At 70.1% G+C, this 49621-nt stretch carries 53 protein-coding genes and 2 pseudogenes; 29 read left to right on the top strand and 26 right to left on the bottom strand.

Annotated features, from left to right (window positions below):
- Nucleotides 1–62: 62 nt before the first annotated feature.
- On the bottom strand, nt 63–773 hold the full coding sequence (locus VP06_RS18925) for an alanyl-tRNA editing protein (RefSeq protein ID WP_048465338.1): 711 nt from the start codon (nt 771–773) through the stop codon (nt 63–65).
- A 148-nt stretch (nt 774–921) separates the two neighbouring features.
- Between VP06_RS18925 and VP06_RS18920 the strand changes: the two genes are divergently transcribed.
- The 7 genes from VP06_RS18920 to VP06_RS18890 all read left to right on the top strand — a co-directional run bounded on the left by VP06_RS18920 (nt 922) and on the right by VP06_RS18890 (nt 6773).
- Entirely contained in the window at nt 922–1401 is a 480-nt protein-coding gene (locus VP06_RS18920; protein ID WP_048465337.1) for a response regulator, read from the top strand.
- Between the two features lie 167 nt (nt 1402–1568).
- On the top strand, nt 1569–2603 hold the full coding sequence (locus VP06_RS18915) for an ABC transporter substrate-binding protein (RefSeq protein ID WP_048465336.1): 1035 nt from the start codon (nt 1569–1571) through the stop codon (nt 2601–2603).
- Between the two features lie 6 nt (nt 2604–2609).
- The gene (locus tag VP06_RS18910) at nt 2610–3425 is read left to right on the top strand and encodes an ABC transporter permease (RefSeq protein WP_048465335.1); all 816 of its coding nucleotides are present in this window, start codon (nt 2610–2612) and stop codon (nt 3423–3425) included.
- Between the two features lie 2 nt (nt 3426–3427).
- Nucleotides 3428–4276, top strand: coding sequence for an ABC transporter ATP-binding protein (locus tag VP06_RS18905; protein ID WP_048465334.1), 849 nt, complete (start codon nt 3428–3430; stop codon nt 4274–4276).
- Nucleotides 4277–4461: 185 nt separating this feature from the next.
- Nucleotides 4462–5571, top strand: a complete 1110-nt coding sequence (locus VP06_RS18900; protein ID WP_048465333.1) for a Ppx/GppA phosphatase family protein — start codon at nt 4462–4464, stop codon at nt 5569–5571.
- Between the two features lie 132 nt (nt 5572–5703).
- Complete coding sequence (locus VP06_RS18895; RefSeq protein ID WP_048465332.1) at nt 5704–6474, top strand: RlmE family RNA methyltransferase; 771 nt, start codon at nt 5704–5706, stop codon at nt 6472–6474.
- The gene (locus VP06_RS18890; protein WP_245291233.1) at nt 6471–6773 is read left to right on the top strand and encodes a hypothetical protein; all 303 of its coding nucleotides are present in this window, start codon (nt 6471–6473) and stop codon (nt 6771–6773) included. The genes VP06_RS18895 and VP06_RS18890 overlap by 4 nt, the downstream gene beginning before the upstream one ends.
- Nucleotides 6774–7027: 254 nt before the next feature.
- Here the strand turns inward: VP06_RS18890 and VP06_RS18885 are convergent, their stop codons facing one another.
- Nucleotides 7028–8044: a LysR family transcriptional regulator gene (locus VP06_RS18885; RefSeq protein WP_156295678.1), complete on the bottom strand. Its 1017-nt coding sequence runs from the start codon at nt 8042–8044 to the stop codon at nt 7028–7030.
- 68 nt (nt 8045–8112) lie between these two features.
- Here VP06_RS18885 and VP06_RS18880 point away from each other — a divergent pair, with 68 nt between their 5' ends.
- Nucleotides 8113–8442, top strand: coding sequence for a nuclear transport factor 2 family protein (locus tag VP06_RS18880; protein WP_048465330.1), 330 nt, complete (start codon nt 8113–8115; stop codon nt 8440–8442).
- On the top strand, nt 8439–9227 hold the full coding sequence (locus tag VP06_RS18875; RefSeq protein ID WP_048465329.1) for an SDR family oxidoreductase: 789 nt from the start codon (nt 8439–8441) through the stop codon (nt 9225–9227). The genes VP06_RS18880 and VP06_RS18875 overlap by 4 nt, the downstream gene beginning before the upstream one ends.
- Before the next feature lie 291 nt (nt 9228–9518).
- On the opposite strand, the gene recQ is transcribed toward VP06_RS18875, so the two are convergent.
- Nucleotides 9519–11366, bottom strand: a complete 1848-nt coding sequence (gene recQ, locus VP06_RS18870) for a DNA helicase RecQ (RefSeq protein ID WP_048465328.1) — start codon at nt 11364–11366, stop codon at nt 9519–9521.
- An 86-nt stretch (nt 11367–11452) separates the two neighbouring features.
- Here recQ and VP06_RS18865 point away from each other — a divergent pair, with 86 nt between their 5' ends.
- Nucleotides 11453–11692, top strand: a complete 240-nt coding sequence (locus tag VP06_RS18865) for a type II toxin-antitoxin system VapB family antitoxin (protein ID WP_048465327.1) — start codon at nt 11453–11455, stop codon at nt 11690–11692.
- Entirely contained in the window at nt 11692–12093 is a 402-nt protein-coding gene (locus tag VP06_RS18860) for a type II toxin-antitoxin system VapC family toxin (RefSeq protein WP_048465326.1), read from the top strand. The genes VP06_RS18865 and VP06_RS18860 overlap by 1 nt, the downstream gene beginning before the upstream one ends.
- Before the next feature lie 6 nt (nt 12094–12099).
- Here the strand turns inward: VP06_RS18860 and recF are convergent, their stop codons facing one another.
- The 5 genes and pseudogenes from recF to VP06_RS39035 all read right to left on the bottom strand — a co-directional run.
- Nucleotides 12100–13245: a DNA replication/repair protein RecF gene (gene recF, locus VP06_RS18855; RefSeq protein ID WP_048465325.1), complete on the bottom strand. Its 1146-nt coding sequence runs from the start codon at nt 13243–13245 to the stop codon at nt 12100–12102.
- Nucleotides 13246–13306: 61 nt separating this feature from the next.
- Nucleotides 13307–14428: a DNA polymerase III subunit beta gene (gene dnaN, locus VP06_RS18850; RefSeq protein WP_048465324.1), complete on the bottom strand. Its 1122-nt coding sequence runs from the start codon at nt 14426–14428 to the stop codon at nt 13307–13309.
- A 215-nt stretch (nt 14429–14643) separates the two neighbouring features.
- Nucleotides 14644–16149 (bottom strand): chromosomal replication initiator protein DnaA, encoded by a 1506-nt coding sequence (gene dnaA / locus VP06_RS18845; protein ID WP_048465323.1) that lies wholly within the window; start codon nt 16147–16149, stop codon nt 14644–14646.
- A 501-nt stretch (nt 16150–16650) separates the two neighbouring features.
- Entirely contained in the window at nt 16651–17010 is a 360-nt protein-coding gene (locus VP06_RS38635) for a nucleotidyltransferase family protein (RefSeq protein ID WP_280950227.1), read from the bottom strand.
- 43 nt (nt 17011–17053) lie between these two features.
- A pseudogene (locus VP06_RS39035) lies at nt 17054–17476 on the bottom strand (nucleotidyltransferase family protein); the annotation flags it as partial.
- Between VP06_RS39035 and nhaA the strand changes: the two are divergent.
- Entirely contained in the window at nt 17412–18629 is a 1218-nt protein-coding gene (gene nhaA, locus VP06_RS18835) for a Na+/H+ antiporter NhaA (RefSeq protein WP_048465322.1), read from the top strand. The pseudogene VP06_RS39035 and the gene nhaA overlap by 65 nt on opposite strands.
- 73 nt (nt 18630–18702) lie before the next feature.
- A complete protein-coding gene (locus VP06_RS18830) occupies nt 18703–20001 on the top strand; it encodes a DUF2254 domain-containing protein (protein ID WP_048465321.1) in 1299 nt (432 codons plus the stop codon).
- A 96-nt stretch (nt 20002–20097) separates the two neighbouring features.
- Here VP06_RS18830 and VP06_RS18825 read toward each other — a convergent pair whose 3' ends face one another.
- The 6 genes from VP06_RS18825 to VP06_RS18800 all read right to left on the bottom strand — a co-directional run bounded on the left by VP06_RS18825 (nt 20098) and on the right by VP06_RS18800 (nt 24850).
- Nucleotides 20098–20763 carry a response regulator transcription factor gene (locus VP06_RS18825; RefSeq protein WP_048465320.1) on the bottom strand — a complete coding sequence of 222 codons (666 nt, stop codon included), beginning with the start codon at nt 20761–20763 and terminating at the stop codon, nt 20098–20100.
- A gap of 20 nt (nt 20764–20783) precedes the next feature.
- Complete coding sequence (locus tag VP06_RS18820) at nt 20784–22856, bottom strand: sensor histidine kinase (RefSeq protein ID WP_048465319.1); 2073 nt, start codon at nt 22854–22856, stop codon at nt 20784–20786.
- Entirely contained in the window at nt 22840–23253 is a 414-nt protein-coding gene (locus VP06_RS38195) for a hypothetical protein (protein WP_048465318.1), read from the bottom strand. The genes VP06_RS18820 and VP06_RS38195 overlap by 17 nt, the downstream gene beginning before the upstream one ends.
- Before the next feature lie 171 nt (nt 23254–23424).
- Nucleotides 23425–23640, bottom strand: coding sequence for a ribosome modulation factor (locus VP06_RS18810; protein ID WP_048465317.1), 216 nt, complete (start codon nt 23638–23640; stop codon nt 23425–23427).
- A 186-nt stretch (nt 23641–23826) separates the two neighbouring features.
- On the bottom strand, nt 23827–24333 hold the full coding sequence (locus tag VP06_RS18805; RefSeq protein ID WP_048465316.1) for a PRC-barrel domain-containing protein: 507 nt from the start codon (nt 24331–24333) through the stop codon (nt 23827–23829).
- Nucleotides 24334–24418: 85 nt separating this feature from the next.
- Nucleotides 24419–24850, bottom strand: coding sequence for a hypothetical protein (locus VP06_RS18800; protein WP_048465315.1), 432 nt, complete (start codon nt 24848–24850; stop codon nt 24419–24421).
- Between the two features lie 367 nt (nt 24851–25217).
- Between VP06_RS18800 and VP06_RS35150 the strand changes: the two genes are divergently transcribed.
- The 3 genes from VP06_RS35150 to VP06_RS18790 all read left to right on the top strand — a co-directional run bounded on the left by VP06_RS35150 (nt 25218) and on the right by VP06_RS18790 (nt 26565).
- A complete protein-coding gene (locus VP06_RS35150; RefSeq protein WP_082167487.1) occupies nt 25218–25463 on the top strand; it encodes a hypothetical protein in 246 nt (81 codons plus the stop codon).
- Nucleotides 25464–25861: 398 nt separating this feature from the next.
- On the top strand, nt 25862–26260 hold the full coding sequence (locus VP06_RS18795; RefSeq protein WP_048465314.1) for a rhodanese-like domain-containing protein: 399 nt from the start codon (nt 25862–25864) through the stop codon (nt 26258–26260).
- A gap of 65 nt (nt 26261–26325) precedes the next feature.
- A complete protein-coding gene (locus tag VP06_RS18790) occupies nt 26326–26565 on the top strand; it encodes a rhodanese-like domain-containing protein (RefSeq protein WP_048465313.1) in 240 nt (79 codons plus the stop codon).
- A gap of 141 nt (nt 26566–26706) precedes the next feature.
- On the opposite strand, the gene VP06_RS18785 is transcribed toward VP06_RS18790, so the two are convergent.
- Together VP06_RS18785 and gloB are read right to left on the bottom strand one after the other, a co-directional pair.
- Complete coding sequence (locus tag VP06_RS18785) at nt 26707–27141, bottom strand: cupin domain-containing protein (RefSeq protein ID WP_048465312.1); 435 nt, start codon at nt 27139–27141, stop codon at nt 26707–26709.
- A 5-nt stretch (nt 27142–27146) separates the two neighbouring features.
- The gene (gene gloB, locus VP06_RS18780) at nt 27147–27926 is read right to left on the bottom strand and encodes a hydroxyacylglutathione hydrolase (RefSeq protein WP_048465311.1); all 780 of its coding nucleotides are present in this window, start codon (nt 27924–27926) and stop codon (nt 27147–27149) included.
- Between the two features lie 239 nt (nt 27927–28165).
- Here gloB and VP06_RS18775 point away from each other — a divergent pair, with 239 nt between their 5' ends.
- Nucleotides 28166–28915 (top strand): class I SAM-dependent methyltransferase, encoded by a 750-nt coding sequence (locus VP06_RS18775; protein ID WP_048465310.1) that lies wholly within the window; start codon nt 28166–28168, stop codon nt 28913–28915.
- Complete coding sequence (locus VP06_RS18770; protein ID WP_048465309.1) at nt 28912–29634, top strand: MarC family protein; 723 nt, start codon at nt 28912–28914, stop codon at nt 29632–29634. Before VP06_RS18775 ends, VP06_RS18770 begins: the two co-directional genes overlap by 4 nt.
- Here the strand turns inward: VP06_RS18770 and VP06_RS18765 are convergent.
- Nucleotides 29600–30643, bottom strand: coding sequence for an alpha/beta fold hydrolase (locus tag VP06_RS18765; RefSeq protein WP_048465308.1), 1044 nt, complete (start codon nt 30641–30643; stop codon nt 29600–29602). The genes VP06_RS18770 and VP06_RS18765 overlap by 35 nt on opposite strands.
- Nucleotides 30644–30894: 251 nt before the next feature.
- On the opposite strand from VP06_RS18765, the gene dapB reads away from it, so the two are divergent.
- The gene (gene dapB, locus VP06_RS18760; RefSeq protein WP_048465307.1) at nt 30895–31692 is read left to right on the top strand and encodes a 4-hydroxy-tetrahydrodipicolinate reductase; all 798 of its coding nucleotides are present in this window, start codon (nt 30895–30897) and stop codon (nt 31690–31692) included.
- Between the two features lie 161 nt (nt 31693–31853).
- The gene (locus tag VP06_RS18755) at nt 31854–32477 is read left to right on the top strand and encodes a 2,3-bisphosphoglycerate-dependent phosphoglycerate mutase (protein WP_048465306.1); all 624 of its coding nucleotides are present in this window, start codon (nt 31854–31856) and stop codon (nt 32475–32477) included.
- Between the two features lie 94 nt (nt 32478–32571).
- On the opposite strand, the gene VP06_RS18750 is transcribed toward VP06_RS18755, so the two are convergent.
- Together VP06_RS18750 and VP06_RS18745 are read right to left on the bottom strand one after the other, a co-directional pair.
- Complete coding sequence (locus VP06_RS18750; RefSeq protein ID WP_048465305.1) at nt 32572–33534, bottom strand: copper chaperone PCu(A)C domain-containing protein; 963 nt, start codon at nt 33532–33534, stop codon at nt 32572–32574.
- Nucleotides 33535–33591: 57 nt separating this feature from the next.
- A complete protein-coding gene (locus VP06_RS18745; RefSeq protein ID WP_048465304.1) occupies nt 33592–33954 on the bottom strand; it encodes a hypothetical protein in 363 nt (120 codons plus the stop codon).
- Nucleotides 33955–34231: 277 nt separating this feature from the next.
- Between VP06_RS18745 and VP06_RS18740 the strand changes: the two genes are divergently transcribed.
- Together VP06_RS18740 and VP06_RS18735 are read left to right on the top strand one after the other, a co-directional pair.
- Nucleotides 34232–35524: a L,D-transpeptidase family protein gene (locus VP06_RS18740; protein WP_048465303.1), complete on the top strand. Its 1293-nt coding sequence runs from the start codon at nt 34232–34234 to the stop codon at nt 35522–35524.
- 72 nt (nt 35525–35596) lie between these two features.
- A complete protein-coding gene (locus tag VP06_RS18735; protein ID WP_048465302.1) occupies nt 35597–35809 on the top strand; it encodes a SlyX family protein in 213 nt (70 codons plus the stop codon).
- Nucleotides 35810–36255: 446 nt separating this feature from the next.
- Here the strand turns inward: VP06_RS18735 and VP06_RS18730 are convergent, their stop codons facing one another.
- Together VP06_RS18730 and VP06_RS36500 are read right to left on the bottom strand one after the other, a co-directional pair.
- The gene (locus VP06_RS18730; RefSeq protein WP_048465301.1) at nt 36256–37092 is read right to left on the bottom strand and encodes an outer membrane protein; all 837 of its coding nucleotides are present in this window, start codon (nt 37090–37092) and stop codon (nt 36256–36258) included.
- Nucleotides 37093–37417: 325 nt separating this feature from the next.
- Nucleotides 37418–37603, bottom strand: a complete 186-nt coding sequence (locus VP06_RS36500) for a hypothetical protein (RefSeq protein WP_156295676.1) — start codon at nt 37601–37603, stop codon at nt 37418–37420.
- 127 nt (nt 37604–37730) lie between these two features.
- Between VP06_RS36500 and glyA the strand changes: the two genes are divergently transcribed.
- The 7 genes and pseudogenes from glyA to VP06_RS39030 all read left to right on the top strand — a co-directional run.
- The gene (glyA, locus tag VP06_RS18725; RefSeq protein ID WP_048465300.1) at nt 37731–39032 is read left to right on the top strand and encodes a serine hydroxymethyltransferase; all 1302 of its coding nucleotides are present in this window, start codon (nt 37731–37733) and stop codon (nt 39030–39032) included.
- A 114-nt stretch (nt 39033–39146) separates the two neighbouring features.
- Nucleotides 39147–39695, top strand: coding sequence for a transcriptional regulator NrdR (gene nrdR, locus VP06_RS18720; RefSeq protein ID WP_048465299.1), 549 nt, complete (start codon nt 39147–39149; stop codon nt 39693–39695).
- A 56-nt stretch (nt 39696–39751) separates the two neighbouring features.
- A complete protein-coding gene (gene ribD, locus VP06_RS18715) occupies nt 39752–40837 on the top strand; it encodes a bifunctional diaminohydroxyphosphoribosylaminopyrimidine deaminase/5-amino-6-(5-phosphoribosylamino)uracil reductase RibD (protein WP_048465298.1) in 1086 nt (361 codons plus the stop codon).
- Nucleotides 40838–41482 (top strand): riboflavin synthase, encoded by a 645-nt coding sequence (locus tag VP06_RS18710; RefSeq protein WP_048465297.1) that lies wholly within the window; start codon nt 40838–40840, stop codon nt 41480–41482.
- A 507-nt stretch (nt 41483–41989) separates the two neighbouring features.
- On the top strand, nt 41990–42484 hold the full coding sequence (locus tag VP06_RS18705; protein ID WP_048465296.1) for an Hsp20 family protein: 495 nt from the start codon (nt 41990–41992) through the stop codon (nt 42482–42484).
- Between the two features lie 136 nt (nt 42485–42620).
- Nucleotides 42621–43166 carry a hypothetical protein gene (locus VP06_RS18700; protein WP_048465295.1) on the top strand — a complete coding sequence of 182 codons (546 nt, stop codon included), beginning with the start codon at nt 42621–42623 and terminating at the stop codon, nt 43164–43166.
- A gap of 73 nt (nt 43167–43239) precedes the next feature.
- A pseudogene (locus VP06_RS39030) lies at nt 43240–43290 on the top strand (hypothetical protein); the annotation flags it as partial.
- Between the two features lie 168 nt (nt 43291–43458).
- Here VP06_RS39030 and VP06_RS18695 read toward each other — a convergent pair.
- From VP06_RS18695 to ribH, 5 genes are all read right to left on the bottom strand, one after another.
- Nucleotides 43459–44400 carry an outer membrane protein gene (locus VP06_RS18695; RefSeq protein WP_048465294.1) on the bottom strand — a complete coding sequence of 314 codons (942 nt, stop codon included), beginning with the start codon at nt 44398–44400 and terminating at the stop codon, nt 43459–43461.
- 489 nt (nt 44401–44889) lie between these two features.
- Nucleotides 44890–47037 (bottom strand): sodium-translocating pyrophosphatase, encoded by a 2148-nt coding sequence (locus VP06_RS18690; RefSeq protein ID WP_048465293.1) that lies wholly within the window; start codon nt 47035–47037, stop codon nt 44890–44892.
- Between the two features lie 220 nt (nt 47038–47257).
- Nucleotides 47258–48262 (bottom strand): thiamine-phosphate kinase, encoded by a 1005-nt coding sequence (gene thiL, locus VP06_RS18685; RefSeq protein ID WP_082167485.1) that lies wholly within the window; start codon nt 48260–48262, stop codon nt 47258–47260.
- A gap of 175 nt (nt 48263–48437) precedes the next feature.
- Nucleotides 48438–48923: a transcription antitermination factor NusB gene (nusB, locus tag VP06_RS18680; RefSeq protein WP_048465292.1), complete on the bottom strand. Its 486-nt coding sequence runs from the start codon at nt 48921–48923 to the stop codon at nt 48438–48440.
- Between the two features lies 1 nt (nt 48924).
- On the bottom strand, nt 48925–49467 hold the full coding sequence (gene ribH, locus VP06_RS18675; RefSeq protein ID WP_048465291.1) for a 6,7-dimethyl-8-ribityllumazine synthase: 543 nt from the start codon (nt 49465–49467) through the stop codon (nt 48925–48927).
- Nucleotides 49468–49621: the final 154 nt, after the last annotated feature.

Below are 49621 nucleotides of genomic sequence, written 5' to 3'. Positions count from 1 at the left end.
TGTCCCCGCAACCAACCACACGACAAACCCCGCTCAGGCTCGGCCGGCGGGGTTTGTCGTGTTCAGGCCAGAGAAAGCCGCACGCGCCGGTTCTGCTTGCCCTTCTTCTCGATCGCCGTGACGGTGGCGACGCCGATCTCGCCCGTCCGTGCGACATGGGTGCCACCGCAGGGTTGGAGATCGAGGCCGTCGATCGCCACCAGCCGCACCCGGCCGGTGCCGATCGGCGGCTTCACCGACATCGTCTTCACCAGGCCCGGATTGGCCAACAACGCCTCGTCGCTGATCCAGCGCGTCGTCACGGCGGCATCCTGCGCGATCATCTCCCGCAGTCGCGCCGTCACCGCTTCCTTGTCGAGGCCGGCATCCGGGATGTCGAAGTCGAGCCGGCCCTCACCCTCGCCGATCGCGCCGCCGGTGACCGGGTAGGGGAGGGCCACCGAGAGCAGATGCAGGGCCGTGTGCACCCGCATGCGGGCAAGGCGCAGCGGCCAGTCGAGAACGAGGCGGACGCGCTCGCCGAGGACTGGGAGGGCGGCGTTCGGCGCGATGCGATGCAGGACCGTGTGCTTGTCGGGACCGTAGACGGTGTCGAGGACGGCGATCTCGCTGCCGTCCTCACGCAAGACCGTGCCGCGGTCTCCGGGCTGCCCACCGCCTTGCGCGTAGAACAGCGTCCGGTCGAGGATGAGACCGGCCTCCTCCGCCGCCACGATGCGGGCCTCGGCCTCGCGCAGGTAAGCGTCGTCGCGGAAGAGGAGCTCGGTCGACATGGGCGCCTTCGGGCTGCGATTCGGGGAGCATGACACTGCCCCGCCGCGACGCCGCCGTCGAGATTGAAGGTTGATTAACCATCTCGGTTAGCGAAGCGGCAGGGTTGATCGTGCTTAACCTCGGGTCAGAACGAAGACCGAGCCCGCGATGATCGCCACCCCGACCTTCCCGGACCTGTCGGCACTCGTGGTCGACGAAAGCCTGTATATCCGCCGCATCGTGCGCGACATGCTGATGTGCGTCGGCATCAAGCGCCTGCTCGAAGCGCCGGACGGCGCCGAGGCCCTCGGGGTGCTGGCCGAGAGCAAGCCCGATCTCGTCGTGCTCGACTGGGATCTGGCGATCCTGTCGGGCGAGGAGTTCATCCGCCTCGCCCGCACGCCCGCCACCTCCCCGGCCCCGACCGTCCCGATCATCCTGATGCTGGCCCAGCCGCGCCGCAACGTGGTCGACCGGGCGATCAACCTCGGCGTCAACGAGATCATCGCCAAGCCGTTCTCGCCCAAGACCCTGTGGTCGCGCCTCGACGAGGTGATCAACCGGCCCCGCCCGTTCTCGCAGGTCAAGAGCCTGTTGCGGCCCCAACCCCGCCTTGCGGCCGCGGCCGTGGTCAAGGGCATGCTGTGAGGGACACGCGATCTGGCTCTGACAGTGTCGGATCGCGGTTCGGATTTCATCCGCGAGTCTAAAGTCTTACCGTCGGCGCCGCGATCACGCTTCCGCCAGGCTCGACTTTTGTCCAAGATCCCGTCCGAACCGATCCGGCCCGCGACCGGTCGGACAGGGAGTGAAGCATGCTCAAGCGCCTCGCCGCCGTCGCCGCCACGTTGGTGGCCCTCTCCGGCCCGGCCGCCGCCCAGGACGTCGTGCGTCTCGGCAACCTGAAATTCGCCCATTACGGCGCCATCTCCTACATGAAGGAGATCGCCGCCAAGTATAACCTCAAGATCGACGAGAAGCAGTTCGCCAAGGGCGCCGACATCTATCCGGCGATGGCGGTCGACCAGATCGACATCGCGGCCTCCGGCGCCGACGGCGCGGTGGCGGCGCGCGGCAACGGCGTGAAGCTGCTGGTGGTGGCGGGCTTCGCCAATGGCGGCGTGCGGATCCTCGGCCGGCCGGATCTCGGCGCCAAGACGCTGGCCGACGTGAAGGGCAAGAAGGTCGCGGTGGTGCGCGGCGGCACCCAGGACCTGATGCTGCTGGCCGAGCTGGAGAAGAACGGCCTGACCTGGTCGGAGCGACCGGGCAAGGATGTGCAGCTCGTCTACTTCAACAACTACGCCGACCTGAACCAGGCTCTGGCGCAGAAATACGTCGACGTGATCTGCCAGAGCGAGCCGCAATCGACGCAGGCCATCTCGAACGGCTGGGGCTACGAGATCGTCAAGCCCTACGACACCCCGGTTGGCGTGCCCTACCGCCCGCTCGTCATGACCGAGAAGATGTATACCGAGAAGCCGGAGGTCGCCGCCCGCGTCCTCAAGCTGTTCGTCGAGGCGACCAAGACCTTCATCGAGAAGCCGGACCTCGCCGAGAAGTACGTGCGCGAGCAGGTCTTCAAGGGCCAGCTGAGCAGCAAGGATTTTCGCGACTCGATGGAGAACGCGGACTATACCTACGACATGCCGGCCGGTCACATGCAGATCACGGCTGATCTGATGCATAAATACGGCCTCGGCAAGATGGTCAACCCGCCGAAGAGCGACGCCGAATGGGTCAAGCTCGACCTGCTCGAGAAGGCGAAGGCCGAGTTGGGCGCCAAGAGCGATCCCGCCGAGAGCAATTCCGCCAAGAGCGATCCGAAGACCAACACGAAGACGAACTGAGCCGTCGTGGTGTCCCGCCTCTCCGCCTTCCGCGGCGCGCTGCTGCCGGTCGGGCTCCTGATCCTCTGGGAAATCGCCAGCCGGGCCGGCCTGTTCTCCGCCGTGGTGCTGCCGCCGCCGAGCGCGGTGGCGGCGCGCTGGTTCGCCAGCCTCGTCCCGGCCTTGCCCTACGATCCCGCCAGCCAGAGCTACGCCGCCTGGCTGGTCTCCGGCGAGCTGCCGCATGACGCGGTGGCGAGCCTCGGCCGGGTGATCGCCGGCTTCGCCATCGGCGTCGGCCTGGCGCTGCCGGTCGGCCTGCTGATGGGCACGAGCGACCGGCTCTACGGCCTCGTCAATCCGCTGTTGCAGATCCTGCGGCCGATCCCGCCGATCGCCTATATCCCGCTCGCCATCGTGTGGTTCGGCCTCGGCAACCCGCCGGCCCTGTTCCTGATCGCGCTGGGCACCTTCTTCCCGGTCCTGGTCAACACGGTCGCGGGCGTGCGGCAGGTCGATTCGATCTATATCCGGGCGGCCCGCAACCTGGGCGCCAATTCCTGGACGATGTTCCGGCGGGTGATCCTGCCGGCGGCCAGCCCCTTCGTGCTTGCCGGCATGCGGATCGGCATCGGCACCGCCTTCATCGTGGTGATCGTCGCCGAGATGATCGCGGTCTCGGACGGGCTCGGCTACCGGATCCTCGAGGCGCGCGAATACATGTGGTCGGACAAGATCATCGGCGGCATGCTGACGATCGGTCTCCTCGGCCTCGTCATCGACGGGGCGATGTCGCGCCTCAACGACCATCTGCTGCGCTGGCATCGCGGCCTGGAGCGCTGACCATGACCGCGACCGCAACGCTCCGCAAGACCGAGCCCGCCGCCCGGTCGGCACCGGGCGCCGCCGAGATCACGATCGAGAGCGCCTCGAAGGTGTTCGGCACCGGCGAGGGCGCCGTGGTGGCGCTCGACGGCGTCACCGCGGCGATCCCGGGCGGGCAGTTCGTCTGCCTGCTCGGGCCCTCCGGCTGTGGCAAGTCCACCTTGCTCAACGCGATCGCGGGGTTCTCGCCCCTCACCGCGGGCGAGATCCGCATGAACGGGCACAGGATCGTCGATCCGGGCCCCGACCGCGGCATGGTCTTCCAGGAATACGCGCTGTTTCCCTGGATGACGGTGGAGCAGAACATCCGCTTCGGGCTCGACATCAAGGGCGTGGCGCGGAGCCAAGCCGATACGATCGTCGCCCGCATCGCCCAGAAGCTCGGCCTGTCCGACTTCCTCGGCCGCTTCCCGAAGGATCTGTCGGGCGGCATGCGCCAGCGCGTCGCCATCGCCCGCATCCTGGCCCTCGACCCGCCGGTGATGCTGATGGACGAGCCGTTCGGCGCCCTCGACGCGCTGACCCGGCGCACGCTCCAGGACGAATTGCTGCGGATCTGGGCCGAGGACCGCAAGACCATCGTGTTCGTGACCCACTCGATTGAGGAGGCGATCTACCTCGCCGACCGCATCGTCGTGCTCACCTACCGCCCGGGCCGGATGAAGCGCGACCTGATCGTGCCCCTCGCCCGCCCGCGCGACACCGCTTCGGCCGAGTTCAATGCGCTGAAGCGCGAACTCGCCGGGCTGGTGATGGAAGAGCAGCAGCGCTTCACGCAGGCCGAACGGACCGGATCGGCGGTCGATTGAGGAGCCCCGCCGGCTGTCGATCGTGCGCGATGCGAGAACCCGCGCGCGCATCTTCACGGTGGAGACGGGGCGGGGCGCGGCACGATCACGGCTTTGCGTTCCGCCCGGAGCCACGTAAGCTTCCCATCATGTGATGGACTTGTCGCCCTGCGAGGGTGCGACCGTGAAGGATATCGGCATCGCCGATGAGGGATGAGACGGCCATCTCCGTGCCGGCGCGCGCCGCGGAGTATGCCGAGACAGCGCGTGCGACCGCGCCTCCGCCTCGCGTGGCGGAGGATGACGGACACCGTCGAGCGGAGCGGCGCGCCTATGCGGCGCTCGATCTCGGCACCAACAATTGCCGGCTCCTGATCGCCGAGCCGGCCCCCTACGGGTTCCGGGTGATCGACGCCTTCTCGCGCATCGTGCGCCTCGGCGAGGGCCTGGGCAGCACCGATCGCTTGAGCGAGGACGCCATCGAGCGCACCGTCGACGCGCTCGCGGTCTGCCTCGGAAAAATGCGCTCCCGCGGCGTGGTGCGGGCGAAGTCGATCGCCACCGCGGCGTGCCGGCTCGCGGTGAACGGCCCGGCCTTCGTCGATCGCGTCCACCGGGAGGTCGGACTCGACCTCGAAGTGGTGGACCGGCGCACCGAAGCCTATCTCGCCGTCACCGGCTGCGCGGCGCTCGCCGACCGGCACGCCGAATCGGTGGTGATCTTCGATATCGGCGGCGGCTCGACCGAGATCGTCTGGCTCGACGGCTCCGCCGCGCTCGCCCGCAGCGCCGACCCGACCTTGCGCATCCGCGCCTGGGATTCCCTCCCCGTGGGGGTCGTCACCCTGGCCGAGCGCTATGGCGGGGCCGACGTGACCCGCCCGGTCTTCGAGGGCATGGTCGAGGAGGTCGCCGACCGCCTGACCAAGTTCGCGCTGATCGCCGGGGCTGCGGCGCATGCGCCGAACTTCCACCTGCTCGGAACCTCCGGCACGGTGACGACGCTCGCCGCCACCCACCTGCGCCTGCCGCGCTACGACCGGCGGCGGATCGACGGGTTGTGGATGCGCGACCGCGAGGTGACCGACGCGATCGACGGCCTTCTCGCCACGCGGCTGTCGGACCGGGCGCAGAACCCGTGCATCGGCCGCGACCGGGCCGACCTGGTGCTCGCCGGCTGCGCCATCCTGGAGGCGATCCGCCGCGCCTTCCCGTCCGAGCGCCTGCGCATCGCCGATCGCGGCCTGCGCGAGGGGCTTCTGATGAACATGATGCGCGAGGACGGAGTCTGGCGCCGGGGCGTGCGGCCGGGCTGACGCGGCGTCCATGCTTGTCGGCGCGGTTCCTCGGGAACGGCGGGCGCCTGCTGTGGAGGGGCGGGGTTGCGCCCGCGCGCCCGGGGCGTCATCTGCTGTGCAGAGTTTCTCGATCATCGAAGGTCACGGCATATGAGCGATCGTCGCGGCGGCGGCCTCCGGGGCGACCTGAAGCAGCGGGTCAAGACCGGGCGCGGGCGCACGGTCTCCTCCAAGCTCTGGCTCGAACGCCAGCTCAACGACCCCTACGTGGCCCGCGCCAAGCGCGAAGGCTACCGCTCGCGGGCGGCGTTCAAGCTGATGGAGATCGATGACCGCTTCCGGCTGCTGCGGCCGGGCCAGCGGGTGGTCGATCTCGGGGCGGCGCCGGGCGGCTGGTCGCAGGTCGCCGCCGCCAAGGTCGGCAGCCATCCGGGCGCAGCCATGCCGCGGGGCCGGGTGGTCGGCATCGACCTCCTGGAGATCGAGCCGATGCCCGGCGTCGACTTCGTCACCCTCGATTTCCTCGATCCGACCGCGCCGGGGCTCCTCACCGAGATGCTGGGCGGGCCGGCCGATGTCGTGATGTCCGACATGGCCGCCAACGCCACCGGTCACAAGAAGACCGACCACCTGCGCATCATGGGGCTGGCCGAGACGGCTCTGGCGTTTGCCCGCGAGATCCTGGCGCCGGGCGGGATCTACCTCGCCAAGGTGTTGCAGGGCGGCACCGAGGGCGGCCTGCTCGCCGACCTGAAGCGCGATTTTGCGAACGTGCGCCACGTCAAGCCGGCGGCGAGCCGGGCGGATTCGAGCGAGCTTTACGTGCTGGCGACCGGGTATCGCGGCGCCAAGGCGACGGACGGGCCGTCTCGCGAGGCCGATGACGGTGACGAGGACGACGACGGGGGCTGGCGGCCGTGACGCCGGCGGCGGCAATCGATCGCGCCCGGGCGCTCCTTCTCGCGGAGGGGTTTTCGGAGATCGGGCAGGGGACGCGGGGAGAGAGTTTTTACTTCGGGCTGCCCGGTGGCGAGGGGCAATTGCGGGTGGCGAACCATGCCCGGACGCCGAAGCAGCGGCTCAAGCATCCGGAGGTGGTGGCGAGCCTCGTCGTGACCGGACCGTTGTCGGAGGCGGCGTTGCGGGAACGCCTGGACGCGACCCTGCGGGATTTTCGGGCGCGGCAGGGGCAGCCGACGATGGCGATCAGGCCATCCTGACGCCTGCGAGGCGAATGCGTTGTCTCTCTCCCGTTAAAAGGTGAGGATGTAATTCTTCGCGGATCAACTCGACTCCGTGAGCGGCTGCTTTTCCTGTACGTCGATTGTCCACTTCACGCTTGGATATACGTAGAACAGGCGTTTCCGACATCGGGGATCTCCGGCATCAGGCCCGAGAGAGCCCATCGTAGAGCGTCAGGCGGGCTGCAACTCGACCACCATGGGTCTGCTGTCGGCCGTAACCGACGTTGAAACTAGAGAGGTTGAACGTCCGCTGCCGGCGCTTCCGGACCTACGGGCGGCCGCGGGGTATCGTCGCCTCCACTTCGCCGCCGCGCGAAGTCGATGAAGGCCTTGAATGCAGCGGTCGGGTTGCGTCGGCTCGGATAGTAGAGGCTCAAAGGTGAGAGCGGAGGCGTCCAGTCCTCAAGCACGCGCACGAGGAGGCCTGCCTCGATGTCGTCTCGTACATCGGATTCCATGGCCAGAGCCAAGCCCACGGATGCCAGGACGGCGGTGCGCGCGAGACTTGCCTCGTCGAGAGTTATCGCGCCCTGGACGTCGATATCGATCGACTGTCCATCCTTCTCGAACGGCCAACGGTGGATTGCACCGTTGGGGAGCCGGACGCGGAGGCAGGAATGCTCGGCGAGATCCTGCGGAATCATGGGCGTGCCACGCATTTCCAGGTATCTTGGTGTGGCGACCACGACATTGCGTCGCCTGTCTCCCAAGGGAAGCGCGATCATGTCGGCCGGCACAAGGTCGGCTCTACGGACGCCGAGATCGTATCCGCCCGCGACAATGTCCACCAAGCGACCCTCTGTGACGATGTCGACGTGAACTTGAGGGTATGCGCGTAAGAACGGTATGATGAGTGACGAAAATATCTCCCTTGCCGCGGTCGGAAAGGTGTTGATGCGCAGGGTGCCCGACGGCTTGGACTGTTGAGATCGCGCAGCATCCATCGCATCGTGGATGTTCTGCATGGCAGGTGCGATTTGCGCGACAAATTGCTGGCCAGCCTCGGTGAGTGAGACGCTTCGTGTTGTCCGGTTGAACAGCCGCACGCCGAGTGTGCGCTCCAGCTTCGCGACCGCATTGCTGAGCGCAGTGGTCGAGACGCCGAGTTCCAACGCCGCGGACCGGAATTTTCCCCGGCGGGCGATCACGAGAACGGCTTCCAACTCCGTGAGGCTGCTCTGCACGATTGTCCCGGTTCTCGTGATGGAACGTTCCGGATTGTCCTGATTATCGCACCACCTGTCCATCGTTACTTTGGCTGGCACACGCCCTTGTAACCGCCACGGTCTCCGACCGCGGTCAGTAGGACAAGACAATGTCGCTCGAACTTCCCAATCCAATTGCCGCCTACGTGGCTGCGAACGCTCGCTTCGACGTCGACGCCATGCTCGAACCTTTCGCTGCGGGCGCCATCCTTCATGATAACGGCACTATCTTTCAAGGAAAAGCCGAAATCAGGACTTTGTTTGAAGAGGGAGTGGTCGCCGTGAATGCGATTTTCACGCCGGATGCCGTTCGACACGAGGATGGTCAAGTCGTCGTTGAAGGCCCCGCGCATGGAGACTTCAAGGGCAGTCCGATCCGCTTCACCTATCGCTTCACGCTCGAAAACGACGCCATCGAAGCCCTGGAGATCACGGCGTGACCATCAAGATTGACCCGACCGAGTTTGCGGGCAAGCGCGTGCTCATCAGCGGCGGTACAAAGGGTCTGGGCCGCGCTACCGTCGCACGTTTCCTGGCCGGCGGTGCCCGAGTGATCACGTCGGCGCGCGGAACCCCTGACCCCATCGATGCCGTCGAGTTCGTTCAGGCGGACCTGACAACGGCTGAAGGCGGGGAGGCCCTGGCCAAGGCGGCACTGGAGCGTCTGGGCGGCATCGACATCCTCGCCCACGTGATCGGCGGCTCGACCGCGCCAGGCGGTGGCTTTGTTGCCCTCACGGACGATCACTGGCTTTCCGAACTGAACCTGAACCTCCTGGCCACGGTCCGCCTTGATCGCCTCCTGATCCCGCAGATGATCGAGCGGGGCGCTGGCGCTGTCGTGCATGTCACGTCCATCCAGTCGATCCTGCCTCTCCCCGAAGCGACCACCGCTTACGCCGCCGCCAAGGCCGCGCTGAGGACTTACAGCAAGTCCATCTCCAAAGAAGCGGGGCCGAAGGGTGTACGGGTGAACGTCGTCTCCCCGGGCTGGATCATGACCGACTCGTCCGTCGATCTGCTCCGGCGTCTGCAGGCTGCCAATGGCGGTACGGTCGAGGAGGCACGGCAGGTCGTCCTCGACAGCCTGGGCGGGATTTCGATCGGGCGTGCCGCCGAGCCTCACGAGGTCGCCGACATCATCGCCTACCTGGCCTCGGATCGCGCCGCCTCGATCCACGGCGCTGAGATTGTTATCGACGGCGGCACAATCCCGACCGTCTGATCACAGGCTCGTCCACGCCTGGTCGAGGTGGCACAGCGTGGACGACGGATGCTAGAGCGCTTCACGATCGCGTTGCAATCGCGAAGCTTCTCTATCTGTTTGATTGTGCCGCATTTTCTACGACGAATCGGTATCCACTTCGTCGGAAAATGCTTTAATGTCTCGATCATCTCTCGGGTCAACAATGACCGCCCGCTGCGGGCGTAGACCTGAAATCCGACCGAGAGACACCTTGACCATCCGCGTCTCGCCCCGAATGCGGCGTGATGCGTTTTCCGTGAAAAGCCCCGCTCACCCCGCCCGCTTCGCCGCATCCGCCAGAAACTCCGCCACCGCCTCGACGAAGGGCTGCCCATACGCATCCCGCTTGCGCTCGCCAACGCCGTGCACCGAGCGCAGGGCCCAGAGGTCGACGGGCTTGGCGCGCGCCATCTCGATCAGGGTGCGATCGGGAAAGATCATGTAGGCGGCGACACCCTCCTGGCGGGCCAGCGTCGCGCGCAGGCCCCGCAGGTGCTGGAACAGGGCCTCGTCGGCCTCCGACAGGCCCAAGCTGTCGTCGCGATCGGTGGCGCCGCGGCGACGCTCCTTCGGGGCTTTCGGCTCGGGATCGGGGCGTAAGCGTACCGGCTCGCGGCCGAACAGGATCGCCTCGCCCTTGTCGGTCAGCGAGAGACCGCCATAGCCGTCGCCGTTCTCCGCCACGGCGCCCGCGGCGAAGAGCTGGCGCAGGATCGCCCGCCAGGCCGCCACCGGCTTGTCGGCGCCGACCCCGAAGGTCTTGAGCTGGGCGTGGCCGTTGCGGCGGATCTGCTCGCTCTCCTTGCCGTGGACGAGGTCGCAGATATAGGCCGCGCCGAAGCGCTGGCCGGTGCGGACCACCGCCGAGAGCACCTTCTGGGCCGCCACCGTGCCGTCGATCAGCGAGACGCCGCCGCGGCACAGGTCGCAGCGACCGCACGGCTGGCTCTCTTCGCCGAAATAGCCGAGCAGCGACTGGCGCCGGCAGGTCGCGCCCTCGCAGAGCGCGATCATCGCCTCGAGCTTGCGCCGCTCGACCCGGCGGCGGTCGTCCGGCACCTCCTTCTCGTCGATCTGGCGCCGGCGCAGCGCCATGTCGTCGAGGCCGTAGAGGGTGAGCGTGTCGGCCGGCAGCCCGTCGCGACCGGCCCGCCCGATCTCCTGATAGTAGCTCTCGATCGTCGAGGGCATGTCGGCGTGGCAGACATAGCGCACGTCCGGCTTGTTGATGCCCATGCCGAAGGCGATGGTCGCCACCACGACCACCCCGTCCTCCTGCAGGAAGGTGTCCTGGTTGCGCATCCGCACGGTCTGTTCCAGGCCGGCATGGTAGGCGAGCGCGTTGAAGCCGTCCTGTTGCAGGATCTCGGCGATCTGTTCGGTGCGTTTTCGCGAGGAGCAGTAGATGATGCCGCTCTCGGCCTTGCGCGGGCGCAGGAAACGCGAGAGCTGGCGCGTCGGGTGCTCCTTCGGCGCGAAGGTCAGGCGGATGTTGGGCCGGTCGAAGGAATGGACGAAGAGTTCGGGTTTGCGCCCGCGGGGAAACAGCCGCTCGGAGATGTCGGCCCGGGTCGCGGCATCGGCGGTGGCGGTGAGCGCCACGGTCTGTACGTCGCCGAGCGCCTCGCGGGCCCGCGCCAGGTCGCGGTATTCGGGCCGGAAGTCGTGGCCCCATTGCGAGACGCAATGCGCCTCGTCGACGGCGAGCCGCCGCACCCTGGCCCCTTGCAGCGCCTCGATCAGCCCCTCCATCAGGAGCCGCTCGGGCGAGACGAAGAGCAGGCGCAAGCTCCCCTGGCGGATGCCGCGCCAGGTCTCGCGGGCGCTCGATTCCGATACGGTGGAATTGAGCGTGCCGGCGGCGACGCCGAAAGCCTCCATCTGCTTCACCTGGTCGTGCATCAGCGCGATCAGCGGCGACACGACCACGGTCAGCGACTGCTCCACCAGGGCCGGAAGCTGGTAGGTCATCGACTTGCCCGAGCCCGTCGGCATCACCGCGAAGACGTCGCGCCCGTCGAGCACGGCGCCGATCACCTCGGCCTGGCCGGGACGGAAATCCTCGTAGCCGAAGGTCTTTCGAAGGGCGGCGCGGGCCTCGTCGAGGCGGTCTGTCATGGGGTTCGATCGCTCTGCGCGGCCTTGCGACGGAGCGCGAGGCGTGTAGACATATTGGCGACGGTGTCTACACAGGATCGCGTCCCATGTCGCTCAACATCCGCAGCCAGGAGGTGAATCAGCTGGCTGACAAATTGGCGACGATGGCCGGCGTGAGCAAGACGGAAGCGGTCCGCATGGCGCTGGCTGCCGAGATCGCCCGCCGCGAGGAATCCGTCCCGCTCGTCGAGCGCATCAAGCCGATTCAGGACTACATCGCGTCGTTCCCGCGCACCGGGCTGAAGGCGGACAAGGCCTTCTTCGACGACCTGAACGGCGAACCGTGATGTTCGTCGATGCCTCGGCGATCGTCGCGATCCTGCTCAAGGAGACCGGGGCGACCGATCTGACCAACCAGATCGACGCGGCGTCGGATCCGGTCACCTCGACCCTTGCGGTCTTCGAGGCGGTGACGGCGATCAGCCGCGAGGCCGGCCTGTCCGTCGAGGATGCCGAGCGGCAGGTGAGGGGGTTCATGACGATCAGCCGCATCGTGCTCGTGCCCGTCGCGGAGGCCGAGGTCAACGGTGCCCTGGTGGCTTACGCTCGCTATGGCAAGGGGCGTGGACATCCCGCGCGGCTCAATCTCGGCGACTGCTTCTCCTATGCCTGCGCGGCCGTCCGCGGCCTGCCGCTGCTGTTCGTCGGCAACGATTTCAGCCGCACGACGCTGCCACCGACCATCTGAGGCTGTTCAGGCGCGGATGCTTCCCTCCGCCACCTGCACCACATCCGCCCGCCCGCCCAATTCCCCGAACAGCACTGGATCGGCCCCGGTCATCCAGACCTGTCCCGGCAGGGCCTCCAGCGCATCGAACAGGCCGGCGCGGCGGCGCGGATCGAGATGGGCCGCGACCTCGTCGAGGAGGACCAGGGGTGCAAGCCCGCTCATTCCGGTGACGAGGCGGGCATGGGCCAGGACCAGCCCGATCAGCAGGGCCTTCTGCTCGCCGGTCGAGGCGGTGGCGGCGGGCACGTCCTTGGGTCCGTGGCGCACCACGAGGTCCGAAGCCTGGGGGCCGGCGAGCGTCCGGCCGGCGGCGCGGTCGCGAAACCGGTTCTGGCGCAGGGTGGCGCGGTAGCGGTCCTCGGCATCGACCGCGGGCCAGACCGCCACCAGGTCGTCGATGTCGCCCTCCAGCCGCACCCCGGCCCAGGGGAAGGGCGACGCCGCGTCGCGGGTCGCCAGGATCAGGCTGTCGAGGCGTTCGACGGTCTCGCGCCGGGCCAGCGCCACCGCGACGGCGAGTTCGGCCACCTCGCGCTCGACGGCGTCGAGCCAGGGCCCGTCATCGGGCCGTTCCTCCAGCAGGCGGTTGCGCGAGCGCAAAGCCCGCTCCATCGCGTTGACCCGGGCGCCGTGCCCGGCATCGACCGCCAGCACCAGCCGATCGAGGAAGCGGCGCCGGTCGCCGGCCGGGCCGCGGAACAGGGCGTCGAGATCGGGGGTGAGCCAGACCACCCGCACCTGCTCGGCGAACGCGGTGGGGGAGGGCGCGGTGGCGCCGTCGATGCGGCAGAGCCGGCCGCCGCGCTCGTCGCGGCTCCGGGGAGGCTCCCAGGCCGTGCCGATGCGGTGGTCACCGCTCGGACCCTCCAGGCTCAGCGACACCGCGAAGCCGCCGGCCCCGCCTTCGCGCGCCATCACCGAGAAGTCGGCCCGGCGCAAGCCCCGCCCCGGGGCGAACAGCGACAGGGCCTCCAGAATGTTGGTCTTGCCGGCCCCGTTCTCCCCCACCAGCGCGACGAAGCGGCGCCCGACCGCGAGGTCGAGATCGGCGTGGTTGCGGAAGTCGCGGGCGATCAGCCGGGTGACGCGCAAGGGATCGGGATTCGTCATCCGAGCCTTGTGGCCCGGGCGCCGGATTCAGGCCAGTCCGCGAACGGGGATACCCCCGCCCTCACACCCGCATCGGCATCAGCACGTACAGCGCCGGCGCGCCCTCGCGGTCCTGGATCACCGTCGGGGAGCCCGGATCGGCGAGGCGGAACAGGGCGGTGTCGCCGTCGAGCTGCGCCGTGATATCGAGGAGATAGCGGGCGTTGAAGCCGATATCGAGGGGGCCGGATTCGTAATCGACGTCGAGTTCCTCGGTCGCCGAGCCCGAATCCGGGTTGTTGACCGAGAGCGACAGGCGCCCGTCGGTCATGGCGAGCTTCACGGCCCGGCCGCGCTCGGACGAGATGGTCGAGACGCGGTCGACCGCCTTGGCGAACTGGTCGCGCTCCACCGTCAGGCGCTTGTCGTTGCCGGTCGGGATGACGCGCTGGTAGTCCGGGAAGGTGCCGTCGATCAGCTTCGAGATCAGGGTGACGCCCGACGAGAAGCTGAACCGCACCTTGGCCGAGGAAATCTCGACCCCGACGGTCTCGCCGCCATCCTCGACGAGCTTCTGGATCTCGGCCACGGCCTTGCGCGGGACGATGATGCCCGGCATGCCGGCGCTGCCCTCCGGCGCCTCCATCTGGACGCGGGCGAGGCGGTGGCCGTCCGTGGCGACGGCGCGCAGCTTCAGCGAGCCGTCCGCCTCGATGGTGTGGAAGAAGATGCCGTTGAGGTAGTAGCGCGTCTCCTCGGTCGAGATCGCGAACTGGGTCTTGTCGATCAGGCGCTTGAGATCGGCGGCCGGCAGCGCGAAGCGGTGCGGCAGCTCGCCGGCGGCGAGATCGGGAAAATCGGCCTCCGGCAGGGCGCCGAGGGTGAAGCGCGAGCGGCCCGAGCGGATCAGCATCTGGCCGGTCTCGCCGCTGGTCTCGAGGGAGACCTGGGCGCCGTCCGGCAGCTTGCGGACGATGTCGTAGATGACGTGGGCCGGCACCGTGATGGCGCCGCCATCGACCACGTCGGCGGGAATCGTCTCGGTCACCTCGATGTCGAGGTCGGTGGCCTTGAGCTGGAGGCCGTCCGGCCCTGAGCGCAGCAGCACGTTCGACAGGATCGGGATCGTGTTGCGCCGCTCGACGACGCGGTGCACGTGGCCGAGCGACCGAAGGAGGGCCGCGCGCTCGACGGTGACTTTCATCAGGGTGATCCGTGTCTCTTAACGACCGACCGAGCGAGGCCGGCAAAAGCAACCGTTGACCCGTGCAGGCACGGGAGCGGAACTTTGGCGAAGGCGCACCCCGAAGGCAAGCCGGCGGCGGAGGGCGCCGCCGCGCGCCCTCCGCCGCCTGTGCAGGATTCCGGGGAGAAGCCCCCAGGGGATCGGTCCTCCGGGGGGATCAGTCTTCCGGGGGATCAGTCCTGGAGCATCCGCTTCAGCAGCTCGACCTCGTCGCAGAGCGCCGTGTCCTCGCCGATCGCCTTCTCGATCTTGCGCACCGCGTGCAGGACCGTGGTGTGGTCGCGCCCGCCGAAGCGCCGGCCGATCTCCGGCAGGGAGCGGAGCGTCAGCACCTTCGAGAGGTACATGGCGATCTGGCGCGGCTTGACCACCGCGGCGGTGCGGCGCTCGGACAGGATGTCGGAGCGCGAGACGTTGTAGCGGCTCGCCACCAGCTTCTGGATGTCCTCGATCTTGACCCGCTTCGGCTCGCGGTTCTTCACGAGGTCGCGGATCGCCGTCTCGGCGGTGTCGAGGGTGACGGGGGCGCCGGTGAGCGTGGCGTGGGCCAGCAGCCGGTTGACCGCGCCTTCGAGGTCGCGGCCGTTGGCGGTGATCGCCTTGGCGACATATTCGGCCACCGCCGGGCCGACCTCGAAGGTCGGATGCGACGCCCGCACCGCCTCGAGGCGCGATTGCAGGATCGAGGCGCGCAGGCCCTCGTCCAGGGTGCCGATCTCGACCACGAGACCGCCGGCGAGGCGCGAGCGCACCCGCTCGTCGAGGGATTCGAGTTCGGTCGGCGGCCGGTCGGCCGCCACCACCACCTGGCGCCCGGCATCGATGAGCGCGTTCAGGGTGTGGCCGAACTCGGCCTGGATCGAGCGGCCCTGGATGAACTGCACGTCGTCGAGGATCAGGACGTCGATCGCCCGCAGTTTCTCCTTGAAGGCCAGCGCGCTCTGGGTCTTCAGGGCGTTGACGAAGCCGTACATGAAGCGGTCGGCGGTGAGGTAGATCACCCGACGCCCGGCATTCTTCACCGCATGGCCGATGCCGTGGAGGAGGTGGGTTTTGCCCAAACCCACGCCGGCATGGAAGTAGAGCGGGTTGTAGAGGGCCGGCCCGCCATCGTGCCGGGCAACCCGCTCGGCGGCGGCATGCGCCAGCGCGTTCGAGCGGCCGACGACGAAGCTCTCGAAGGTCAGGCGCGCATCGAGCGGGGCACCGCCGAGTTCACCGTCGGGGACGGGCCCGCGGGGCGCGCGCTCGGGCTCGGGCATCTCCACGACCGGGCTCGCGGCGGGGCGCGGGCTCGGGGCCGGCTTCGTCAGCGTGGCGGCGCCCGGCCTGGCCGGCGCCATGGCACCGCGGACCCCGACCTCCAGGCTCTCGATGCCGTCGGCCTCGCTGCGAAAGGTAGCCAGCACCCGGTCGAGATAATGCGACTCGATCCAGCTCTTGAGGAACCGGGTCGGCACCGTCAGGCGTGCGACGCCGCCAGAGACCTCTTGCAGCTCCAGCCGGGCGAACCAGCTCGCGAACACGTCCTCGCCAAGCTCCGCCCGGAGGCGGCGCTTCACCCGCTGCCAGGCTCCCGTGATTTCTGCCGCCGCGATCTCGCCGCTGCTGCGACCGTCGTCGCCGGTGCCGCCACGGCCGGAGCCGACTCCTTCCGCCAAGCTGCCGTCCACACGCATGACTGGTCCCTTCTCGGCCCGGTGGCGGCTGCCCGCTCCCAGTCCGTACGCAGATACGCTTGCCGTCCCATCCCCGGACGAGGGGCGAGGGCGACCGGGTCGCAGGCTCGGGAAGTCAACTCCCTCCCGGTCTTTGTCCCCTTGGTTCATCCCGTTCTATCAACAACTGGTCTCGTTTCTCTTAAAGGCCCACGGCTCCAAATCCGCGAGGCGCCACCGAGGGTTGGCGGCACGACGCAGCCGTCCCGCGGGCACTTGCGCCGCGAAAGGGAGCCAGTCGGTCGATCGAGAGCGGGACGAGACCCGCGCGAGCGGCGGGCATGAGGAAAACTAGGCTGTCCGGGGGAAGCTTCGCAACAGGAACGATCGGCGGCAGGGTAAATGGACCGTTACACCCCGATATCGCCCACGCCCGGTCCACAGCCTGTCCGGCGGCAACAGTCTGGAATCGTGACCGATTCGTGGAAGTGCGCGTGCAGCCTTCGGAAGACCCGTGCTGGCTCAACGGCTTGTCGAGAGCGGGGAGGGCGCCGGGGACAGGCCGGTGGAAACCGCCGCCGTGTCTTCCGTGCACTTGACAGGCGCCTCCGCCGTTCCAGCCCAGGGGATCACCGTCAGCTCGGGCCAGGCTGTCCGCATCCGCTCGGTCTTGGCGGCGTAGGCCGGCCCATTGGCGATGGCGGGGTTGGAGCGCAGGACCATCCCGAACAGGTCCGCGAGGCCGAACGGCGCGGCGATCGAGAGCGTGTCGTCCGGTTCGAGCCGGACCCCGACCGCGTGGACCACGGCCGCGTAGCGCGACAAGGCCGCGTCGGCGCTCGGAAGGGGAGGGGGCGCCGAAGCGGCGCTCGAACCAGAGATGGACCCGGGCCTGGTTGCGGATCTCGACCGGGCCGACGCAGCCCGCGAGCACGGGGGCGGCCCGGCGCAGCACCGCGTCCTCGGCCTCCCAGGACGGGTCGGCGTCGTCGAAGCAGATCAGGTCGTAGTCGCGGATGCCATGCCCGCGCGGCCGTTCGGTCAGGGTGTTCCAGACTGTCTGATCGAGGCAGTCGGCGACGAGGCGCCATGGCTCAACGTCAAAGTCCGCTTTCTGCACGCAGCGGCCATTCACACGGTCAAGCTGGTTGGCTTTTGACCTAAGGGTCGTGGGTTGTGCCAGCCGCGCTTCGGTGCGATAGCCCGCACGAGGGTGCGCGGTCCGTCGGTCGGACCGGCAGGACGAGCGCTGGTCGGGCCGCCAGCGCCGGAGACCCGTACCCGTGCCATCCTCCTCGCATGCCGTTCCGCGGCCTCGCCGCCGTCCCCTGTCGGCCCTGCGCGACATGCTCGTCAGCGAGGCCGGCGGCGGGCTCGTCCTGATGGCGAGCGCGGCGCTCGCGCTCGTGGTGGCGAACTCCCCGCTGGCGGACACCTATTTTTCCGCGCTCAAAGCCTATCTCGGTCCGCTCTCGGTGCTGCACTGGATCAACGACGCGCTGATGGCGGTGTTCTTCCTGCTCGTCGGACTGGAGATCAAGCGGGAGGTGCTCGACGGGCGCCTGCGCACCTGGCCCGACCGAGTGCTGCCGGGATTGGCCGCTCTGGGCGGGATGGCCGCCCCGGCCTTTGTCTACGTCGCCGTGAACTGGTCTTCGCCCGAGACGCTGCGGGGCTGGGCGATCCCGGCGGCCACCGACATCGCCTTCGCGCTCGGCGTTTTGGCGCTCCTGGGATCGCGGGTCCCGGTCTCGCTCAAGGTGTTCCTGACGGCGCTCGCCATCATCGACGATCTCGGCGCGGTGCTGATCATCGCGGTATTCTACACCGCCGACCTGTCGCTCCCGATGCTGGGCGGGGCCGCGGTGACGTTCGCGGTGCTGTACGGGCTGAACAAGGCCGGCGTGGCCAGGCTCTGGCCCTACCTGCTGCTCGGTGTCGTGCTCTGGGTCTTCGTGCTGAAATCGGGTGTGCACGCGACGGTGGCCGGGGTGCTGCTCGCCATGACGATCCCGTTGAGACTGAGCGTGGGCAAGCCGGACGACCCCACCTCGCCGCTGCACATCCTCGAACACGCGATCCATCCCTGGTCGGCCTACCTGATCCTGCCGGTCTTCGGTTTCGCCAACGCGGGCGTGTCGCTCGTCGGGCTCACCCCGCACATGCTGCTCGACCCGGTGACGCTCGGGGTGGCGCTCGGCCTGTTCGTCGGCAAGCAGGTTGGCGTGTTCGGCCTCGTGCTGGCCGCGGTGCGGCTCGGGCTGGCGCAGCGTCCGGCCCATGCGACATGGGCGCAGGTCTACGGGGTCTCCCTGCTGTGCGGGGTCGGTTTCACCATGAGCCTGTTCATTGGGCTGCTCGCCTTCGCGGACGCGCCGGCCCTGGAGGCCGAGGTCAAGATCGGCGTTCTCGTCGGCTCGGTCGCCTGCATGCTCGCCGGGGCGCTCGTCCTCCTGGTCGCCGCCCCGCGGGACCATCGTGCGCGGCGGGCGCTTGCCTGAGCCGGGACGCCGCGAGACCGGTCCGGGGGCCCGGGGGACGCCTGCGCCAAGGTGACAAGGAGAAGGGTAGCCGGTGAGAGCGAGGATACGGGCCTGGATCGAGTTCCTGGGCGACCAGTTCTGGCTGCGGCCGGCGCTGGTCGTGCTCGCCTGCATCGGCCTGGCGCAGGCGGCGATCTGGCTGGAGACCGCCCGCGTCGCCGGCTACGACCCGTCCTCCCCGGACGCCAGCTGGGGCTGGGCCGGCGGTGCCGAGGGGGCCCGGGCCCTTCTCAGCGCGGTGGCGTCGTCCACCATCGGCGTGGCGGGCACCACCTTCTCCATCACCATCGCGGCGCTGACCTTGGCGTCGAACCAGATGGGGCCGCGGCTCCTGCGCAACTTCGTGCGCGACGCCCGCAACCAGCTCGTGCTCGGCGCCTTCCTCGGCACCTTCGCCTACGCGCTGATGGTGCTGCGCACGGTACGCACCGTCCAGGAGGAGACCTTCGTCCCGCACCTCGCCATCTCGGGCGCCGTGCTGCTGGCGCTGGTCTGCCTCGGAACGCTGGTCTGGTTCGTCCACCACGTCGCCACCAGCATCAACGTCGAGACGGTGGTCGACGCCGTCCACCGTGACCTCTGCAAGGCGGTCGAGGCGCGGACCCGCGACCAGGCCGATATCCAGCCGCCGGCGGAGGCACCGCGCGGCACCCCGGTCGCGCCGGCGGATGGCGGATACCTGCAAGCTGTCGATACGGAGGGCCTCGCCGACTGGGCGCACGAGCACCGCGTCGTCCTCGCCCTGAGGGTGAGGCCGGGCGACTTCGTGCCGAAGGGATTCCCGGTCGTCGTTCCGTCCGCGGGCGTCGAGGGCACCGCCGAGGCGGTGGCCCGCTCGCTCACCTTCGGGCGCCGCCCGGCGGCGCTGCAGGATCTGGAATACTCGGTGCGGCAGCTCGTCGAGATCGCGGTGCGGGCGCTGTCGCCCGGCATCAACGACCCGATGACGGCGGGGAGCGTGCTCGACCATCTGGGGGACGCCCTGTGCCGGATCGCCCCACGCCACCTGCCCACGGGCGCCGTCGCGCGCGAGGGCCGCGTCGTGCTCGTCCATCCGGTGACGGATTACGACGGTTTGTGCGATGCGATGTTCCACATGATCCGCCAGAACGCCGGCGGGTCGGTGCATGTGCTCGCCCGGATGCTCGACGTGCTGGCCCGCGTCGCGGAGGTCGAGCGGCTGACCTCGCGCCTGGCGGAACTCGGACGCCACGCCGACCTCGTGCTCGCCGCCGCGCGGCGGGACATCGCCGATCCGAGCGACCTCTCCGATCTGGAGGAGCGGCATGCCCGTTTCGTCCGGGTGCGCAGGGGGGGCGCCCCGGGCTGATCCGCGCGACAACGACGAAGCCCGCTTCGGCCGTCGCCGGGCGGGTCGTCGAAGGGCGAAGGGCCGACCCCGGCGCCGCAAGGGAAGGAGGGGGCGCTATCGCAAGGCGAGCGCGTCGAACCAGCCATGGGCGGCGCCGTAGCGGATGATCTCGGCCCGGGTCTTCAGCCCGAGCTTCTCGGCGGCCCGCGCCTTGTAGGTCTCGACCGACTTCACGCTGACGTCGATGCGCCGCGCGATCTCCTTGTTGCTGAACCCTTGCGCGATCAGCCGCAGGGTCTCGGTCTCGCGCGGGCTCAGCGGCTCGCGCCCCTCCGCCGTGCCCGGGCGCCCGTCAGCCCCGGACGGCTCCGCCAGGGCGTGGCCGGCGATCGAGGGGTCGAGGTAGACGCCGCCTGAGGCCACGGCCCGGACGGCGCGGAGCAGGTCGTCCGCCGCCGAACGCTTGAGGAGGTAGCCGCGCGCGCCGGCCCTCATCAGCGGCTGCACGTAGGCGGCATCCTCGTGGACCGTCAGCACCAGCACCCGGGTGGCCGGGCACTCGCCCGTCACCCGCTCGGTCAGTTCGAGGCCGTTCAGGCCGGGCATCGAGACGTCGATCACGGCGATGTCGGGCGCGACGGCACGGATCATCGGCAGCGCCTCGCCGCCGTCGGTGGCCTCGCCGACCAGCTCGATCTCGGGGTCGGCGTTGAGGAGCGCCCGGATGCCCGCGAGGACCACGGGATGGTCGTCGGCCAGGACGACGCGGATACGGTCCATGTGATGGCTTCTCCCGTGCGTCAGGCGGCCGGCGCCACCGGGATGCGGACGAACAGCGTCGTGCCGACGCCTGAGGACGTTTCCAGGGTGAGCGTGCCGCCCAGGAGGGTCAAACGCTCGCGGATGCCCGACAGGCCCAGCCGCGGCCCGGCCGGCCTGCGCCTGTCGGACGGGGAGGGGCCGGAGGCGGGCTCGCAGCCGACGCCGTCATCCTCGATGATCACCTGGACCTCGTCCGGGCGGTGGTCGAGGCAGACGCTGACGGTGGCCGCGCGCGCGTGCTTCAGGACGTTGGTGAGCGCCTCCTGCACGATCCGGTAGATCGCGCTCTCGACGGCCGCCGGCAGGCGCGACGCCTCGCCGATGAATTCCAGGTCGGCCCGGATGCCGTGGCGCTGGCCCCACTCGCCCAGGAGCGTCGCCAGCGCCTCGCGCAGGCCGAGGTCGTCGAGGGCGGTCGGGCGCAGGTCGATGGCGGCGCGGTGGATGTCGCGCCCGACCTCGCCGGCGAGGCGTTGCAGCCACTCGATCTGCCGTCCGGCCTCGGTCGAGATCCCGTCCGCGGCGAGCAGCCGTTCCAGCCCCTTGAGGCCGAGCGACAGGCCGGTCACCGTCTGCCCGACCTGGTCGTGCAGCTCGCGGGCGATCCGGCGCTGCTCGTTCTCCTGCGCTTCGCCAAGGCGGCGCAGCAGGTCGAGGCGCTCGGCCTCGGCACGCTTGCGCGGCCCGACATCCGAGACGACGCCATAGACGAGGTTGGCGGGTTCGTCCTTCCGGAGCCGGGGCGCCCGCCCGCTCAGGCGCACCCACCGCGGCTCCGGGCTCCCTTGCGAGACCCGGAACTCCACGTCGAGGGGCACACCCTCGGCGAGGCTTCGCCGCAGTTCCGCTACCAGCCTCTCGCGGTCCAGGGCATCGACCGCCAGGAGCGCGATGTCGGCATCCGCCGTCATCTCGCGCCCCTCCGGCACCTCGGCCTCCCAGCCCAGGAGCTCGGCGGCGCGCCGGGACGCCGTCACGGTCTCCTCGACCGTATCCCATCGCAAGGTGCCGAGTTCCGCGGCCTCGGCGGCGACCGCGCCCTGCTCCTCGCTCGACCGCAGGGCGAGGGCGAAGCGCGCCTGCTCGCCTGCCCGGCGCTGCGCCATGTCGCGGCCGACCAGGCCGACCAGCGCGAGGCCGAGGCCGATGCTGAGCACGCTTCCCCCGGCCAGCACGAGGTAGGAGCGCGAGACCGGCGCATTCAGCGTGGCGACCGGCAGGCCGAAATGCACCGACCAGCCGCCCGTCTCCGTCAGCGTGCGGTAGACGACTTCGACGTCCGGCCCCTCCAGCGTCGAGCCGGTGTAGAAGCCCTGTGGCGCCCGCCGGATGGCGGCCTGGAGGGCGGCGTTGGCCGGGTGGCCGAGTTCCTCCGCCTCGGCCCGGGTGCGGGCGATGGTGTTGCCCTGCGCGTCGACGATGGTCCCGACCCAGCCCTCCGGCGCGCCCGCATCGCGGAGGATCGAGCTGACCGCGTTCGTCGCGAGGCCGACCGAGAGGACGTGGCGGAGCGCTCCGTTCCGGACGACCGGGACCCGCAGCGCGACGAGCCGCTTGCCCGAGATCCGCCCGACCGGCCCGATCCCGCCGACCACCGGCCGTCTCGTCCGCACCACCGCGTCGAAGCTCACGCGGTCTGCGGTGGGGCCGAGCTCATCGTCGAGGGAGCGGAGCAGGTTGACGACCTGGGCCCCGTCGGGCCCGGCGAGTTCGACGGTCTCCCAGAGCGGATGCTCCTGCCTCAACCGCTCGGCCTCGGCATAGAAGGCGGCGAGGTCCGGCCGGTCCAGGCTGGCCGAGGCGGCCTCGGCTTGGAGGACCGCGACCTGGGTTGCGATGTCGGAGGCGACGCGTTCGGCGACGCGGGCCGCGCTCGCCACCGCGGCGCTCCGGGTCAGTCCGCGCTGCTGCTGCGCCATGAGCGTCGCCACCCAGCCGCTGAGCAGCAGCACCGGGATGGCGGCTGCCACCGCGAGCGCGACGACGGTGCGTCCGTTTCCACGATGGATCTCGGGGCGGCCGGCGTCGCCGTCGTCAAGCCTTGAGGTCATGCAGGAACAATCGGGTGGGCTGGATCGCGGCGGTGGTCCCGGTCGATGAGGCCGGCCTCTCCCTCCGCGCGTCCGGACCATCGGTCGAGACCGCCGCATCCCGCAAGGGCGCTCCGGCCGAGGGCGCGTCGACCATGCCGGCGTCGTCGGTCGGTGCGCCCGGACCGGTCAGCGCCAGCCCGTCGCCAAGCAGGCGCCGGCCCGACGCGATGACCTGGAGGATCTGGCGGTCGCCCCCTGCGGCCTCCGCGTTCCGCTGCAGGTGCCGCAGCCGTTGGATGAGGTCCGGCGGTGCCGCCGCAGGGTCCTCCAGGCTTGCCTCGACCAGGGTGGTCACCACCCGTTCCAGCCGCCCGAAGGTCCAGCCCTCGACACAGTGGCGTCGCTTCCGTCCCATCGCCCCTCCGTCGTCTTCCGGACCGGCCCCGAAGGCCCGCAGCCCTCGGTCGAGGGAAAAGGTCCGCGGTCTCAGCAGACTTGCGTGGGCGGGCCACGCTTCGCCCGCGTAGGTTTTTGTGTTGTCGCAGATTTTTGCCGCCGAACCGGTGACCGCTTCGGCGAAATCCGCCTAGACCGGGGTCGGGTTGGCCGCCGCGTCCCGGATTGCGTGGCCCTGGGGAGCGATGGTCGGATGAGTGACCCGCTCGGCGAAATCCCACGTCGATCCGTCGTAGCCCTCGTACCAGGCCCGGCGCTCGCGGGAGTCCGCCGGGTGGGGGCAGGCATCCCGCGGGCGCCCCAGGGCCCGAGCGCGGGAGCCCTGCTTGATGATGTCCATGATCATCGCCACTCTTTCCGCTGTCTCAATGTTGATGAAGCGGTTCCGAGTAGCGCCCGGATCATGGCGGACGACAAGAGGTTTCGCCAAACTTCGCCGTTCTGACCGACACCTGTCAGGTTTCTCCCGACAGCACCGGCATACGGGAACGCTTGAGCGTGGCTCCGCGGGCACGGAGCCACGCGCGACGGATCAGGTGTTGCGGTTGTACTTGAACTCGGGCGCGTTCTTCAGGGCGTCCTTGTCGGTGTCGACCATCGCCTTGAGCTTGCCGTCCGCCTTGTGCAGGAAGATCGACGAGGGGTCGACCACCACGTAGCGCTCGCCCATGCCGAGGAAGCCGCCGACGCTGACGACGACCCCGGTGACCGTCTTGCCGTTGTCGATGACGAGATCCTCGATCTCCCCGACGGTCTCGTTCTTGTTGTTGTAGAGGTTCTTGCCGACGAGCCTGGACGAGGTCACCTCGGCCGGCTTGGCGGTGACGAACTTGATCTTGGCGGTCGCGGTGTCGGCCATGGTCATACCGCCCATGGTGCCGCTCATGGTGCCGGCCGGGGCCGGCATCGCGCCGCCGGCCGGCGGCGTCTTCATCGGGGTGGTCTGAGCGTCGGCGGGCGGCTGCGCCGCCTTGTCCTGGGCGAGCGCGGGGCCGGCGAGCAGGGCGGCGGCGAGGGTGGTTGCGAGAAGCGTCTTCATGGGTTCACCTCGGTGATGGCGGAAGGGATGTCCCGGCGGGACGGGACCGCCAGGATCCGGGATCGGGCCCGGCGGACGGAGGAACTCAGTAGCCGCAGCTGCACGCGGGCTGGCCGTAGCCGTATCCGTAGCCCACCGGGGCGTAGCGGTAGCCGTATCCGTAGCCGCCGTAATAGGCGGGCCTGACGGCGGCCGCGGCGAGGCCGAGACCGAGGCCGGCCGCCAGTCCGAGGCCGCGATGGCCGCGGCGGTACCCGTAGCCGTAGCGTCCGTAGGGGCGCCCGTAGCCGTACCGCGCCCGCGAGAGGCCGTAGCGGCGGTATCCGCCGGAGCGCCGGTAGTGAGGGCGGAAGCCGATCGAACGGTGACCATGGAAACCGTGGCGGAAACCGCCGTGATGTCCGGCGAAGCCGCCGTGGTGGAAGCCGTGGCTGCGCCCGAAGGGCCGGGCCTCGCTCGCTGACGAGAACAGCATCAGGCTCGATGCGGCCGCGAGGGCCAGTGCGAGACGTTTCATCGGTTTCAACTCCGCGATGGTGGTGGCTGACCCTTGCGGGCCACGACCGTGACGGGTTCGACGAGGGTGGCCTGTGGCCTGGCCCGCGGGTCGCAGGGTCCTCTGCGCCGAACCCTGCGGCGACTGGGCTCGGTGCCCCGGTCCTCCCGCTCACCGAGTGATCTGTGGCGCCAGGGATGGAGCCGCAGTCGGAGAAGACCGCAATCCCGTCGGGACAAACCTGACACGCCCCAGGGCGCGCCTTCGAAGGCCGCTTGCGCCAGCCAGGTTGGTTTACGAAAGCTTAGGCTCGAGCCTCCGACCTTGCCGCGCACCGGCACGGGCGGCGGTTCCCGGTCCGCCTCAGCCACCGAGACGGGAGAGCGACATGAAGAAGGCCATCGTTCGGACGGCGCGGTTTGCCTGGGGCGCTTGGGCGAGTCCGGGCAATGGGGAGGGAACGGGCGAGGCATCGGGCCCACCCTTCCCGACGGACGGATCGATCGAGGATTGGGCACGCCTCGGCGGCGGCCTGGCGTCGCCCCATCCCGATGTCCTGTACAGCCATGGCGGCACCGTCACGGATGACCGCGGCACCGGATATCCCGGTCATGTCGTGCCGCCATCACCATGACGCCGGCTCGGGCTCATCGGTCCTTCAGGCCCCGTCGACCTGTCGACGATGGCGGCGCTGGCCGAGCGAGCTGCCGCGGCCCGGCAACGACAACCAGCATGGCGCCACCGCGTGGCTCCTTTGGGCTGCGGGCGGGATCGCGCTGTGCCTGGTCTTGGCCCTTGGCGTAGCCGCCGTCGTCGGGTCCTGAACCCGACGGTCCGCGCGCGCCGGTGGCGATGCGCAAACTCGCAGGCCCCGAAGCGGACCGTGTTATATTCCGCGCGAGGGTGAGAATCCCGGTCCCATGGCCCGGGCAGGCGCCGGGATTCCTTCCGCGTAGCGGTATACCAACGGCCCAAGATGCTGACGCATCGACCGGCATCGTCACCCGGATCCTCCAGGACGTCCTGGCGCTGGTGCGGTGCCGGTCGCGCAACTCCTCCCACGCGCTCGCCGCGCACCCTTCGGCCGAGCCGGAGATCCAGGCGGTGATCGGCCGCGTCGCCGCCCGCCGGGCCGCGATCCTCGCGGTGACCGGCCGGGCGGACGCTGCCCTCGATCGTGCCTGGGCACGGGCGGCGCAGCCGGGCGCTGAGGCCCTGTCGGTCGCCGCCAGCAACACCCCGTCCCTGCCGGCGGCCGAGGTCCGGCGCCTCCTCGACGAGGAGACGGACGTGGTGGTGGTCGATGCCAGCCGCTTCGAGGAATTCTCGACCATGAGCATCCCGGGCGGGCGCAGCCTGCCGGGGGGCGAGCTAGTCTACCGCATCCGCGCGACCTCGCCGCCCTGCCAGGCGATGGCCCGGTTGTCCTGACGTCACCGGACGGGCGGGTCGCGGCGGCCAATCTCGCTGACGCCCGGAGAGCGACGGCGCGTCCGGTGCTGCTCCTCGCCGGTGGGACCCAAGCCTGGACGGATGCCGGCCGGCCGCTCGAGACCGACGGGCGCTTCGTGTCGGCGCCGGCCGACGTCTACAAGCGGCCCTACGAGGGCACCGACAACGCCCGGGCCGCCATGCAGCGCTACATCGACTGGGAGTTGCAGCTCGTGGCCCAGCTCGCCAATGACGAGATTGCCCGCTTCCACGTCGCCCGCGCGCCCGCCGCGCCGAGGGCCTAAGCAGATTGCGCCGAAGTGGACACCCGTTGGTCGCGGACAAGGCGGCACAACCACAGCTCCGGAGCCGCACCCGTTGGCGACGTGATCGGGGGCTGCACGAGCGTCCTGCGCGATGCGCGGCATCGTGTCGATGGCCGGGCCTCAGCGCGGCGTCGGCCGCCAATCCGGCGGCGCCATCTCGAACCCCTCGAACCGGAATCCCGGCGCCACGGTGCAGCTCACCAGGGTCCAGGCGCCGAGGCTGGTGGCGGTCTGCCAGTGGTGGGCCGGCACCACGATCTGCGGCCGGTGGCCCCGGGCGAGGTCGGGGCCGAGATGGCGCGCCTCGGCGTCGTGGCCGTTGGGGCTGGTGGTGATGACCATCGGCGCCCCGGCATGCCACAGCCAGACCTCCGTCGCGTCGACCCGGTGCCATTCCGAGGTCTCGCCGATGTCGAGCAGGTAATAGATCGCCGTCGAGGCCGGGCGCCCGTCGATCTCGTGGGAATCGCGAAAGGTCTCGCGGTAATGCCCGCCCTCGGGGTGGGGCTTGAGGTCGAGCAGACGCACGACCTCCGCGGCGGTGAGGTTTTGCATGGTCGTCAGAACCGGTTCTTCCACTCACGAAGCGCCGTGAACACCGCCGCCGGGTCGGCGCCGGGCTCCATCCCGACGGCGCGTGCGAGGGTCGGCTCGGTGGCACGCAGGAAGGGGTTGGTGGCCTTCTCCTCACCGAGCGTCGTCGGCACCAGGAAGCGCCCCTCCGCCTTGGCCGTCTCGGCCAGGGCCGCCCGGTCGGCGAGGTTGCGGTTCTCCGGCTCGGCGGCGCGCGCGAAGCGGGCATTCGCCAGCACGTAGTCGTGGCCGGAATAGATCACGGTCTCGTCGGGCAGGGGCAGGAAGCGCGACAGCGAGCGCCACAGCACCGAGGGCGGGCCCTCGAGCACCCGGCCGCAGCCGAGGGTGAACAGCGTGTCGCCGGCAAACGCCACGCCGGCCTCCTCGAACCAGTAGGTGACGTGGTCGTCGCAATGGCCGGGCGTCTCCCACACGACGGCGGCGAGGGAGCCCACCGTCACGACGTCGCCCTCGCCGACCGTCGCATCCACCTGCGGCACGGCGCTGCCGGCCCGCGCCGGGGCGGTCACCCGGGCCCCGGTCCGGGCCTTCACCGCCGGGATGCCCTCGACATGGTCGCCGTGGCGGTGGGTGACCAGGATGTCGGTCAGGCGCCAGCCGGTCTCGTCGAGGGCGCGCAGGACGGCGGCGGCTTCCGGCACGTCGATCGCCGCGCAGGCCCCCGTCCCGGGGTCGCGCATCAGCACGCCGATATTGTCGCTCCGGCACAGGAAGGTGCGGATCTCGGGTCGGATCTCGGGCATCGCGGCGCCTCCTCGGACGACGATCATGGCAGGATTCGCATGCTGCGAGATAGGGCGCATCGGCGCCCGCGCGACCGGGTCCGAGGCGAATAGCGGGCGCCTCGGCCGCCTTGCGGGTTGACGCCTTGCCGCCCTTCGCGCCACTCCCCATTCCTGGTCCTGGATCCCTCGGATCCCGGATTCCCGGCCCCCCTGGCATCAGCGCGCCGCGCCCGCCGCCCCGCACGTCCCGAGAACCGATGAGCCTCGACGTCACCGACCTGCGTGCCTTCTACGCCAGCCCCCTGGGGGCGGTGGCGCAAAGGCTCGTCGGCCGCACGGTCCACCGCATGCTCGGCTCGGTGTCGGGGCTCCGGGTCATGGGCCTCGGCTATGCGGTGCCGTATCTCGGCCCGGTGCGGCACGCCGCCGAACGCACGCTCGCCTTCATGCCGGCGACGCAGGGGGTGACCAACTGGCCGGTCTCCGGCCGCTCCGCCTCCTGCCTCGTCGATCCGACCATGATGCCGCTGCCTGATTCGGCCCTCGACCGGGTCCTGCTGATCCACGCCATCGAGGCGGTGGAGAGCCCGGCCGAGCTGATGCAGGAGGTCTGGCGCGTGCTCACCCCCGGCGGACGGCTGATCGTCGCGGTGCCGAACCGCCGCGGCCTGTGGGCGCGGCGGGACGCCACACCGTTCGGCCACGGCCAGCCCTATAGCCGCTCCCAGCTCGGCCGCCTGATGCGCGACACGCTCTTCTCCCCCGAGGACTGGGCCGAGACCCTCTACGTGCCCCCGGTGGAGGGCTGGCTGACCCTCCAGACCGCGAGCGCCTGGGAGCGGGTCGGCACCGGCCTGTCCCTGCCCTTCGCCGGCCTGCACGTGGTCGAGGCGACGAAGCAGCTCCATCGCCCGGTGGCGGTCCAGGCCCGCAGGGCGGCACGGCTCGGCGCCCGGGTGCTGCCGGTGCCGGTACCGGTGCCGGCCCCGGTGCCGGGGGGCGCGTGATGCCGTTCCCGGGCGCCGAAGCCGCCGTGCAGAGCTTCCTGCTCGCCTTCTCGGCCCTGTTCTCGATCGTCAACCCGCCCGGATCGGCCCTGATCTTCGCGCAGGTCACCGCCGGGCGGACACACGCCGAGCGCACCTGGCTCGCCCGCCGCATCGGCGCCTATGCGGCCGCCGTGATGCTGGTCTCGCTCTGGGCCGGGGCCTCGGTGCTCAGCTTCTTCGGCATCTCGCTCGCGGCGTTGCGCATCGCCGGCGGCCTCGTGGTGGCGGCGCAGGCCTGGAGCCTGCTCGCCACGCCCGAGCAGCGCGAGGCCCGCAAGACCGCCCAGGCCGAGCCGATCCAGGCGAGCGAGGACGATCCCGAGCCCGCCGCCCTGGCGGAGATCGCCTTCTTCCCCCTGACGCTGCCCTTCACCACCGGGCCCGGCACCATCGCGGTGGCGATCGCGCTCGGCGCCGGCCGGCCGGAGAGCGGCATCGACCGGATCGCCTATCTCGCCGGGGCGTCGGTCGCCGCCCTCGCCATCGCCCTCCTGGTGCTCCTCGCCTATGCCTCGGCCGACCGGCTGGTGGCGCGCCTCGGCCATGCCCGGGCCCGGGTGCTCGGGCGGCTCGCCGCGTTCCTGCTGCTCTGCGTCGGCACCCAGATCATGCTGACCGGCGTCACCGACGTGCTGGGCCCCCTCATCGCGAACGCCAGGCCAGGGTTCGGCCGGTGAGCGCCATCTGGGCGTCCACCGCCCGCAGGATCCGGGCCTTGGCCGAGTAGTGGATCATGTGGCCCTGGCCCGGCAGCAGGGTGAGGGTGCTGCCCGCCACCTCTGCATGCAGGCGGCATGATTGCTCGGTCGGGTCGACGACCGCGTCGGTATCCCCCGACAGGATCGCCACCGGCAGCCGCAGGCCGGCATAGCGCGGCTGCAACAGGGCGACGGCGGTGTTCATGCTGGCGGTGTCCTCGGCGCTCGCCCGGCCCTGCGTGGCGGAGAGCGAGAGTGCCACGGGGAAGCGCGCGGTGAACCGCGCCGGGACCGGCTGCGGCTTGAACACGTGGCGGAAGACCTGCGGCGCCAGCATCTGCCCGACCGCCTCCGGCATCATGGCGCGGGCCGCGTCGCCGACGCCGGGCACCGCGAGGGGCGCGATCAGCGCCACGTCGGCCCGCCGGCCCGGATAGTAATAGCCGGAGAGCAGCACCAGCCCGCGCAGGTCGAGGCCCAGGTCCCGGTCGTCCTGGATCGCCAGCGCCAGCGCCACGATGGTGCCCCAGGAATGGCCGACCACCACCGGCCGCTCGACCTTCAGGGCAGCCATCACGTGCCCGATGAGGCGCGCCTGGGCCGCCGCGGTCCAGACCCAGTGCCGCGGCCGCTCGGTATGGCCGAAGCCGGGCCGGTCGATCGCGATCACCCGGTAGGTCTTGGCGAGCTGCTCGACCAGCCCGCAGATGACGAAGTCCTCCGCCATGGTGCCGTTGCCGTGGATCAGCACCACCGGCCGGCCCTTGCCGCGGACGATCGCGTGCACCCGCACCCCGTCGACCTCGACGAAGCGGCCCGGCGGCGTGTGCGCCGGCCCGTCCTTCTTGAGCGCCTCGGCGCCGCGCTGCATCAGGGCGCCGGTCCGGCGCGCCGCGGCGGCGTTCGCCTTCGCGGTGGCGCGCAGGATCCGCACGGCGCCGCTCGCGGCGCGGCGGGTGGTACGCCCTGGAACGAACCGAAAGGCCATGGGATCTCCGGCGCGATGCTGCACTGCGGCATAAGATGGGGCCTTCCCGGTCCCGCGCATATCCCCCCACCCCGCCTTGGGACACGATCCCTTGGCAGCATCGCCGGGCCCCTGTAGGACCCGCGGCGGGGGGTCGGGGCCCGTTCCCTCGCAGGCCCGGACGGGAGCGAGGCGAGCCCGGCCGGATGTCGGCGCCGATGCGCCGGGACGCCTTCCATCGGGTGAAGGCAGCGTTGCAAGGAGCGTGACCCATGCGTCTCGTCGTCGTCGGTGCCTCCGGGCGCATGGGGCGGATGCTGATCCAGGCCGTGGCCGGCACCGAGGGCTGCACGCTCTCGGGGGCGATCGAGCGCGAGGGCTCACCGGCGCTCGGCCAGGATGCGGGCCTGCTCGCCGGGCTGTCGCCGCTCGGCGTGCCGGTCACCGACCAGCCGCTGCCGGCCTTCGCGGAGGCCGACGGGGTGCTCGATTTCACCGCGCCGGCCGCCACGGTGTTCTTCGCCGAACTGGCCGCCCAGGCCCGCATCGTCCACGTGGTCGGCACCACCGGCCTGTCGCCGGACGATCACGCCAAGCTGAAGGCGGCGGCGTTCCACGCCCGCATCGTCCAGTCGGGCAACATGTCGCTGGGTGTGAACCTGCTGGCGGGCCTGGTGCGCAAGGTCGCCGCCACTCTGGGCGACGAGTACGACATCGAGATCCTGGAGATGCACCACCGCCACAAGGTCGATGCCCCCTCCGGCACCGCCTTGCTGCTCGGCGAGGCCGCGGCCGAGGGCCGGGGCGTGACGCTCGGCCAGCGCAAGGTCGCGGTGCGCGACGGCCATACCGGCCCGCGCGAGCCCGGCAGCATCGGCTTTGCCACCCTGCGGGGCGGCAGTGTCGTCGGCGAGCACAGCGTGATCTTCGCCGGCGCCGGCGAGCGCATCGAACTCACCCACCTCGCCAGCGACCGCGGCCTCTTCGCCGCCGGCGCCGTCAAGGCCGCCCTCTGGGCACAGTCCCGTGAGCCCGGCCTCTACGGCATGGACGACGTGCTGGGCCTCTGACACCAACGGTCGAAGATGCTGACGCATCGGACCGTTGGCCCATCTCGAATTTTCGACATCAAGCCAGAGGCTTGGCGAAAATGCGAGAACGGAACCAACGGTCGTTTCAATGACCGTTGGTATGACACCCACTTTCTCACGACAACGGAGCGACACGCATCATGGAGCGTCTTCTCGTCCTCGCGCGCCACGGCCAGAGCGAGTGGAACCTGGAGAACCTGTTCACCGGCTGGAAGGACCCCGGGCTCACCGAGCGCGGCGTCGAGGAGGCGCGGGCGGCCGGGCGGCGGCTGAAGGCGAAGGGCGTGCAGTTCGACGTCGCCTTCACCTCTAACCTCACCCGGGCCCAGCGCACCTGCGCGCTGATCCTGGAGGAACTCGGCCAGTCCGGCCTGCCGACCCACGCCGATGACGCCCTCAACGAGCGCGATTACGGCGACCTCTCGGGCCTCAACAAGGACGATGCCCGCGCCCGGTGGGGCGAGGAGCAGGTCCATATCTGGCGCCGCTCCTACGACGTGCCCCCGCCCGGTGGCGAGAGCCTGAAGGACACCGTCGCCCGGGTGCTGCCCTACACGATGCGGGAGATCCTGCCCCGGGTGATGCGCGGCGAGCGCGTGCTGGTCGCAGCCCACGGCAACTCGCTCCGCGCCCTGATCATGGTGCTCGACGGTCTCACCACCGAGACGATTCCCGGCCTCGAACTCCATACCGGCGTGCCGCTGGTCTATCGCCTCAACGACGACACCACCGTCGCCTCGAAGGACGTCCTCGACCGCGACTGAGCGGGGTGACGGCTCGCGCCCGGCGGCGCGAGCCGTCCTGGCCCCGTCGCCGGGCGGCCCGGGACGGGGGAGGCCGAGACGGTTGCCCGGTCCTTTAGTGGTGCTGGTGCCCCCCGGCCTCCGGCGCCGAGGCGCCGATGGCGCCGACCGCGAAGCGCACCGGCACCGTCCCGGCGCGGGCGAAGGTGAGGGTGCCGTCGAGCGTGTCGCCGGCCTTCACCGGGCCGCTCAGGTCCATGAACATCAGGTGGTAGCCGCCCGGCTTGAGCACCACGGTCTCGCCGGGCTTGATGACGAGGCCGCCTTCCACCGGCGCCATCTTCGCCACGCCCTTGTCCATCGCCATCTGGTGCACCTCGGCCCGGGCCGCCAGCGGGATCGAGGCCGCGACCAGCCGGTCGGGCTCCGTGCCGGTATTGGTCACCTGAAGGTAGCCGCCCGCCACCTTGGCGCCGCCCGGGGTGGCGCGGATCCAGGGCGCCTGGATGGTGAGGTCGCCGGCCTTGACCGACGCGGAGGCGGGAGCCGCCGGCGCGGCGGCCGCCGCCACGATGCGGACGCCCGGCGCCGGGGATTTCAGGTCGCGGGCCGACTGGCCGGCCGCCGGCACCTGGCTCCAATCGGCAACGGCGCCGTCGCAATCCTGGCGCACCGGGAAGTAGACCGTGCCGCCCGGCGCGACCGCGTCGGTCAGGCGCGCCTGGAACACGAACTCGTCGTACTGGTCGTCGGGCAGGGCGCCACCGGTCCAGGTGATCGTCTTCACCCCCTCCGCGACCGTGCCGTGATAGGACGGATAGGCGCGGGCATAGGCGCCCTTGACGGTGGAGAGCTGCCAGCCGGCCTTCGGCATCGGCTTGGCGGCGATCACGCCCTCGGGGATCGTGACGGTGATGCCGGTGGTCGCCTTGCCGTCGCAGCCATGGCCGATCTGGACCACGCCGCGATAGGTCTGGTTCGGGCTTGCCTGCGTGACGGCGAGCACCGCGTGGGCGAAGGCCGGGGCCGCAGCCAGGGAGAGCGCGGCGGCGAGGCCGGCGCGAAGCGGGAGAAACATGGAATCGGGTCCTGATGTCGCGTGAGGGAATGGGCCGCAGGGCGGCCCGACGGGCGATCACGCGATGGGGGGACCGCGGGCGGAGGCCGGCCCGGCAGGCGGCTTGCGGCCCGGGGCGGCGGCCTCGACGGACCAGGACAGGACGATGGCGGCCCGGGGCGGCCAGGCATCCGCCGCCGCCGGGGCCGGCGGGGCGAGGGGGCCATGACAGGCGACCGTGCAGCAGGCATGGGCGTGTCCGAGCGGCGCGCTCCCCGCCGGGCCTTGGTGCGACGGGCAGAGGATCCCGGCACCCGCCGCGGCCGGGACCGGATCGAGGCCGGTCAGGAAGACCTGGAACACCAGCCCGTAGAGCGACAGCACGGCCGCGAGGGCGCGCCAGCGCGCCGTCCCGTCCCGTCGGTGCCTCAGATCGCTCATGGGCCCCGACATAGCCGAGCCGGGCCGGTTCCACCATGCCCGTCGCGGCCGGCGGACCTCACGGTGCGGCGCCCGCGTTGCGCAATTGCCGCAGTCCACAGCCGAGCCGTGCGCTCCACGGCGAAGCCCGCCCGGTGCCACAATCTGGCCTGCTCCTCATAGTGTCTTAACCGCATCCCGGCACCGTCACGGGCCATAGAATGGGGCGCAACACGGCAGCAACGTCCGATCTGCCGTCGGCATCGTCCCGCGTCACAGGTTCGAGAGCAGATTTCCCATGCTGACACGCGTTTCCCTCACCGGTTCGCTCGGCCTGGCTCTCCTGGCCGCCGCCGCCTTCCCGGCCCTGGCGCAGGACCGGGGCGGCGGGCTGGCCCAGGCCGAGTGGGCGCAGAACTACGATTCCGCCGCCACGATGCGGGTGCAGCGCTCCAACACCCCGATCCTCTCGCCCCAGACCCTGGCGGCCACCGAGCAGATGGTCGAGCGCTACCGCGACATCGTGGCCCGGGGCGGCTGGCAGCCCGTCTCGGGTGCCGAGCGCCTGCGCGTCGGCTCGAAGAGCCCGGCGGTGACCGCCCTGCGCCAGCGCCTGATCGTCTCCGGCGATCTCGACCCGGCGGCGGGCTCCTCCCCGGTCTACGATTCCTACGTCGAGGCCGGCGTGCGCCGCTTCCAGGCCCGCCACGGCCTGAACCAGACCGGCGCGATGAACATCACCACCGTTCAGGCGATGAACGTGTCGGCGGATGTGCGCCTGCGGCAGCTCGAGCTGAACGCGGTGCGCCTGCGCTCCTATTCGGGCAATCTCGGCGAGCGCTACGTCATCGTCAACATCCCGGCGGCCCTGGTCGAGACGGTCGACGGCGACCACGTCGCCACCCGCCACGCCGCCGGTGTCGGCAAGATCGACCGCCAGTCGCCGATCATGAACGCCAAGATCCAGGAGGTGAACTTCAACCCCTACTGGACGGTGCCGGCCTCGATCATCAAGAAGGACCTGATCCCGAAGATGCAGAAGGATCCGTCCTACCTGACGGACAACAAGATCCGCATCTTCAACGGCGACCGCGAGATCCCGCCGTCCCAGGTCAACTGGCATTCCGACGAGGCGACCCGCTACCGCTTCCGCCAGGATCCGGGCGTCGACCTGAACTCGATGGGCTTCGTGCGGATCAACATCCCGAACCCGCACGGCGTGTACATGCACGACACGCCCGCCAAGGGCATCTTCGGCGACGATTTCCGCTTCGTCTCCTCGGGCTGCGTGCGCGTCCAGAACGTGCGCGAATACGTGTCCTGGATCCTCCAGGGCACGCCGAACGCCAACCCGGACACGATCGAGGCGATCATCCAGGGCGGCCAGCGCGTCGACGCCAAGCCGCTGGCGCCGATCCCGGTCTACTGGACCTACATCACCGCCTGGTCGACCCCGGACGGCCTCGTGCAGTTCCGCGACGACATCTACAAGCGCGACGGCGCCGGCGCTCCCACCGCCTCGATGGCCGCCGCCGCCGCCGGCCCGCGCAACTTCAATCCCGACGCACCCGACGACGACCAGACCAACTGATCGCCGTTCGACAACCTGACTCGACGACGGCCCGGGCTTGCGCCTGGGCCGTTTTCGCGTGAGTGACCCCTCATGACCCCCGATCCCGAATCCCGCCTCGACGCGCTGGAAGCCCGCATCGCCCACCAGGACGCGACGATCGAGGACCTGAACCGCATCGTCACCGAGCAGTGGAGCGCGATCGACGTGCTGACGCGGCACGTCGCCGCCCTGCGCGAGCGGGTGCGCGAGATGGCCGAGCGCCCAGCCGAGGCCGGGGACGAGCCGCCGCCGCCGCACTATTGAGGTCAGCGGCCCCCTGATTCTGATTTTCAATGAATATGTGTCAAAATGCTTTTCTGCAATTTTTAAATTTATATTAAATTCCGTGGCCGGGTATGTTAATAATTGAGTATTTTGAATATTATAACAAAAAACATTTTGGGAAATTCATTTTATGTACTAGTCGGACAGGTCGCTATTCACGGCGGGAGTCGATCAAACTTAGAGGATCGAGGTTGAGAATCGTTCCTCCGCCACTGTTTTGTCTAGAGCACTGCCCGATCACGTTGCAATCAGGCAGTGCTCTAGATCTTTGATTTTGCCGCATTTTCTTCGACGAACCGGTATCTCACTCGCCGGAGAATGTCCGAAGCAGACTTGCGTTGGCGGGCCAACGCTTCGTCCGCTTAGAGTCTTGGTTGATCGCAGATTTTTGCCGCCGAACCGGTGACCACTTCGGCGAAATCTGCTTAGAACGTTCCGAACTTGAAGTTCAGGCCGGCGCGCACGAGGCTGCCCTCGGTGCGGAAGCGGCTGAAGTAGCCCACGCCCGGGCTGAGCGGCGCGCCGGTCGAGGCGACCAACAGGTTGCGGCTACCGAGGTCGTAGCGCAGGTACTCGACCTTCAGCGTCACGGCGTTCGACTTGAAGAAGTTCAGGAACGAGTCGGTGGGCATGGCGTATTCGACGCCGCCGCCATAGGCGTAGCCGGTCTCGATGCGTGAGCGGCTGCCGAAATAGGTGACCGGCGCGTTGGTCTGGAAGGCGACGGTCTGGGTCACGTCGCCATAGGCGAAGCCGCCGGTGCCATAGACGAGGAACCGGTCGAAGGCATAGCCGATCCGGCCCCGCACCGTACCGAGGAAGCTGAGATCCGCCCGGTAGGTGTTGGTCAACTGGTTCGGGTTGATCGCCGGCAGGAAGATCGACTCGGTGCGGCGGCGGTTCAGGTCGGTGTAGGCCGCGTCGGCCTCGAGGCCGACGACGATGCCGGAGCCGGGCGTGAACTGGTAGTTGTAGCCGACCTGGCCGCCGGCGGTGAAGCCGTCCTGCGCCAGGGGGACGGTGGCGCGGCGCAGACCGTTGTTGACGTTGGCCTGGAGCGCCCCGATGCCAACGGTGCTCACCCGGTCGGCCTCGGTGTAGGCGTAGCCGGCGTTGATGCCGAAATACGCCCCGGTCCAGGTGAAGACCGGCACCGGCGTGAAGACCGGCGGCGGCGCGGCGCGGCGGGGAAGGTCGGCGGCGGACGCGGCGCCGACCGACAGGGCGACGGCAGTGCCGGCGGTGAGCAACGACTTGAACATGAAGCGCGGTTTCCCTCTCGTGCAATCAAAAGGCGGACGATCTGTGAGGCCGCGTCGCTGCGCTGCCTAGGGCTGCCAGGCCACGACCCCGCGCTTCTGCCGCAAGTGCGGCCGGTTTCGCTTCCGTTTCTCGCGCCGAGTGCTCTGGCCGACACAAGTTTTCGCGCCGGCAAGATTGCAGGTAAAATTTCTGTGATTTAGGATTAAGACAACATCCTTATTGGAGGTTCGGATTTCGATCCGGCGGAGCCGGCCCCGCGCGGCGCGACGAGCTTGTCGTGATCCTTCGGCCGGGCCGGTCCGTGATCGCCGGGGCTGCGCCGGCTCATGCGGGACATCCAGCGGGCCACGAATTTTCGTCAACGGCGCTTTCAAATTTTTTGAGTTTCTTTTTCGGTGTTTCAAATCCACCCTGCATGCGGATCGGCCCCGGCTGACCGGTCGCCGGCACCGCTCGACCCGATGCGAGGTCCGGGACCTCGATACGCAGGCGGTGGGAGATGTCGCTCACGGACAAATGTCCGGCGCTGCGGCCTTGGACTCCCCCGTCGCCCGCGTGTAGAAGCTGGCCGATCCCGATCCTTTACTTCCGCACCGGCGCTCCGTCCGGGCGGCTCCCGAAGAACCTCGAGGCCATCATGAGCGTGGGTACCGCTGCCAATTCCCGGTCCAACTCGTTCTTCTCGGCGTCGCTGGCCGATGCCGATCCCGAGATCGCCCGCGCGGTCGCGCAGGAGCTGGGCCGCCAGCAGCACGAGATCGAGCTGATCGCCTCCGAGAACATCGTCTCGCGCGCCGTGCTCGAGGCGCAGGGCTCGGTTCTGACCAACAAGTACGCCGAGGGCTATCCGGGCCGGCGCTATTATGGCGGCTGCGAGTTCGTCGACATCGCCGAGAACCTCGCCATCGAGCGCGCCAAGCGGCTGTTTGCTTGCGACTTCGCCAACGTGCAGCCGAATTCCGGCAGCCAGGCGAACCAGGCCGTGTTCATGGCCACGATGCAGCCGGGCGACACCTTCCTCGGCCTCGACCTCGCGGCCGGCGGCCACCTCACCCACGGCGCGCCCCCGAACGTCTCGGGCAAGTGGTTCAAGCCGGTCTCCTACACGGTGCGCCGCGACGACCAGCGCATCGACATGGAGCAGGTCGAGCGCCTGGCCCAGGAGCACAAGCCGAAGGTGATCATCGCCGGTGGCTCGGGCTATCCGCGTCACTGGGACTTCGCCAAGTTCCGCGAGATCGCCGACAGCGTCGGGGCGGTGTTCTTCGTCGACATGGCCCACTTCGCCGGCCTCGTCGCCGGTGGCGTGCACCCGTCGCCGTTCCCGCACGCCCACGTCGTCACCACCACGACCCACAAGACCCTCCGCGGCCCGCGCGGCGGCATGATCCTGACCAACGACGAGGCTTTGGCCAAGAAGCTGAACTCGGCGGTCTTCCCGGGCCTCCAGGGCGGTCCGCTGATGCACGTCATCGCCGGCAAGGCGGTGGCCTTCGGCGAGGCGCTGACGCCGGAGTTCAAGCTCTACGCCCGGCAGGTGGTCGAGAACGCCCGCGCGCTTGCCGACACCATCATCTCGGGCGGCTACGACATCACCTCGGGCGGCACCGACAACCACCTGATGCTGGTCGACCTGCGGGCCAAGGAACTGACCGGCAAGGCGGCCGAGGCTGCGCTGACCCGCGCCGGCATCACCTGCAACAAGAACGGCGTGCCGTTCGATCCGCAGAAGCCGACCGTGACCTCGGGCATCCGCCTCGGCACCCCGGCGGCGACCTCCCGCGGCTTCGGCGTCGCCGAGTTCAAGAAGGTCGGCGAGCTGATCGTGCAGGTTCTCGACGGCTTGCACCGGGCCGGCGAGGCCGGAGATCCGAGCGCCGAGGAGGCGGCGAAGCAGGAGGTCCACGCCCTGACCGACCGCTTCCCGATCTACGCCTGATCGCTCCCCCGGTCTCCCGGCTTCCCCTTCCGCCAGGAGCACACTAGAACACGCGCCTCCGGGGCCGGTCCCACGCGGACCGGCCCCTTTTCGTGACAGAGGAACGGGCGACCGATGCGGTGCCCCTATTGCGGTGGCCTCGACACCCAGGTGAAGGATTCCCGCCCGAGCGACGACAGCTCGGCGATCCGGCGCCGACGCATCTGCCCGGATTGCGGTGGCCGCTTCACCACCTTCGAGCGGGTGCAGCTGCGCGAACTGATCGTCGTCAAGCGCTCGGGCCGCAAGGTGCCGTTCGACCGCGACAAGCTCCAGCGCTCCGTCGAGACGGCGCTCCGCAAGCGCCCGGTGGAGGCGGAGCGGATCGAGCGCCTGGTGAGCGGCATCACCCGCCGGCTCGAGAGCACCGGCGAGGCCGAGGTGACCAGCGAGGCGATCGGCGAGGCGGTGATGGAGGGCCTCAAAGGTCTCGACGACGTCGCCTATGTGCGCTTCGCCTCCGTCTACAAGAATTTTCGCGAGGCGCGCGACTTCGAGGAACTGCTGGGCCACCTCGCCGCCGGTGCGGCCCAGGCCGCCGCCGACGAGGCTCCCCCGCCCGAGGGGCCCGTTCCGGTCGATCCGGCGCCGCCGCCCCGGCGGGCGCGGAGCCGCGCGTCGTGAGCGCGCGAGAGTCCTTCCGGCACGATTCTGTCCGCGAGGAGGCTGACCGGCGCTTCATGCGCCTCGCCCTCGCCCTCGGCCGGCGCCATCTCGGCCGGGCCTGGCCGAACCCGTCGGTGGGCGCGGTGCTGGTCGGCGGTCCGCCGGGGGCCGAGCGGATCCTCGCCCAGGGCGTGACGCAACCCGGCGGCCGGCCGCATGCCGAGCGGGTCGCCCTGGCGGCGGCCGGGGAGGCGGCGCGCGGTGCCACCCTCTACGTCACGCTCGAACCCTGCTCGCATCACGGCCGCACCAGCCCTTGCGCCGATGCCACCATCGCGGCAGGCGTCGCCCGGGTGGTGAGCGCGATGGACGATCCCGATCCCCGGGTCGCCGGGCGCGGCCATGCCCGGCTCGCCGAGGCCGGCATCGCCGTCTCGGTCGGGCTGTTGGGGGCGGAGGCGGCCCGCGACCAGCGCGGGCACGTGACCCGGATCACGCAGGGCCGGCCGGCGGTCTTCCTCAAGCTCGCCCGCACGGCGGACGGGTACGCGGCGGGCGGGGAGGGCCGGCTGATGATCAGCGGGCCGCGGGCCAATGCCGAGATCCACCTCCAGCGGGCCCATTGCGACGCGATCATGGTCGGCGTCGGCACGGTGCTGGCGGACGATCCCCAGCTCACCGTGCGCCTGCCCGGGATGGCGGCGTGCTCGCCCTTGCGGATCGTCCTCGATCCCGCCTTGCGCACGCCGCCCACCGCCGGCCTCGTCCGCACCGCCGCCGAGGTCCCGACCCTGATCCTCGCCGGTCCCGGCGCCCCCGCCGAGGCGGAAGCGGCGCTCACGGCTGCCGGCGCGCAAGTGGAGCGGGTCCCGGTCACGCCGGCGGGGCGCATCGACCTGCCGCAGGCCCTGCGCTTCCTCGGTGATCTCGGCCTGACCCGAATCTGCTCGGAGGGCGGGCCGACACTGGCCGATGCGCTTGCCCGCGACAACCTCGTGGACGAGTGCCTGCTCGTCACGGGCGATTGCCGCCTCGGTCAGCCCGGCCTGCCGGCGGTCGGCCCGAACCTCGCCGCGCGCCTCGCCTCCGCGGAGTTCGCGGTCGCCGAGGAGGTCCGGATCGGCACCGATCTCTTCACCTGCCACATACGGAGCCCGTAGATGTTCACCGGCCTCGTTTCGGATGTCGGCCGCGTTGCCGCGGTGTCCGGCGATTCCAAGCTGAAGCGCCTCGCCATCGACTGCGCCTATGACCCTGCCGGCATCCCGATCGGCGCCTCGATCGCCTGCGCGGGCCCCTGCCTCACCGCCGTGACGGTGACGCCGCGCGAGGGCGGCTGCACCTTCGAGGTCGATGCCGCCGCCGAGACCCTGGCCCGCACCACGGTCGGGACCTGGGTCCCGGGGACCCGGGTGAACCTCGAGCGCTCGCTGAAGATCGGCGACGAACTCGGCGGCCACCTCGTCACCGGCCATGTCGACGGCCTGGCCGAGATCGTCGCCCGCGAGCCGGTGACCGGTCAGGCCGGCGACGTCTGGGCGCCGAGCGAGCGCTTCGTGCTCCGGGCGCCCGCATCTCTCTCGCGGTTCATCGCCGAGAAGGGCTCGGTCTGCCTCGACGGCACGTCGCTGACGGTCAACGGTGTGGAGGGCGACACCTTCACGGTGCTGCTGATCCCCCACACGCTCGCCGTGACCACCTGGGGCGAGCGCCGGGTCGGGGACCGGCTCAATCTCGAGGTCGACCTGATCGCCCGCTACGCGGCGCGGCTGACGGAGGCGCGGGCGGCGGTCGGGCTGAGCTGATCCGGGTGATCGCGCGGCGGCGGGAGATGGACGCATCGTTGAAGGAGCGGTTCGCACGACGGGGGCCAATCCGGGCCATCGATCTCGTCCCCTCCGGTTCACCTGGCATCCTTCTTCTGCGGCGTCATCCGGATCTCGCGACCGTTACGACGCTCTCGGCGGCTCTGTCGCTGTGCCGCCGGGGCGCCTCGATGCTGCGAGCCAAGCGCACGCTTTAAGCGATGGTGCGGGACGGCCCGCTCCTCCCTGCGGGTCATCCCAGCGGCTGTCGGAAGAGACGCGCCGCGCCCTGATCGAGGCTGGCTGATCCCATGTCTGACGCTGCGCGAGAACGGGCCGCGTGAGGCTCGAAAAAAATTCGCCGAGGCGGGAACCGGGCCTCGGCGTCCGCGTTCCACCCGCGCGAGGCCCGAACGGGCTCGCAGCTTGGGCGCCGGACACGGGTGTCCGGCGGTCCGGAACATCACACGATCCACGTCATCACGTTGCTCCAAGGAGGATGTGGTCATGAGGACCTTCGACGTCGCACCGCTCTACCGTTCCACCGTCGGCTTCGACCGGCTGTTCTCGATGCTGGACCAGGCCGCCCGGATCGAGCCCTCGACCCAGTGGCCGCCCTACGACATCGAGAAGGTGGGCGAGGACGCCTACCGCATCACCATGGCGGTGGCCGGCTTCTCGCAGGACGAGATCGAGCTGACCCAGCACGACACGACGCTGCTGGTCACCGGCCAGAAGAAGGACAAGGACGGTGGGCGCGATTACCTGCACCGCGGCATCGCGGCGCGCGCCTTCCGCCAGACCTTCAGCCTCGCCGACCACGTGAAGGTCACGGGCGCCAGCCTGGAGAACGGCCTGCTCGCAGTCGATCTCAAGCGCGAGGTGCCGGAGGCGCTGAAGCCGCGCCGCATCGCCATTGGTGGCAGGCAGGCCGCCGTCGGGCAGGACAACGCGCCCGCCCAGGTCGAACATCGCGCCGACCACCAGTCCAAGGCGGCCTGATCCTCAACGGGGCGGTCCGACTCTGGGCCACCTGAACCCTGTGCCATCACCGACGAACGGAAACCCCGGAGGCTTGCGCCCCCGGGGCCTGAGCGCCTTGCCGTGTCTCGTCATGCACCATCAGGGAGGATGAACCATGTCGATGGAGACGCATCTCACCCCTTCCGGTCTCCCCGACGCCGGCTCCGTCCATGCCGGCCCGATGAACCCGCCTGTCGTCCAGGCCGCCTCGGTCGAGGCGTGGCAGGCCCTCGTCGCACCCGGCGACGTGTTCCGGCACCCGCGGGAGGTGCTGTCGCACCCGCACCTGTCGCGGACGGAGAAGCGCGCGATCCTGGCCTCCTGGGCCTCGGATGCCTGCGCCCTGGAGAACGTGCCGGGCCTGCGCTGCCTCACCGGCTGCCGGGCCGAGCCGGTCCCGGTCGACGCCGTCCTCGGCGCCCTCGCCGAACTCGATCCCGGCTCGTCGCAGCACGAATCCTCGTCGGATGCCGTCGCACCCGCGACGAGGCGGCCCCCGAGGAGGCGTTCGCGCGGGATGCGGAACCTGCACGTCTTCCTCCGCCCGGGCCGCCGGGACGACGACGATGACCTGCCGCCGTGCCCGGCCGCGGCGATGCCGGTGCCGCGCCCCCGGACGCCTCCGAACGCCGCGGCGCGTGTGCTTTGCGTCCCGGCGTAGAGGGATGATGCCCAGGACGGGCCTCCGGCCGGAGCCAGGGCGTGTTCGATGATCTCGCCCCGCGGGAATCCCGATGGGTCGGGTCGGCGAGACGGACGAGATCGCCAGGGCGGCTTTGTTCCGTGCCGCGGACGATGCGAGCGTCGTCACCGGCATCGAGCGATTCGTCGATGGCGGCCAGGCGCAGGTCCGCCCGGGCGGACCTGCGTCGCCGATCGCCTCGTCGTGGTTCGGTCCCGCTTGGCCCGGAAGGCGGCGCTGCAGGTCCGGGATGCGCCCGTCCGGGATCGGATCAGTACGTTCCGAACTTGTAGTTCACCCCGGCGCGGACCACCGCGAACTCGTCGCTGCGCCGGTTATTGACGTTGAGCGTGTCGTAGACCGGCAGCACGCCGCCGTAGAGCGTCGTCGCACCGACCAGGGCGAGGTTCCCACGGCGACGATCGAGGTTCACGTACAGGCCTTCGACCTTCAGCGTGACGGCATTCGACTTGAAGAAGTTCAGGAAGGAGTCGGTCGGAAGGGCGTATTCGACGCCGCCGCCGACTGTCCAGCCGGTGCGGAAGCCGTCGCGGTTGCCGACGACCGGCGTCGTGAACGCGACATTGCCGATCCGGTCGTCGCCGGCGCCATAGGCGAAGCCGCCGGTGGCGTAGACGAGGGTGCGGTCCCAGGCGTAGCCGAGACGGCCGCGCACGGTTCCGAAGAAGTCGAGCCCCCGCAGGCTGCCGTTGATCGGAGTGAAGGTCGGATCGATGATTGCGGCCGGGCCGCTATAGCTGATCGTGGACCGTCGCACACGACCGAAATCGAGATACTGGGCGTCGGCCTCGACACCGACGACGACGCCGGAACCCGGCGTGAACTGGTAATTGTAGCCGATCTGAGCGCCGCCGCTGAAGCCGTCGCGGCCGCGGTCGCCGAACAGCACCTGCCGCCCCTCGAGGGACGTGGCCGGCGTGAACACGGCGACGGGCGAGATCACGCCGCGCGGAAACACCACTGGATTTCCGCCCGGCAGGCCGGCAGCCGGCGCGCGGTCGACGAAGCCGTCGCGGCGGTCGCCGGTGTCGAAGGCGTAGCCGGCATTCAGGCCGGCGTAGAATCCCGTCCAGGTGAAGACTGGCACCGGCGTGAAGACCGGAGGCGCGGCGCGGCGCGGCAGATCCGCCGCGCTCGCCGCACTGGTCAGTACGACACCAAGAGCGGAAGTCATTAATGCTTTATTAACCATTTGATTCTTGCCCCTCGTCTTGGATCTATAGAATAGCACCTGGGCCGGCGCGCGATATTGCACGCCGGACACACTTGCGGCGACTTCGAAGCAAGATCGGGGAGACTTTGTTGGACTGCGATATGCGAAGTATATTTTTGAGTCTAAATATTTTAAGAATGACGTTCTGCGTCCGCTTGCCGCAGAGCCGTTGGCGGGGAGTCCAGACGAAATAGTAATCGTTGCGCCAATTGGGGTGCGCGACGTGCTCTGGACATTGGATCGGTGCAACTTGCGGCGCGATGCGCGTTCAGAAGACACCGTCCGGAACGCGCATCAGACGCCCGCGCGGTGGAGCTTCAGGCTCCACACGCCTGAGCGAAGCCGACTTCCGCCTCGCGCCGGGCGATCCCGGCAGGATCGCCCGGCACGAGGCGGAAGTCGCATGACGGGCTCACGCCGTCCGCCGAGGGCCGCAGATCAGCGCGCGGCGCAAAATCCCCGGCCGTGTCAGCTATGCGCCAGGATCGCCAGCAGCAGCAGCGCGATGATGTTGGTGATCTTGATCGCCGGATTCACCGCCGGGCCGGCGGTGTCCTTGTAGGGGTCGCCGACGGTGTCGCCGGTCACCGCGGCCTTGTGGGCGTCCGAGCCCTTGCCGCCGTGGTGGCCGTCCTCGATGTATTTCTTGGCGTTGTCCCAGGCGCCGCCGCCGGAGGTCATCGAGACCGCGACGTAGAGGCCGGTGAGGATCACGCCGAGCAGCATCGCGCCCACCGCGGCGAAAGCCTGGCCCTTGCCGGCGATGACCTGGATCGCGAAGAACAGCACCACCGGGGACAGGACCGGCAGCAGCGACGGGACCACCATCTCCTTGATCGCCGCCTTGGTCAGCATGTCGACGGCGCGGCCGTAATCGGGCCGCTCGGTCCCCTGCATGATGCCGGGCTTCTCACGGAACTGGCGGCGGACCTCCTCGACCACGGCGCCGGCGGCGCGGCCCACCGCCGTCATGGCGATGCCGCCGAACAGGTACGGGATCAGGCCGCCGAGCAGCAGGCCGACGACCACGTAGGGATTCGACAGCGAGAAATCGACCGTGACGCCCTGGAAGAACCGGTACTGCGTCGCCGAGGCGTTCTTGATGAAGTAGTTCAGGTCCGAGGTATAGGCGGCGAACAGCACCAGGGCGCCGAGGCCGGCCGAGCCGATGGCGTAGCCCTTCGTCACCGCCTTGGTGGTGTTGCCCACGGCATCGAGCGCGTCGGTGGACTTGCGCACTTCCTTGGGCAGCCCCGCCATCTCGGCGATGCCCCCGGCATTGTCGGTCACGGGGCCGAAGGCGTCGAGGGCGACGACGACGCCGGCGAGCGCCAGCATGGCGGTGACCGCGATGGCGATGCCGAACAGGCCGGCCAGCGTGTAGGTGACGATGATCCCGGCCACGATCACGAGGGCCGGGAGCGCGGTCGATTCGAGCGAGATTGCCAGGCCCTGGATCACGTTGGTGCCGTGGCCGGTGACCGACGAATGGGCGATCGACTTGACCGGCCGGTAGTTCGTGCCGGTGTAGTACTCGGTGATGACGACGATCAGCGCCGTGATGACGAGGCCGGCCACCGCGCACAGGAGCAGGCTCAGCGAGGTGAAGCTGTCGCCGCCGGTGGTGGTGAAGCGGGTCGAGAAGCCGCCGAACATCACCATGTTGAGGCCCGCGATCGCCCCGATCGAGAGCACGCCGGCGCCGATCAGGCCCTTGTAGAGCGCCCCCATGATCGACTGATTCGCACCGAGGCGCACGAAGAACGTGCCGATGATCGAGGTGACGATGCAGGCCGCGCCGATCGTCATCGGGTAGATCAGCATCGTCTCGAGCACGTTGAGGCCGCCGACATCGGTCTGGCCGGCAAAGAAGATCGCCGCCAGCACCATCGTGGCGACGAGGGTGACCGCGTAGGTCTCGAACAGGTCGGCAGCCATGCCGGCACAGTCGCCGACATTGTCGCCGACATTGTCCGCGATCGTGGCGGGGTTGCGCGGATCGTCCTCGGGAATCCCGGCCTCGACCTTGCCGACGAGGTCGCCGCCGACATCGGCGCCCTTGGTGAAGATGCCGCCGCCCAGCCGCGCGAAGATCGAGATCAGCGAGGCGCCGAAGCCGAGGGCCACGAGCGAGTCGATCACCTCGCGGCTCGACGGGCTCAGGCCGGCGAAGCGGGTGAGGTACGTGTAGTAGAGCGCGACGCCCAACAGCGCGAGGCCGGCCACCAGCATGCCGGTGACGGCGCCCGACTTGAACGCCACCGAGAGGCCCGCCCCCAGCGACTGGGCCGCCGCTTGGGCCGTGCGCACGTTCGCCCGCACCGAGACGTTCATGCCGATGAAGCCGGCCATGCCCGACAAGACGGCGCCGATCAGGAACCCGACCGCGACCTTGAGGCCGAGGAACCAGGCCAGGAGCCCGAACAGCACCACGCCGACGATCCCGATCGTGGCGTATTGGCGGCGCAGGTAAGCCTGGGCGCCTTCGGCGATCGCCCCGGCGATCTCCTGCATGCGCTGCGTGCCGGCATCGCGCCGCATGACGTCGTTGATGGTGACGATGCCGTAGGCAACGGCGCAGAGGCCGCCCAGGATGATGAGCAGGAGTGCGGTCATTCTACCGTCCTTGATTGTCGGGCATTCCCGCGACGTCGGACGGCCGAGATGGCGAGCGACCGTGAACGCGCGACGCGGGCCTCCCTCCCTGTTGAGCGGGCCCGCGCGCCAGCGCGGATCCACGTCCCTAGTCGTGCCAAACTTCCTACCCGAGCGCAAACGCTCCCAAGCTTCGTCCTCCTGAGACTTTCGACGCCGCGCCGCCGTCCTTTGGAACGGCTCAGAAGTGGCTGAACGAACCGGAGTGGAAGCGGCGCACGTGACCATCGGCAGTGCGGAAGACCGGCGGGGCACCGCCTTCCGTCACCGTGCCGATCTCGCAGAGCGGCACGCCCGCCCGCGCGGCAGCCACGCGCAGGGCGGGCACCTCCGCGGGATCGGCCGCGCAGAGGATCTCGTAATCGTCGCCCCCGGTCAGGGCGGTGTCGAGAAGGTCCGGCTCCACCGCCAGAGCTGCCCGGGCGGCGTCCGAGAGCGGAATCGCCTCGATCTCGACCTCGGCGCTCAGATGCGTGGCCCGCATCATCTTGGCGAGGTCGCCGACGAGCCCGTCCGATACGTCCATGGCCGCGCGGGCATGGGCGCGCAGGGTCGGGGCGAGGGGCAGGCGGGCCCGCGGATGCAGGTAGCGGTCGATCAGGGCGGCCCGGACCGGGATGGACAGGTCGTCGCCCCAGACGGCCGACGGGTTCTGCCGGAGCTTGAGGCCGAGCGCCGCGTCGCCGATGCTGCCTGAGACCAGGAGCCGGTCGCCGATCCGCGCCGTGCTCCGCTGGACCATGGTGCCGGACGGGACCTCGCCGAAGGCGGTGATGCTCAGCAGGGTCGGGCCGCCCGCCCGCACGGTGTCGCCCCCGAGGAGCGGGCAACTCGCCAGGGCGGCCGCCTCGCTCAGGCCGGTGCAGAAACCGGCGAGCCACGCTTCGGTCCAGTCGTCCGACAGCGCCAGGGTCAGGAGGAAGCCCCGCGGCTCGGCGCCCTTGGCGGCGAGGTCGGACAGGTTCACGCTGAGCGCCTTGCAGGCGATCGAGGCTGGCGGATCGTCGGGAAAGTAGTGCACGCCCGCCACCACGGCGTCGGTGGTGAGCACCAGGTCATGGCCCGGGCGCGGCGTCAGCAGGGCCGCGTCGTCGCGGAGCGACAGCCCGCCGGCGCCGGCGAGCGGCGCGAAGTAGCGGGCGATCAGTTCGTCTTCGGTCGGTCGGGGCAGAGTGGGGCGTGCCATCACGGGCCAGTCTCGCGGCAGGAAACGGGCGGCGGATGACGGCGTTCCCGGCCTGAACGCCGCACAGCTAGGCCGCGGGCCCGGGCCAACGCAATGACCTAGCGGCAAAAATCGGAAAATTGTCCGTTGGCCACGTGAGTCTGCCCGGCCCGCGAGCGATCGTCCGGAGACGATGTCAGCCCGCGCGGGAGCCTTTGGAAAGGGAGCCCTTGGAGAAATCGTCCGGCCGCACGGCACGGCCGACCTTGTCGAGCACCGCGTTGACGAGGCCCGGCTCCTCGCCCTCGTAGAAGCTGTGGGCGACGTCGACGTATTCGGAGATCGCGACCTTCACCGGCACGTCGCGGCGGAACATCACCTCGTAGGCACCGGCGCGCAGGATCGCCCGCACCACCGCCTCGAGGCGGCGCAGGGGCCAGCCGGCGGCGAGCGCCGCGTCGAGGCGCTGGTCGATCGCCCGCTGCTCCTCGACGGTGCCGCGCAGGAGATCCCGGAAGAAGGCGGTCTCGGCCGGCGGATGCTCCACCTCGTCGATGACCTGCCCGATCCAGAACGCCTCGAACTCGGCGAGGGCGTCGATCACACCCTTGCCGGAGATCTCCATCTCGTAGAGGGCCTGGACGACGGCGAGGCGGGCGCCGCTGCGCTCGGCGGGCTTCATCTCACGCGGTCTCCGACGTGCGGCGGGGAGTGAAGCCGATGGTGCGGTCCTGGCGGCCCGCGTCTTGAGCCCGGCGCAAAGCCAGCACTGCCAGCGCCGCTTCCGCCGCGCCGCCGCCCTTGTTCATCTCGGCGACGCGGGCGCGGGCCTGGGCCTGGGCCTCGGTCTCGACCGTCAGGATGCCGTTGCCGAGCGGCAGGCGGAGCATGACGGAGAGATCCATCAGCGCCCGGGCGCTCTCGCCAGCGACGATGTCGTAATGGCCGGTCTCGCCCCGGATGACGCAGCCGAGCGCCACCACGGCGTCGTAGGGCTGGTGGGCCCGGGCCGCGGCCTCGAGCAGGATCGCCACCGTCTGGGGGATCTCCAGCGCCCCCGGCACCGTGACCACCACCGCCTCGGCGCCCGCCGCCGCGATCGCGGCCCGCGCGCCGGCGAGAAGCTCGTCGGCGATGTCCTCGTAGTAGCGGGCCTCGACGACGAGCACCCGGGCTCCGGTGAGCGCGGGGCGGTCGGCTCCGCTGTCGCGGCGTGGCGTGACCATGGCGAACTTCTGCATCTCGAACGGGCACCGGCCCGCGCGCAGCCGCGAGCGGCCTCGCCGCGGTGCATCACCGGTGGGGGAGGGGACCACTAGACCAGAAGAGGGCCCTCCCACAAGGGCTTGCGCCTCCGCGTACAGGGCAATCGCTTCAGCC

This window comes from Methylobacterium aquaticum, from assembly GCF_001043915.1.
GTDB lineage: Bacteria > Pseudomonadota > Alphaproteobacteria > Rhizobiales > Beijerinckiaceae > Methylobacterium > Methylobacterium aquaticum.
The sequence above is the reverse complement of the archived record's forward strand: the minus strand, read 5'-3'. Positions and strand labels throughout refer to the sequence as shown.

Coding starts and splice junctions, on each gene's coding strand:
- VP06_RS18925 (WP_048465338.1), bottom strand. CDS start 773: ATGTCGACCGAGCTCCTCTTCCGCGACGACGCTTACCTGCGCGAGGCC.
- VP06_RS18920 (WP_048465337.1), top strand. CDS start 922: ATGATCGCCACCCCGACCTTCCCGGACCTGTCGGCACTCGTGGTCGAC.
- VP06_RS18915 (WP_048465336.1), top strand. CDS start 1,569: ATGCTCAAGCGCCTCGCCGCCGTCGCCGCCACGTTGGTGGCCCTCTCC.
- VP06_RS18905 (WP_048465334.1), top strand. CDS start 3,428: ATGACCGCGACCGCAACGCTCCGCAAGACCGAGCCCGCCGCCCGGTCG.
- VP06_RS18900 (WP_048465333.1), top strand. CDS start 4,462: ATGAGGGATGAGACGGCCATCTCCGTGCCGGCGCGCGCCGCGGAGTAT.
- VP06_RS18895 (WP_048465332.1), top strand. CDS start 5,704: ATGAGCGATCGTCGCGGCGGCGGCCTCCGGGGCGACCTGAAGCAGCGG.
- VP06_RS18885 (WP_156295678.1), bottom strand. CDS start 8,044: ATGGACAGGTGGTGCGATAATCAGGACAATCCGGAACGTTCCATCACG.
- VP06_RS18880 (WP_048465330.1), top strand. CDS start 8,113: ATGTCGCTCGAACTTCCCAATCCAATTGCCGCCTACGTGGCTGCGAAC.
- recQ (WP_048465328.1), bottom strand. CDS start 11,366: ATGACAGACCGCCTCGACGAGGCCCGCGCCGCCCTTCGAAAGACCTTC.
- VP06_RS18865 (WP_048465327.1), top strand. CDS start 11,453: ATGTCGCTCAACATCCGCAGCCAGGAGGTGAATCAGCTGGCTGACAAA.
- VP06_RS18860 (WP_048465326.1), top strand. CDS start 11,692: ATGTTCGTCGATGCCTCGGCGATCGTCGCGATCCTGCTCAAGGAGACC.
- recF (WP_048465325.1), bottom strand. CDS start 13,245: ATGACGAATCCCGATCCCTTGCGCGTCACCCGGCTGATCGCCCGCGAC.
- dnaN (WP_048465324.1), bottom strand. CDS start 14,428: ATGAAAGTCACCGTCGAGCGCGCGGCCCTCCTTCGGTCGCTCGGCCAC.
- dnaA (WP_048465323.1), bottom strand. CDS start 16,149: ATGCGTGTGGACGGCAGCTTGGCGGAAGGAGTCGGCTCCGGCCGTGGC.
- VP06_RS18825 (WP_048465320.1), bottom strand. CDS start 20,763: ATGGACCGTATCCGCGTCGTCCTGGCCGACGACCATCCCGTGGTCCTC.
- VP06_RS18820 (WP_048465319.1), bottom strand. CDS start 22,856: ATGACCTCAAGGCTTGACGACGGCGACGCCGGCCGCCCCGAGATCCAT.
- VP06_RS38195 (WP_048465318.1), bottom strand. CDS start 23,253: ATGGGACGGAAGCGACGCCACTGTGTCGAGGGCTGGACCTTCGGGCGG.
- VP06_RS18810 (WP_048465317.1), bottom strand. CDS start 23,640: ATGATCATGGACATCATCAAGCAGGGCTCCCGCGCTCGGGCCCTGGGG.
- VP06_RS18805 (WP_048465316.1), bottom strand. CDS start 24,333: ATGAAGACGCTTCTCGCAACCACCCTCGCCGCCGCCCTGCTCGCCGGC.
- VP06_RS18800 (WP_048465315.1), bottom strand. CDS start 24,850: ATGAAACGTCTCGCACTGGCCCTCGCGGCCGCATCGAGCCTGATGCTG.
- VP06_RS35150 (WP_082167487.1), top strand. CDS start 25,218: ATGAAGAAGGCCATCGTTCGGACGGCGCGGTTTGCCTGGGGCGCTTGG.
- VP06_RS18785 (WP_048465312.1), bottom strand. CDS start 27,141: ATGCAAAACCTCACCGCCGCGGAGGTCGTGCGTCTGCTCGACCTCAAG.
- gloB (WP_048465311.1), bottom strand. CDS start 27,926: ATGCCCGAGATCCGACCCGAGATCCGCACCTTCCTGTGCCGGAGCGAC.
- VP06_RS18775 (WP_048465310.1), top strand. CDS start 28,166: ATGAGCCTCGACGTCACCGACCTGCGTGCCTTCTACGCCAGCCCCCTG.
- VP06_RS18765 (WP_048465308.1), bottom strand. CDS start 30,643: ATGGCCTTTCGGTTCGTTCCAGGGCGTACCACCCGCCGCGCCGCGAGC.
- dapB (WP_048465307.1), top strand. CDS start 30,895: ATGCGTCTCGTCGTCGTCGGTGCCTCCGGGCGCATGGGGCGGATGCTG.
- VP06_RS18755 (WP_048465306.1), top strand. CDS start 31,854: ATGGAGCGTCTTCTCGTCCTCGCGCGCCACGGCCAGAGCGAGTGGAAC.
- VP06_RS18750 (WP_048465305.1), bottom strand. CDS start 33,534: ATGTTTCTCCCGCTTCGCGCCGGCCTCGCCGCCGCGCTCTCCCTGGCT.
- VP06_RS18745 (WP_048465304.1), bottom strand. CDS start 33,954: ATGAGCGATCTGAGGCACCGACGGGACGGGACGGCGCGCTGGCGCGCC.
- VP06_RS18740 (WP_048465303.1), top strand. CDS start 34,232: ATGCTGACACGCGTTTCCCTCACCGGTTCGCTCGGCCTGGCTCTCCTG.
- VP06_RS18735 (WP_048465302.1), top strand. CDS start 35,597: ATGACCCCCGATCCCGAATCCCGCCTCGACGCGCTGGAAGCCCGCATC.
- VP06_RS18730 (WP_048465301.1), bottom strand. CDS start 37,092: ATGTTCAAGTCGTTGCTCACCGCCGGCACTGCCGTCGCCCTGTCGGTC.
- glyA (WP_048465300.1), top strand. CDS start 37,731: ATGAGCGTGGGTACCGCTGCCAATTCCCGGTCCAACTCGTTCTTCTCG.
- nrdR (WP_048465299.1), top strand. CDS start 39,147: ATGCGGTGCCCCTATTGCGGTGGCCTCGACACCCAGGTGAAGGATTCC.
- ribD (WP_048465298.1), top strand. CDS start 39,752: ATGCGCCTCGCCCTCGCCCTCGGCCGGCGCCATCTCGGCCGGGCCTGG.
- VP06_RS18710 (WP_048465297.1), top strand. CDS start 40,838: ATGTTCACCGGCCTCGTTTCGGATGTCGGCCGCGTTGCCGCGGTGTCC.
- VP06_RS18705 (WP_048465296.1), top strand. CDS start 41,990: ATGAGGACCTTCGACGTCGCACCGCTCTACCGTTCCACCGTCGGCTTC.
- VP06_RS18700 (WP_048465295.1), top strand. CDS start 42,621: ATGTCGATGGAGACGCATCTCACCCCTTCCGGTCTCCCCGACGCCGGC.
- VP06_RS18695 (WP_048465294.1), bottom strand. CDS start 44,400: ATGGTTAATAAAGCATTAATGACTTCCGCTCTTGGTGTCGTACTGACC.
- VP06_RS18690 (WP_048465293.1), bottom strand. CDS start 47,037: ATGACCGCACTCCTGCTCATCATCCTGGGCGGCCTCTGCGCCGTTGCC.
- thiL (WP_082167485.1), bottom strand. CDS start 48,262: ATGGCACGCCCCACTCTGCCCCGACCGACCGAAGACGAACTGATCGCC.
- nusB (WP_048465292.1), bottom strand. CDS start 48,923: ATGAAGCCCGCCGAGCGCAGCGGCGCCCGCCTCGCCGTCGTCCAGGCC.
- ribH (WP_048465291.1), bottom strand. CDS start 49,467: ATGGTCACGCCACGCCGCGACAGCGGAGCCGACCGCCCCGCGCTCACC.